Here is a 54,678-nt window from a genome sequence, read left to right as displayed (position 1 = left end):
GACGCCGTCTATTCCAGCGACCTGAAGCGGGCCGTTCAAACGGCGGAAATCGTCGCCCGGGAGCTGGCCCTTCCCGTCGTGACGCTGAAGGGACTGAGGGAGCGATTCATGGGGGAGTGGGAAGGCCTGACCCAGGAGGAAGTGGCTGCCCGTTTTCCCGACTGGCCCGGGCGGATCGTCGAGGGGAAGAACGGAATCGAATCCCTATCCGCGTTGCAGGAGCGCATGATGAACCAGTTGGAGCATTTGGTCGGCCTTCACCGGGGCGGCCGCATTTTGGCGGTCAGCCACGGGGGGAGCATCAACGCCGCGTTGGCCAAGGTGAGCCGGGGACGTTACGGCCCCGGTGTGACCCGTCTGGAAAATGCCAGCCTGACACACCTGGTGTATGATCACCGGGAGGAGGACTGGCGTGTGGAAAAGGTGAACATCACCGAGCATTTGGCCGTTTGAGGCCGCCCGGGGAGGCGGCCCCTTTTTGCGCCCTATTGCTTCGGAACCGCCACTGTTTTGCTGAGAAGGGAGGGGCGGACGAGGCGGAAACGCGGATCGTAGATGGTCACCCGGTAGGCGTCGGCTTTTTCCGTCACCGCGGCTCCGTAGAAAGGAGCGAAGCGGGCGATGGCCTTCGCATCCGGGTCTTCGAGGGCCCGCGGGACGGCGGGATGATGCCGGTCATCGACGATCGTTTTTTCCTTGACCGGCCGGGAGAGGGCCGTGGTTCGCCAGTATTCGAACCGGTCTCCCCGCTTTACGATGATCTGAAACTGGGTGGGGACGAATTGGGCGGAGGTGGCAATCCGGTCGTAGCCGTCGGGAATCCGCTCCACCGCCGCCGACGCCAGGATTCCCTGCAATGCCGTGTAACAGGCGATGGCCGCCAAGCCCCACCGAAAAGCCCTGGCGCGGGATGCAAAGCGACGGGCCAGCCAGGCGAAGAGCAAAATCAGGAGGATCACGGCGTCGACGATCGGCAGGATGCCGAGCGAATACCTTCCGTGGTCGAGGGGCTCCCAGATGCCCGTTCCCCAACTGTTGGAAAGATCGGACAATATGTGAACGATCACTCCGCCCAGCGCCAGCAGGTATGCCTTTTTCCAGCGGACGGATCGGTTGAACAGCGCGACGATGCCCAAGGCCAGCAGCGCCATGGCCGGCGAGAACAGGAACGAGTGGGTGAAGCCGCGGTGCCAGGTGAGATAGGCCTCATCCCCGAAAAAGGTGGTGAAGGATTCGATGTCGGGGATTTCCGCGCCGATGACGGCGGCGGCGGCATATCCGGCCCGCTCCTTCCGGCTCAGGTCCCTTGTGTCTGTGGCGGCATACAGGGCGTAGCCCAGAAGTCCGTGGGTGAGGTTGTCCATTTCTTCATCCCCCCTTTGCGAGGATGCGGCGTTCAGTCCCCTTTCCCGGCGGCCAGGGACTTGGCGTTTCCACCCGGGACCAGGAAATAGGCGGAGGCCAGGGCCAGCAGGCTGAGGGCGGCGGCGGTGAAGAAGGTGGAGTCCAGGGCTTGGGACAGAAACTGGCTCACCTGGCCGGCCACCTGTTCGGGCAGGGAGGCCAGCCCCTCGGGATGGGTGATCCCCTGCGCTTCCCGAAGCTGCCGGATGGTCTCCGGATCGAGGCTTCCCTGCCGGGAGGAGAGGAAGGAGTCGATTTGCGCCCGAAGGCGCGTGATCATCACGGCCCCCAGGATCGTGACCCCGACGGCTCCCCCCAGGGTGCGGGCAAACATTTGGGAGGAGGTGGCCGCTCCCCGCCGATCCGCATCCACGGCGTTCTGCACCGCCACGATATAGCTGGTCATCGACAGTCCCAGACCCAGCCCCAGGATGAACATGGAACCCAGCACCAGCGCGTAGGGGGTTTGGGCATTCATAAAGATGAAGAGGGCTGCCGCCGCGCTGATCAGCGTCACTCCGGTCAGAATGGGAGGGCGGTAGCCGCTTTTCAGCATCCACCGCCCGGCCACGACGGAAGCGGTGCTCCAACCCAGCACCTGGGGCGTGATGGCCAGCCCGGCCAGGGTGGCGCTTTTTCCCAGGACGCTTTGGACGAACAAGGGAACGAAGGAGATGGCCCCGAACATGCCGATCCCCGTCAGAAACGCCGTCAGGTTGCTGGAATAGATGATTCGGTTTTTGAACAGTTCCACCGGAAGAAAGGGCTGGCTCTCCCGCCGTTCCCACAGGACGAAGGCCAAAAGAAGCAGGGCGGCCAGGATCATCAGAAGCCACACCGCCGGGGCCTGCCACCCGAGGCTGCCCATCTGCTGGGTGGCGAACAGAAAGGCAAAGACGGACAGCATCAGCAGCAGGGCGCCCACGATATCGATCCGGAGCCGTTTGTCCGACTTCCGGTTCGGAAGGAAGGCGGCAACGATGGTGATGACGAGCAGGCCGAAGGGAAGATTGAACCAGAAGATCCAGCGCCAGGAGAAATGGTCGATCGTCCAGCCGCCGGCAAAGGGACCGATCAGCGCCGCCAGTCCCCACATGGAAGAAAACCACCCCTGGATGCGGGCGCGCTGTTCAAAGGGATAAATATCTCCGACGATGGTCAGGGCGACGGGGAGAACCCCGCCGGCCCCCAGTCCCTGAATGATCCGGAAAAGGACCAGTTGTTCCATCGATCCGGCCAGCCCGCACAGGGCGGAACCTCCCACAAACAGGGCGACGGCGACGATGAACACCCGCTTGCGCCCGTACAGGTCGGCCAACTTGCCATAGATGGGCACCGTCGTCGTGTTGGCCAACATGAACGCGGAAAAGACCCAGCTGTACAGGGAGAGTCCGCCCAGGGCGGAGACGACCGTGGGCATGGCCGCGTTGACGATGGTGGCTTCCACCGCCGCCAGAAACATGGCCACCATGAGGGCGGCTGTTATGATGATCCGGCGCGTCGCGCTCAGGCTGCTTCGATCCGCAGCGGAGAGGGAACGGTTTTCGTGGGTGGACGGCATATGGTTCTCACCTCTTGAGGGCAACATATTTCTATCTTAGTCCGTATCCCCGGAGTTGGGCAAGACGGTCGGCGGGGACGCAAAGAAGAGAACGCGGGGCCAGAGTGCCGGATAGGGGATTTTTCCGGAGGAGGGGGAGCAGAGTTTGTATGGAATCTGATGGAAGAGAAGCTCCCCGCGCACCGGCCCGGGCGGTTGGGCCGCCGGGATTTCTCCGGGAAGTCTCCCCGTTCGGGGCCGGGCCATGGGGGCTTGGGGCCATGTGACGCCGACGCGAAGGAAGATCCGGCGCGGGCGCCGATCGGGCGGGTTCCGGCGGGCCGGGTTATCGAGGGTCCCGTCAACCGGGCCGGGGCGGTTTCGAAGGGGCCGCTTTTTTCGGGCCGGCGATGCAGAAATTATCGAATCCCTCATGCCGGCGGACCCGTTTTTTTCGATGATCCAGCAGGCGGTCCCGTCGTGGGGAGCGGCGATGCCGCCTCTGACGGCCGGACGGCTTCTTCCCTTCGGGTTCGCCCGGCGGAAGGGAAGCGACGGAGGGGGAAGAGATCATGGGGCTTTCTGTGCTTGTCCGGTCGTGCGTCCTTCTTCGTTCGCCGGCCAAATCGGTGGCGGAGGCGATCCGGCGGGGATTGGAGATCGGGCCGGATGGTTCCGCGGCGTCTTTTTTCCCCGGGAGATTTCGGGTAAGATAATAGGGTAAAAAAATTGTCTCAATGGATGGGAAGAGAAATGACACTGGATGGGTTGTGGAGAGAACTTCAGGACTTGAACGAGAACGAGATTTACACCATTCACAAGCTGGTTCAGGCGTTGAAACGGACGCGGGAAAGCCCTCTGGCCTACATCGAGGAGATGATGCATTTTCAATCCCTCGGGCTGGACCAGGAGTCCGGCGCCTACATCCACCGCATGATGGTGACGGATGAACTGCGGAACCGGCTGGGAATACTGCACGGGGGGGTGACTGCCACCTTTATCGACACGGCCATGGGGTCCACGGTGTTTCAGGACATGGGAATCGAGCGGGGGGCGGTTACCCTGGACCTGAACATCCATTTTCTGTCTCCGGCTCGGGAAGGTTGGCTGACGGCCAAATCCCACATCATCAAAAAGGGGAAAACGATTGTGGTGCTGGAGACCAAAGTGACGGACGAGGAAAGCCGATTGATTGCCTCCGCGTCGGGCACCTTCTATCGGCTGAAAAAATAGGAAAACCGGAGAGGAGGAAGGATTCGCCTCTTCCCCGAAAGGGGGGATCCGCCGTCATAAAACCCATGCAAAAACCTTATAAAATCGCTGCGAAAGCGATCATTTTCGACGGTGACCGCGTCCTGGTGCTCCGGAAATCCCCCGCTGAGCGGAGCGCCCGGGACAATCACGGCTGGGATTTTCCCGGCGGGGGCTTGGAACCCGCCGAACCGCTGATGGATGCACTGGCCCGTGAAGTTTGGGAGGAGACCGGACTGGAGGTCAAGGTGATCGGTCCGGCATACATTTACGACGAGATTCAAGAGGAGAAACATTTGATCATCATCAAATTTGCCTGCCATCAACCGACCGGATCCCTCCAGCTGAGCAAGGAACACATCAGTTACCACTGGGTCTCGATGGACCGCTTGTCCGATGCCCCCTTTCCGGAATGGATGAAGGAGGAGATCCGTCGGGCCTACCGGATTTATGAGGAGGCGACGGGCGGCGGCCATTGACGGCCGGCGCCGAAAGCCGCCCGGGGTCGTTTTCGCCTTCTCAGGTGGCCTTCGCACGAAAGCCCCTCCGGGATTGCGGAGGGGCTTTTGTTTACTTCACGGGGCTCCAGTCGATGTGCCGGATGAGCTTCTCCACAAATTGTTCCAGGTATTTCTGGTCCAGGGCGTCAAACCGGTTTTTCACCGGGCTGTCGATGTCCAGCACGCCCACGAGGCGGCCTTCCGGCATCATCGGCACGACGATTTCGGAACGGGAGTCGGCGTCGCAGGCGATGTGGCCGGGAAATTGAAACACGTCGGGCACCACCTGGGTTTCACGCCGGGCGGCGGCGGTTCCGCAGACTCCCTTCCCCAGGGGAATGCGGACACAGGCGGGTTTTCCCATGAACGGTCCCAGAAGGAGCTCTCCGCCCCTGAGCAGGTAAAAGCCGCACCAGTTTACCTGTTCGAGGGAGAAGTACAAAAGGGACGCGGCGTTGGCCAAATTGGCCACCCAGTCCCGTTCCCCTTCCAGGAGGCTTTCCGCCTGCTTCAGCAGGTGTTCATAACGTTCTTCCCGGCTTCCTTCCGCCTTTTGCAGCACGAACACGGCTTTCCCTCCTTTTTTCCCCGGAGATTCTCCCACAGGGTAAGCATATCACATTTTCCAATCCGTCGGTCCCGGATGTAAATCATCCCCTTTCAGTGATAAAATAGTCAGCGGAATTCATCACAAGGGGGTTTGTTTATGCGAGATCCCAGAATAGCAAAATTGGCGCATTTGTTGGTGAATTATTCCTGCCGGGTCAAAAAGGGCGACAAGGTGTTGATCGAGGTGTTCGATGCCGGCCACGAGCTGGCCAGGGCCTTGGTGTCGGAAGTTTATGCGGCGGGGGGATATCCCCACGTGGAACTGCGCGATCAAACGCTGTCCCGGGCGCTGCTTCTGGGAACCAGCGAGGAGCATATGAACCAGATGGCCCGGTTCGATCTGGTGCGGATGAAGGAGATGGATTGCTACATCGGGATCCGGGGCAGCAACAACATCAACGAAACCGCCGACGTGCCGGCGGACAAAATGCAGTTGCAGATGGAGCTGTACAACAAGCCCGTTCACAAGGAACAGCGGGTCAAGCACACCCGCTGGGTGGTCCTGCGCTACCCCAACGCTTCGATGGCGCAGTTGGCCCAGATGAGCCAGGAGGCCTTCGAGGATTTTTATTTCGACGTGTGCACCCTGGACTATGCCAAGATGGACCGGGCGATGGATCCGCTGGTGGAGCTGATGGAGCGTACGGATCAGGTGCGGATCGTCGGTCCGGGAACCGACCTCACTTTCTCCATCAAGGGGATGCCCGCCATCAAGTGCTCCGGACAGTACAACATTCCCGACGGCGAGGTGTTTACGGCGCCCGTCCGCGATTCGGTCAACGGGGTGATCACCTTCAACACGGCCAGCGTTTACCAGGGATTCACCTTTGAAAACATCCGTTTCGAATTCCGCGATGGGAAGATCGTAAGCGCGACGGCCAACGACACCGAACGGCTGAACAAAATTTTGGACACCGACGAGGGTGCCCGCTACATCGGGGAGTTCAGCCTGGGCTTCAACCCCTACATTCTTCACCCGATGAAGGACACTTTGTTTGACGAGAAAATCGACGGCAGCTTCCACTTCACTCCCGGTTCCGCCTACGAGGAGTGCAACAACGGCAACTCTTCGGCCATCCATTGGGATCTCGTGTCGATTCAGCGCCCGGAATACGGCGGGGGAGAAATCTGGTTCGACGGGAAACTGATCCGCAAGGACGGCCGGTTCGTGGTGCCGGAACTGGAGCCGCTGAACCCGGAAAATCTGAAGGGGTGAGACGGCGGACTACCAAAAAGGGATGCGGAAAGAAATCGCGCGGTACATACCTTCCCGCACCCTGAAAAGGTCTTTTGCGGGCACGGGATGTTCATCCCGTGCCCTTTGCGTTATCGGCCGTCGTCATCCGGAAGGGTCCTTGCCGGCGGCGTGCTCCGGAAAAATCCGCTTGAAGAGGAGCGTGCACATGGTTTGCGCCAGATCTTCCCGGGGCCGGAGGGGGATGGGGCGACGGCCGCCCCGGCGGGGGCTGGCTCTTCGCTGGATTTCGGCGCCGCCTTGGGGATATGGGCGGCGATTTGTCATATGCCGCAAGGACCGTGGAATTTGGCGGAAGATTGAATATATATGGGAGAGCGGCCGGTTTTTCGGCTGATTCTTGAAAAAATTGTCAAGGGAGTGAGGGACATCCGTCGTCCGTGGTGTGCGATGATTTTGGCGGGGGTGCTTTTTTCCCTTTTCCTCGCCTTGCTCCTCAGTTTTTCGCTGAGCCCGGCTCACATTTCTCTGGTCCATGGAGAGGAGGGGCCGCTGATCCGGTTGATTTCCCACACCGATGATCCCTACTGGTTGAGGGTTGTCGGCTTCATCGGATGGTTTGCCGCTTTGGGCGGATTTTCCCTCCTGGGTTTGGGCGGCCTCCGTCTTTTCTTAAGATGGACGGCGGGGGACGGGGCAACCCGGTGAAAGGAACCGGTACAAACAAAACACCCTCTCCGGTCTCCGGAGAGGGTGTTTTGCAAAAGCCGCTTCAACCGGTGGAAGAGGCCTTTTCCGCTTCCAGGCGTTCCTTCTTGAGTTGCTCGCGGAAGGAACGGGTTTCGGAGACGACGACGCCGGAGAGGAAGAGCAGACCAATCAGGTTGGGCACCGCCATCAGGCCGTTCATCATGTCGGCGGCCGCCCATACCAAGTCGATCTTCAACAGGGAACCGATGAAGACGAAGAGGACGAAGACGGAGCGGTAAGGCATGGTCATGCGGTCGCCGAACAGGTAGGTGAAGCATTTTTCCCCGTAATAGGACCAACCGAGCACCGTCGAGTAGGCGAACAAAATCAGCGACAGCGTGACGATCAGCCCTCCCGCCACCGGCAGGGCGCTGTCGAAGGCGGCCACCGTCACCTGGGCCCCTTCGAGGACTCCCGGTTTGTAATCCAGATAGGCGCCGGTCATCACGATGGTCAGCCCCGTAAAGGTGCAGACGACGATCGTGTCCAGGAAGGTTCCCGTCATGGAGACCAGGGCTTGCCGGCCCGGATAGTCGGTCTTGGCGGCCGCGGCCGCGATGGGGGCGGAACCGAGACCCGCCTCGTTGGAGAAGAGTCCGCGGGCCACGCCCATCTTGATGACGGTGCCGATCGCGCCGCCCGCCATGGCCTGCCCGGTGAAGGCGTCGGAGAAGATGAGGGCAAAGGCCGACGGCAGTTTGTCCAGATTGAGCAGAATGACGACCATTCCTCCGGCGATGTAGAACAGCGCCATGAAGGGGACCAGATAGTTGGAGACGCGGCCGATCGACTGGATGCCCCCGATGAGCACCAGGGCGGTGCAGACGGTCAGGATCAGGCCGGTGATCCAGGGCGCGATGCCGAAGGTCTCCTCAAAAGCGGAGGCGACGGAGTGGGACTGCACCATGTTGCCGATGCCGAAGGCGGCCACGGACCCGAACAGGGCGAACAGGACCGCCAGCCATTTCATGCCCAGGCCCCGCTCGATGTAATACATCGGACCGCCGGACATTTCCCCCCGCTCGTTGGTCACCCGGTATTTGACGGCGAGGATCGCCTCGGCGTATTTGGTGGCCATTCCGAAAATGGCCGTGATCCACATCCAGACCAGGGCACCCGGTCCCCCGATGGTGACGGCGGTGGCCACCCCGGCGATGTTACCGGTGCCGACGGTCGCCGACAAGGCGGTCATCAGGGCGGAAAAATGGGAGATGTCCCCCTTTGATTTCTTGTCCTGGTGCCGGCTGAAGGCCAGTTTCAGGGCGTAGGGAAGCTGGGAAAATTGAAGGAAACCAAGCCGGAAGGAAAGGAAAACGCCCGTTCCGACCAACAGGACAAGGGTCGGCCATCCCCATACATATTCGTTGATCTTGTTGATGATGTCCAGCAAGCGGTTCACCTCGCTTCAACAATTGGTTGAAATCGGATAAGAAGCAAAATTGCCTGATGGTTATATTCTAATCGATTTCTGCAAAATCCTCCCCTAATTTTAAATAGGAAATAATTTACATACCAATGTAAAACATTTCCGCTGGAAGTGCGGCGGGTTAACCCTTAAGCTAAGAGTGGTATATCAGTTAGGGATGGTAAATATCAACAGAGAACTATTCGGCTGCTAGGAGGTTTCAATGATGAAGGCGACGGGGATCGTAAGAAAAGTGGACGAGCTGGGCCGGGTCGTGCTCCCGGTGGAATTGCGGCGAACCCTGGGCATCGACGTCCGGGATCCGTTGGAAATTTATGTGGACGGGAGCAGCATCGTGCTCAAGAAATACAGCCCGTCTTGCCTTTTTTGCGGTCAATCGAAGGATATGATCGTGTTCCGCAACAAGAACATCTGCCGAAACTGCCTGACGGAGCTGGCGGCGGCTGCGGAAAAGGAACTCTGAAGAATAAAAGCACTTGAGGAGGGAAGGGAAGCCCCGCGGGCGACAGGGCTTCTCTTTTTATGTCCGGGAGGGATGGCGGTTGGAGCTTTGGGATGAGCTGAGGCGGGTGGCTGAGGCGGGAACGGAAGAGGAACGGACCCTCCTCCGGCTGACGCTGCAGGCGATCCGGCAGAAGCGGGAGCGGGGAAGCGCCTATCTTTCCGGCTTTTTGGGCCTTTCCGGCGAGTTCGTCGAAGAGGGCGTGTATCAGTTCCGGTTGCCGGTCACGCCGTTCATGCTGAACCGGGGAGGAAGCGTCCACGGGGGAATCATCGCTTCCCTGGCGGATTCCACGATCGGCTCGCTGATCAACAAGAGCCTCCCTGGGGGGAAACGGGCCGTCACCGCCGAGATGAAGGTCAATTATCTCCGGCCCGGAAAGGGCGGGGAGCTGGTTTCCCGGGCCCGCTTGATCCACCGGGGCCGGCGCCTGGCGGTCGGGGAGTGTGAGATTTTTGACGGCGGGGGAAGGCGGATCGCCCTTTCCACCGCCACCTTTTACATCCTCGATTGACAAATGACCGGAAATTCGCCGGCACCAGTGCCCCTTGGCCGATCTCATTTGGGATCGTCAAGGGGCTTTTCCGCGCAAATCACCTCCAGCCGGGTCAAATAGCCGATCGGTTGATCCACGTTGCTGCCGTCGGCCAGGTAAAGGAGGGCCGGTCCGTCGGGCCGGATCGGCTTGCCGTCGCGGCTGAACCGAAGGATGGCGCTGCGGGCTTGATCCATGGAGATCGTCACCTTGTTCCCCGTGGATTGGTGACAGATGACGTGGGTGGCTTTCGGATCCGGCTGGGCGTTTTCCAGGAAGGGGCCGAGCTGCATTCCCCACCCCTCCACGCCGGGAAACCACTGGCTCATCTCCCGTTTCCGGTCATCGAAAATCCAGACCGTGGGATCGAGGTTGATCTGATAGGTGACGGCTCCGGTAATCAGAATGACGTCATTCATCGCTGGATTCCTCCACCTTTCCGTTTTTCAACCATTCTCCATTATACCTGACCGGCGGGCGGAGAAGAATAAAAGGGGCGAAGCAGCGAGACGAAGGGGGGAAATCATGCAAACGATGTTGGAATCCCTGGTGGAGAAACACCGTCCCGCCGCGCGGGAGGGAAAAGTGGCGGAATACATACCGGAACTGGCCAAACAGGATCCCCGGCAGCTGGGGGTGGCCGTGGTCGACCCGGCGGGGGAGGTGCATGCCGCCGGGGACTATCGCACCCGCTTCACCCTGCAGAGCATTTCCAAACTGGTATCCCTGATGGTGGCCCTGATGGACCACGGGGAAGAGGGGGTTTTTTCGAAGGTGGGCATGGAGCCCACCGGGGATCCCTTTCACTCCCTGTATAAATTGGAGATTGCCGATGAAGCCAAACCCCTCAATCCGATGATCAATGCCGGCGCCATCGTCGTCAGTTCGCTGATCCGGGGAAGAACCGTCGAAGAACGGGCGGAGCGCGTGATTCATCTGGTTCGGGAGATGGCGGACAATCCGGACATCGACATGAACCGGGCCGTCTACCGGTCCGAGAGGGACACCGCCGACCGCAACCGGGCGTTGGCGTATTTTCTCAAAGGGTGCGGGGTCATCGATGAGGTGGAGGAGACGCTGGATATCTATTTCCGGCAATGCTCCATTTGCGTGGATTGCATCGACCTGGCCCGCATGGGGCTGTGTCTCGCCCAAAACGGGGTGACCCTGCGGGGGAAGCGGGTGATCCCCGAAGACATCGCCCGGCTGGCCAAAACCTTTATGGTGACGTGCGGGATGTACAATGCGTCGGGGGAGTTTGCCATCCGCGTGGGAATTCCAGCCAAAAGCGGCGTATCGGGGGGAATCCTGGCTCTGGTTCCGGGGCGGATGGGAATCGGGGTTTTCGGTCCCGCCCTGGACAAAAAGGGAAACAGCATCACCGGCACCCGGCTGCTGGAGGATTTCTCAAAAAAATTGGGGCTGAGCATTTTTTAGGGAAGCGACGGGAGGGAGCGTCCGAACGGTGAGGGAGCGGAAAAAGCCCTTTCGGGGCGGATGGAAACCAAACGATACTTTTCCCCCTTTCTTTGCAAAGCTTACAGGAACGTGTTAAACTGAAAAAAAGCGAATCCTCTGAGGCTGTTGACAGAGGGGACACGAATGGCAAGCGGTGAAGGGAACGACGTCAACAGCCGGTGCATCGTTCTCCAAACCGTTGATCAGCGGTGGATGGGGGGATCTGGTTTGCGGACGCCGACTCAGGTTGATTTAAGTCAGCGCGCCTTGCAGTTGCTGCGGGAGGACGCCCAAAAGATCCAGCAATTGATCGCTGTTCAGCTGGAAAACCTGACAGCGCCCAAATGTCCGCTTTACGAAGAAGTGTTGGACACCCAGATGTTCGGTCTCTCCCGCGAAATCGATTTTGCCGTTCGCGCGGGATTGATCACGAGGGAGGACGGACGGGAAATCATCCACGAACTCGAACAGAAACTGGCCGACCTTTACACGAAAGTCCTTCCCTCCCCTGGTGAGAGATAGATTGGCGAGACAAGTCGGGCAGCGCCTTTTCCCCCGCCGGTCGGAATCCTTGTTGCCGGAGCGGGGATGATTTTTCGGTGCATGTTGTGCGGACTGAAGACTCCGAACGAGTGCCGGGAGTCTTTTTTATTTTTGAATGATCCCGTCCCTTCTCCGGCGCCCGGGAAAAATTTGAAAGAGGATCGCCCCGGTTTTCCAGGCCTCCGCGGCTTCCTGCCGACCCCTACAGACCGGTTTCGGACCGGATATCCGCCCAGCCGTGCGAAGGATTTTCCGTCCGGGGACGCGATGGATTCGGCTGTCTTTCGGGCTTGAAGAGGTTTTCGGAAACCGGGGAAGGTTTGCCGGGGATTGAACCCGCGGCGATGCGAGAGGAAGTTGCGTTCCGTGCGGATGTCTGCGCCTCGAAAGGCATCCCTATTTTTTTTTCGCTTGTTTTTTTCCTCGGCCTGTGGCCTGGAAGGAGTCCCTGGCGATCTGGCCGCCTCCTGAGTTGTCTCATGTGTTTTGCTTATGTGCCTCTTCACTTTTGGAAAAAAGAAAACGGTTGATCGCTTTCGGCCGGTCCGGAGCAAAGTCCCTGCAGGCGCCTTTCTCATGCCGGCGGGGTTGTTTGCCGTCTGCCCGGTCCTTTTTTCTTTTTCGCCATATTCTTGATCGGCGCGGCGGGGGAAGAAGCGGGATGGATGATGTTTGTCGTCGATTCGATGCGGCAGCCCGGGATTCTGACGACGGGCATTATATGCGGCGCCGTATGGGCTGTTTGACGTGTCGCCGGACGCGATGTCGACTGGATCGTCCGGCGTGGCGCGGTTATCGTGACCTCACCGGCCGCAATGGCCTCTCTCGTGGCGAGCCAACGTGGGTTTTTCCCGTTTTCCCGATCACGGGTCGCATAGCGATCGATGGGAACCAAAGTCATTTCGGCCGCCGCTTTTGGAATCCTTGCGTTCGCTTGGGGGTTGTGGTCTGCCTGTCGGGATGGCTCCCGTTGCTGCGGCGCGCGCCGCGGAAGGGGTGAACGGGTGAGACCGCGATGGAAACGGTTGGGCGGGGAGCGGGACACCCGGATCATTGGCTTCTTTCGGGGCCTTCAGTATGCCGTGCCGGAAGGAGTGATCAAGGGGCGGACGGGACGATCCGTGAGCAGTTTTGCGGAAGTCTCTTCGCGATGGATGTTTTCCTGCACTCATAAGTATCCTCTAGGGGCAGGCCTTTTTCGGCAGATCGACCTGAACGATTTTTTCCATCCGCGTCACTTGCCCGGTTTGCGCTTCCCCGGGCGAAAAGATCAAGGCACCTCTCCCTTCTTCGAGGTTTGTCGATTGCCCGTTTATTCCTCCGGCTCCGAGGGATAAATGCCGCAAATATCGTCCATCAGCTGGCGGAACCCCGGGGAGAGAATCCGCTGCAAGGGGACCACCAGCGTGACGGGCCACTGGACTTCCAGACCCGCAATTCGCACCTCCCGGATTCCCGAATTCTCCGCCCCCTGCAGGGCGAGCTTCGGAACCAGCGCCGGGCCGAATCCCAGGGTCACCATGCGCAGGATCTCTTCCACGCTCCTTAGTTCGACGGCGACGGGAGGATCGATCCCCCGGGCTCCCAACAGGCGGCTGATCAACTGCTGTTCCTCCGTGTCCGCGGAGAGGGACAGAAGCGGAATGTCGGCGAGCCGCTCCAGGGGAAAATACGGGACGCGCGCGACCGGGTGATCCGCCGGAGCAACCAAAGTGAGGGTGTCGTAGTGAATCACCCGCGAGCGGATGTGCCGGCTTTCCGGGATGCCGCATACGATGCCGACATCCACTTCCCCCTCCCGCAATCCCCGGATCAATTCGCTTCGTTTTTTGGTGCGGATGGTGATGCGGGCCCGCGGATGTTCCTGGCGAAAATATTTGAGGAGCCGGGACAGGATGGGCAGAGCGACGCCGGAGGAGATGGCCACGGTCACCTCCTCCGGAAGGCTGTTGCCGGAATCGAGGGCGGCCCGCTTCCCTTCTTCCGTCAGGGCGAGAATCTGCTTGGCATAGGGGATGAACGCCTTGCCCGCGGGAGTGAGGGCGAAGGGGTTCCGCTGGATAAGGGGGACTCCCAACTCCTCCTCCAATCCCCGGATTTGGGCGCTCACGGCCGGCTGGGTGAGCCGCAGGTGTTCGGCCGCTTTCCGAAAATGCCGCCTCTTGGCCACTTCCAAAAAGGTGATCAGTTGCTGGAAATTCATGGGGATTGCCCTTTCAATAAATATAATTTATCAAATTGATAATAACAATAAAATTGTATTTTTACAATCCTTTCGGTATGTTGGAATTGGATTGACGATATTGGAGGTGGAAGAAATGGACATGAAACCGGGATTGGAAGGCGTCGCGGCGGCGGAAACAAAGATTTCCCTTGTGGATGGGGAAAGGGGGCGGCTGATCTACCGGGGTCACCGGGCGGAGGATTTGGCCCGCACCCGCTCTCCGGAAGAGGTGGCTTTTCTTTTGTGGAACGGCACCCTGCCCGATCCCGACGAAAGGGAGGCGGTTCGCCGGCAGTGGGCGGGTGCGCGCGTTTTGCCGGGATACCTCAAGGGTTTGATCGCCGCCATCCCCCGGGAGGTGCAGATGACGGACGTTCTCCGGACGGCGGTGTCCGCGATGGGGGATGCGTCCTTCGAAGGACCGCCCACCCCGGAGCAGGCGATCCGCATCGCGGCCCTTCTGCCTTCGATCATCGCCTTTCGCCGTCACCACCTTGCCGGCACCGAGCCGCCGGCGCCCCGGCCCGATCTGTCCCATGTGGCCCACTACCTGTATCTTCTGCGGGGCGAGGTCCCTTCCCCCGCCCATGTCCGGGCCCTGGAGGCTTACTTCGTTCTGACGGCGGAACACGGCATGAACGCCTCCACCTTCGCCGCAAGGGTGGTCACCTCCACCCGTTCCGATCTCATTTCCGCCGTCGTGGCGGCGATCGGGGCGCTGAAGGGACCTCTACACGGCGGGGCGCCCGCGGGGGTGGAGAGCATGCTGGATGAAATCGGCACGGAAGAGCGGATCAAGCCGTGGATCCGCGAGCGGCTGGAGCGGAACGAACGGCTGATGGGGTTTGGCCATCGGATCTACAGGACGGAGGATCCGCGGGCGGCGGCCCTGAGGGAAATCGCCGTCCGCCTGGCCGCCGGGGAGCCTTGGCTCAGCCTGGCGGTGCGGGTGGAGGAGGAAGCCCTGCGCCTGTTGGAAGAGTATAAGCCGGGCAGGCGCATCCGCACCAATGTGGAATATTACGCCGCCGCCCTTTTTCGCGCCGTCGGCCTGCCGAGGGAACTGTTCACCCCTACCTTCATCTGCAGCCGAATTGTCGGGTGGGCGGCCCACGCCATGGAACAGGCGGAGCACAACCGTTTGATACGCCCCGATGCCGTCTATATCGGGCCGCTGCCCGACTGAACCGGGCGGATTCCGAACCCGGCGTTTAGATTCGGGGGGCGGATGCATATTAAGGATAGCATCACGCTTTGCCGAATCCGCCGGAGGTGAAAGGGAATGGGTCGCGACCGAAGCTTTCCCGAAGTGATTCGTCGCGATGGGGGTGAAGCCCCCTTTGCCGCCGACGAGGTGATTTACGAAAGGGACCCTTTGGGTGAAGGGAAAGAAGCCCGGGCCATCGACGAAGTGATCCACGGCGAGCCCGCGCCATCAGAGGAAACCTCCTGAGCAGCGAAAAACCGCCCCTTGGCGGTTTTTCGAATTTGTCGGCGGGGATCGGAAGAGCCTTCCGCCCCGGCCGGCTGCTCGATTTCTTCAGTCCACCGCAAAAAAGGCGGTTCCCAGGATGACGTACACCGACAGGAGCAGGACGCCTTCGTACCAGTTGGTGGAGCCGTCCCGGGAGATCGATTTGGCGATGAAGGCGGCGACGGCGACCGCCGCCAGCTCGTAGCCGGTGAAGACGAGATCCATCGGCTTGCCGAAGAGGAGGCTGATGAAAATCAGCGCAGGGGAGACGAAGAGGGCCACTTGCAGGCTGCTGCCGATGGCGATTTCCACGGCCGCTCCGATCCGGTTTTTCATGGCGAGAAAAACGGCGGCGCTGTGTTCCGCGGCATTTCCGATCACCGCGATGACGAAGGCCCCGATGAACAGATCCGACCAGCCCAAGGCGTGGGCGACGCCCTCCACGCTGCCCACCAGCCATTCGCTCTGAATCGCCACCAGGGCGGTGGAGAGGATCAGAAGAAAGAGGGAAACGCCCGGGGACCAGTCGGGAGATGCTTCTTTCCGGGGTGGGTCGCCTTCCCCGGAATCGGGCAGGCCGTCCAGGGAGTCCCCCAATTCCTTCCGGTGGGTTCCCAGGGAGAACAGCAGCCAGAGAAAATAGCAGAGGATGAGAACGCCGGCGATGATGAGGCTGAGAAGTTGGATTTCCCCCGATTCCAATTCGTTCAAAAAGGCCGCGGGGATGAACAGGGCGATGACGGAAAGCAGCATCAGGGAGGCGTTGTGGCCCGCCAACATGGGGTTGAAGCTCTGGGTCTTGTACCTGAGTCCTCCGAACAGCAGGCTCAGCCCCAGCACCAGCAGCATGTTGCCGATGATGGAACCGGTGATGCTGGCCTTCACCATGTCGAAGAGTCCCTCTTTGACCAGAAAGACGGCGATGATCAGCTCGGCCGCGTTGCCGAAGGTGGCGTTGAGAAAGCCGCCGAGGCGTTCGCCGGCGTAGTGGGCGACGTTTTCCGTGGCCTTTCCCATCAGGGCGGCCCAAAGCAGGAGCGACAGGCCGGAGCAGGCGAAGCGGATCAATTCGTTTTCGCTGAGATAATGCGCGCCGGCGCTGAGCAGAGTGACGGCGATCAGCCCGTACAACCATCGCTTTTTCACGCGTGTTTTCCACCCCTTCACAGCTGCCGGGGCATCTTGCGGGATTCCCCGGAAGCCGTCCGGATATAAAAAGGATTCCCCATTTGATATGTAGAAGTAAACATGCATTATGATGAAAGAGGGGGATGGAGGATTGATTACATGGAAGCAGACAAGCATATTGCCATTTTCATTGATTTAGAGAATGTTTATTATGGACTTAAAAAGTATCATCTCGATCCCGATCATCCCGAACCGAGCCACAATCTTTTTTTGCGCCTTCAGGAGCATTACGGGAAACGGGCCATCCGGATGATCGAAGCCTATGCGGATTTTGAACGGCTTGATCTGTCGATGACAAGCCTGCAGCGGAAACGGGTGCACGTCCATCAGGTGTACGGCAACGGGAGGGGAGGGGATGAGCGGAAAAATGCCGCCGATATCCAATTGTGTCTGGATGCGATGGAGGTTTTATACCGGGTTCCCGACGTCACCACCTTTGTGATCGTCAGCGCCGATCAGGACATGGTTCCGCTGTTGGACCGCTTGTGGTCGCGGGGCAAGCGCGTCGAGCTGTTTTGCCTCTTTGACGAAAGCCTGTCCAAGTCTTCCCCGATGCCCGAGTTTTGCGATCAGGTGCACAATTTGTTCGAATTCCTCAATATTCCCCAGATGCAAAATTTGTCCCGGCTGGACCGGATGCTCCAAAATGCGGTGATCCAGATTTACGAATGGTATCAGGATCCCAACAATGCGGGAAAAAGTTACGGAAGCAACTGGATCAAAAAGGACCTGATGCGCAGATTTCACATCGATGAAGCGGAAGTCAACCAGTTGTTCGGCAAGATGATCCGGGGTCGCTATCTGGAACCATATGAAATCGTGGTGGACGGAAACATTTATTATGGATACCAAGTGAATCTCGAAAATCCGCAGGTGCGCAAAATCGTAAAAATTGCGGGATACATGGTGAGCTGAACTTTTGCCGCGACGGATCACAGCTTTTGATCGAAGGGAGGATGCCCAATGGATCTCGGACTCAAGGGGAAAGTCGCGCTGGTGACGGCGGCCAGCCGCGGCCTGGGACGCGCCATCGCCGAAAAGCTGGCGGAAGAGGGAGCCCATGTGGCCATGTGCAGCCGGGACGAGAACAGAATCCGGCTGGCCGCGGCGGAAATCGCCGGGAAAACCGGAGCGGATGTGGCCGCGTTTGAGGCGGACGTTTCGAAGCCCGAGGATATTAATCGGGTGGTCCGGGAAACGGCGGATCGCTGGGGGAGGATCGACATTCTGCTGTGCAATGCCGGAGGACCGCCGGGGGGAACCCTGGAATCCTTCGATGACGCGGCGTGGCAAAAAGCCTTCGAGACCAACCTGCTGAGCGTCGTTCGGCTGATTCGCGCCGCGTTGCCTCACATGCCCCGGGGAGGGCGCATTCTGGCCATCGCTTCCTCTTCGGTGAAGCAACCCATTCCCGGCTTGATCCTTTCCAACACCATGCGCGCGGGGGTGGCCGGGTTGATGAAAACCTTGGCCGAAGAACTGGGTCCCCGGGGCATCCTGGTCAACACGGTCTGCCCCGGACGGATCGACACCGACCGGGTGAGGGAATTGGATCAGGCCAAGGCGGGCATGGAAGGGGTCCCGGTGGAGGAGGTGCGCCGTTCCTTCGAGGCGGCGATCCCGTTGGGCCGTTACGGTCGTCCGGAGGAATTCGCCCGGGTTGTGGCCTTCCTGGCGTCCGAAGCCAACACCTATGTCACCGGATCGACACTTCTGATCGACGGAGGTATGGTAAAATCGCTCTGATGAGGAAAACGAACCAGGAATCCGCGTTGAGGGGGCTTGAGGCATGACGGAAAACGGTTCACAAGGCACCATACAGATCGCCGATGATGTGGTGGCCGTCATCGCCAGCCTGGCGGCCACCAAAACAAAGGGCGTTGCCGGCATGTCGGGCGGCATCACGGAGGGATGGGCGAAACGGGTCGGAGGGAAAAACGTGACCCGCGGCGTTTCGGTGGAAGTGGGACAGGTGGAGGCCGCCATCGACCTCCGCGTGATCATCAATTACGGGGAAAAGATTCACGAAGTGGCCCGCCAGTTGCAGCAAAACGTCAAGGAGGCCGTGGAGACGATGACCGGCCTGCGCGTGGTGGAGGTCAACGTGAAGGTGGAAGGAGTCGAGTTCCAGGAGGAGGAAGAAGAGGAGCGGGTCAAATAAACCGCTAAACCGCGAACGGACACCCCGATCGGGCGGGGTGTCCGCTGTTTTCCCCGTTATTGTCAGGAAAGGGCCTCTTTCAGGGCCTCCACCTTTTCTTTCACGGTCTTTTCCAGGGATTCGGGAATGGTCACTTCATAGTCAATTCCGTGAGGATGAAGATGACGGCCGAACACCGGGTCTCCCAATTCCACCGTCGCCTTGGGGCTTTCCAGTCGCCCTTGGATCGCTTCGGCGGGCACCCGCAGGTAATAAACGGTTCCCTGGTCTTCCAGTTTCAAGTCGTAGACCGCCTTGTTGTAGTCCCAGGCCCAACGATCAAAGCCGAGACCGCGAACCACCTTGTCCACGGTGCCGAAATCCTTGCGGATGCCGTTCAGGCCGGAATCTTCGAGAACCATGGCAACTCCCTCCTTGCAGCGCGAACAGTTTTATCTCATCCATGATAGTATGTTCCGCACCGGGATGCAATGGCGAGGCGATGACAATTGGGCCCGTTGCCGGGGATTGGCGGGTGTGCGGGAATCCGAAGCCGGGTGGCGCCCGCCCCCATTTTATCCGATACTTAAAGAAAGGGAAGCATTTTGAGGCATTTCCACGGGGAAGGAGATGGAACGTTTGAACCGGCTGAGCGAACGGGTCGAGAAAATCTTTTCCCAGATGGTCGAGTGGCGGAGAAGGTTTCACATGGAGCCCGAGCTTTCCTTCCGGGAAGAGCGGACGCCGGCGCGGGTCGCGGAAATTCTCAGGGAATGGGGCATCGATGTGCGCACAGGGGTCGGGGGACGCGGGGTGGTGGGAACCCTGACCGGCGGACGGCCCGGGAAAACCGTCGCCCTGCGGGCGGATATGGATGCCCTTCCCATCCAGGATGAGAAAAGCTGCGAATACCGGTCGCGGGTTCCCGGGGTGATGCATGCCTGCGGACATGACGGTCACATGGCCGTTCTTCTCGGGGTTGCCCGCCTCTTCTCCGAGATGCGGGAGGAAATCCCCGGACGGGTCCGTTTTCTCTTTCAGCATGCCGAAGAGGTTATTCCCGGCGGCGCCCGGCAGATGATTGAGGACGGGGCCCTGGAGGGCGTGGACGCCGTGTACGGGGTTCATCTCTGGACTCCGCTCCCGGTCGGAGTGGTCGGGATCAAGGCCGGCCCCCTCATGGCAGCCGCCGATTTCTTCCAAATCGACGTTTTCGGAAAAGGGGGACACGGAGGGCTTCCCCATGAATCGGTGGATGCCATCGTGATCGCCTCCCATCTCATCCTTCATCTGCAAACCCTGATCAGCCGCCAAGTCGATCCGCTCAAGTCCGCGGTGATTTCCGTCGGAACCATCCAGGGCGGTCAGGGCTTCAACGTGATCGCCGAACGGTGCACGTTGACGGGGACGGTGCGGACCTTTGATCCGGTCCTTCGTGATGAGCTGCATCGGCGGATCCGGGAAATCGCGGAGAAAACCTGTTCTCTTTACGGAGCCACGTGCCGGGTGGAGTACCAGTGGGGATATCCCGCGGTGATCAATGACACCGTCGAGGCCCACCGGATGGCCGGCGTGGCCCGGCGCATTGTCGGCGACGACCGGGTCTGGGAGATTCAGCCGGTGATGGCCGCGGAGGATTTTGCCTATTATCTTGGCAAGGTGCCGGGGGCCTTCTGCTTTGTCGGGGCGGGCAATCCGGAAAAGAATTGCGATTTTCCCCATCACCATCCCCGCTTCGATTTCGATGAGCGGGCGATGAAGGTGGCCGCCCAATTGCTGCTCTCGTCGGCGCTCACCTATCTGCGGGATGAAGGGCGGCGGGAGAAGGCGGATGAACCGGCCTCTTGAAAAATTGGATAGCGCGTATCCCTTTGGGGAATCCAGTCGGGGGGGCAGGAAGATGAAAACCGTCTGGGCATTCGGTTTTCGGCTGTTTTGCCTGAATGTGCTGATCGCTTTCGTCCTGGGGCTGCTGGTTGTGTCTTGCGCCCTCATCATGCCCGGCCAGCCTCTGATCTTTTACTCCATCGTGGGGCTGTTTTTCTTCGTGTATCTCGCGTGCTGGTATTACTATGCCAAGTGGGTTTATGAGCGGCGGGCGGAAGAGGTGCTGATCCGGTCGACCCTGGTCGGGTTTTTGCCCAATTTTGCGCTTGGCATCGTTGGCTTGACCTTTGCGAATCTGCTGGCGTTGCTTGCGGGAAAGCCGTCCACCATTTTCGTGTACAGCCTGTTCTCCGTCTCCTCCATATTGCTCGGGGCGGCGGGGCTTTTCGCCATTTTCCTGTACAAAAAACACCTGGACCGGAGGCGGGCTGAGAACGCATAAAGGTCGGGGGAAATGAAGGTCCGTGCCGCGGCCTCTGCTTTTGCAGGGGCCGTTTCGTTTGGTCCCCTTTGCGCTGCATCGGAAGCGTCATCGCCTTGCGACATCCTGCAGTGTTTTCCCGGCGGGAAACTGATGATTGAGATTGCCCGAAAGGGATGTGCAGGGCGGGAAGACACAGGCGGCAAGGCAGATCAGCAGCGTAAGTTTTTTCATCCTCTCACCCTTGCCCGCATTGCAGATACCATATCATGATGCTTGCATGATCCTGACGCGAAGCCTGACAGATTCTCATTTTTTTCACCGCCTCAGGATGGCCCGGACCGGAAAAAGCCGTTGAGACTTTGACAAACTCCGTGCCGGGTAAACGAGGCCGGAAGAAAGGGTGTGGCACTGACGCCCTTTGCCATGCGGTCAAGCGAAGCGGAAGCCCCTCTTTGGGCATCGGACGGGGCCACACAGCGCTCCGGCGGTTGGGACGAGGACGAGGCGCTCGGCGGATGTCCTCCCAACGCGCTGCCATGGTCGACTGCTTGGAAGCCGGCGATTTTTGCCTGCGGAGGGATCGGCGGGATGTTTTTAACGCTTTCCGGGATAAGGCAGCCGGACGATGAAGGTGGTGCCGCGGCAGGGCTTGCTTTCCACCTCGATCGTTCCGCCGTGGGCCGCCACAAATTCCTTGGCGATGGCGAGCCCCAATCCCGATCCTCCCCTGCTTCGCGTGCGGGCCGGGTCGGTCCGGTAGAACCGGTCGAAGAGATGGGGGAGATGTTCCGGTTCGATGCCGATGCCCGTGTCCGAAACGCTCACCCGCAACATGTTCTGCTTTTCCTCCGGTCTTTCTTCCCGGTCAATGCGGATGTGCACCGATCCTCCCTCGGGGGTGTAGCGAAGCGCGTTGACCAGCAGGTTGAGAAACACTTGCGTGATCCGGTTCGGGTCGACGGAAAGGGTCGCTTCGCCGGAAAAGTCGTCGAGCGAGAGATGAATTCCCTTTTTGGCGGCCTCGGGACCGACGCGCTCCAAAATTCTCCGCAAAAGGGAGGGAATGTGCGTCGGTTTCCGTTCCAGAGGCAGCTGCTTCGCCTCCGCCAGGGTCAGCTGATGAAGATCCTCGACGAGGCGGGTGAGACGGATCAGTTCGTCCTGCAGGGGCAGAAGGTTTTCCGGCGGGATCGGCCGGCCGCTCTGCTGCAGGAAATCCAACCTGCCCCGGATGATGGTGAGCGGTGTTCGCAGTTCGTGGGCGACGTCGGCCACCAGATGTTTCCGGATCTCCTCTGCCTTCTTCAGCTGGTTGGACATTTCATTGAACGCTTTGGCCACTTTTCCGTATTCATCGCCGGTGGTGACCGGCGCCTGAATCCCGAGTTCCCCTTTTCCCAGCCGGTCGATCGCGGGAATCAGCCGCCGAAGGGGCGCAGTCAACCATTTGGCCAACCCGTACGCAACCAGCAGGGAGAGGGCGACGAGGAAAAGGGTGCCCAGGATGAGGAGAAACGTTGTGGAGTCCAGTATGCCGATCCGCAGACGGGACATGAAATCGACGGCCGGATCGTGATAATGCAAAAATCCGATCGTGTCACCCTTCAGCCGCACCAAGCTTCGGACTCCGAACCGGAGCACGGTGGACGGTTCGGCTTCTCCCGCGGAAAGCAGGATCTGTCGGTTTCGCGCCTGAAGGACGATGCTGGCCCTTTGACCGGTTTCCGTCCGCAGTTTGTTTTCGACATCGAGGGTGTGCACATGTTTCCAGGAGTTTCCGTTTTTTTCATAGTGCTCGGCGAAAAGGCGGGACAGTTCATCGATCTTCTCCTTCCGGGGCGCCGCCACCATCACCTCGAGGGCGTCCCGCAACACGATTTGGGTGACAAAGGCGAAGACCAGGCCCATTCCCACGATGAACGCCGCCATGGCGACAAACAGCTTGCGGCTGACGCTCATGCGGGGTCACCGAACCGGTAGCCGAATCCGTAGACCGTTTGGATGTAGACGGGGTTTGCCGGGTCGTCTTCGATTTTTTTGCGGAGTCGGCTGATATGGGCGTCCACCGTCCGCTCGTCGTTCCACAGCGCGTCATCCAGTGACTCCAACAGCTGCATGCGGCTGTATACGATTCCCGGCCTGGCGGCCAAGGTGAGGAGCAGTTTGAACTCCATGGGCGTCAGGGGGATTTCTTTTCCTCTTTTCCAAACGCGGCGCCGGGGTTCGGATATCAACAGGTCGCCGCGCCGCAGCGCCTCCCCGTCGTCTCTGTCCCCCTCGATCCGGCGCAGCACGGCGCGGATGCGGGCTGCCAGCTCCCGCAGGGAAAAGGGTTTGGTGATGTAATCGTCGGCCCCCACTTCCAGCCCGATGATTTTGTCCGTTTCCTCGGTCCGGGCCGTCACCATGATGATGCCCATCCGGCCCTTTTTGCGCAGCTCCCGGCACACGTCGATGCCGCTCATCTCCGGAAGCATCCAGTCCAGGACGACGAGGGAGGGTTTTAACTCCTCGGCCTTCCGCAGGGCCTCCAGGCCCGTTTTGGCGGTTGCCGTGTGGAATCCCTCCTGCCGCAAAAAGGGCTCCATGAATTCGAGCACTTTTTCCTCATCATCCACCAGCAGCAGAGTGTGGGCCATCCTCTCATTCCCCCTCACATCGACTCTCCTTTTATGATAACGGCTGGATCCCCTGATTCCGCAAAATTTCATCGTAACCGAAGAAGATTGTCATAAGATCACAACATTCTCCCGTTAGGATGGGGAAAGCGGGATGTCAAGCCATTCACAGCCCATGCCGCGGGAAAATTTTTATCCGGCGAAGGACGCTGTCCCGGGATTTTCATCCGGCTCCCGTTGATTGGAAGGATCCCTTGGTCCCGGGCATTCAGTGAAGCCGGGGGAAACTGGGAGCTTCGATCGGTTTTGAGAAATCCGGACGCAACCGGTCAGGCATCTCCCGGAACTTGTGCGAAACGCGATCGCGTCTGCATGGGAACCGCGGCGTCGCCTCATACAGGGGGCGGAGCAAGTCCGGGAAGCCTTCTGGCTGCGTCCCTCTCGCCGAAAAATTCGACGCGCAAGGAGCTGGTCTGATGGCTTATCGCTTGAGTTTGCGAAAAAAACAGCTGCTGGTGGCGATCCACGTCCTTTCCGTCATGGCCTGGTTCGGCGGAACCTGCTGCATGCTGCTTTTGGGATGGTACCTGAGGAGCGCCGAAAACGGGGAGCAACTCTTCTACACGCTGTCCAGCATGCACCTCGTCGACGAGGCGCTGCTGAAGTACCCGGCTCTGGTGGCCCTGGTCACCGGTGTTCTCCTCTCGGTTTGGACCCATTGGGGGCTCACCAGGTATTACTGGGTTCTCATCAAACTGGTATTGACCGTGGGGATCATCCTGTTTGCCATATTTTTTGTCAGCCGGTGGTTTTCCTTTCTCCTGAGCGCGGCGGAACAATGGGGCTACGCCGCTTATCGTCAGGATGCCTTCCGGTCGGTCTGGATGTCAAACATGCTGGGCGGGGCGGTCAATCTGGCGGCGCTGCTTTTCATGACCCTGATCACCTATTTCAAACCCTTCGGCAAGATCGGGAGAAGGAAAAGAAAGCAGGACCTTCCGGCGAAGGGAGGAAACCGGGCCGGCTGATCCTGTCCCGCAAAAAAGCGGACTTCTTGCGGAGTCCGCTTTTTTGCATGAAAAAAATTTTTTGCCTTCATACTAACCCGGGAAAGCAGTTGCCGGCAGGGAGGGCAGCGGATTGGCTGAACGGGAAATGGAGAAAAAGCGGTTTTTCAAAGGCCGGCGGAAAAAATTCCGCCTGAAGAAAGAGGACATCACGGTTGTGGACATGGACTCGGCCAGAAGGGCGGTTTTGGCCACCAGCGTCGGCAACGCCATGGAATGGTTCGATTTCGGCATCTACTCCTACCTGGCGGTGACGATCGGGAAAGTCTTCTTTCCCGAAATGAAGGAAGGAGTTCAGCTCATTTATGCCTTCGCCACCTTCGCCGTCGCCTTTCTCGCCCGGCCGCTGGGAGGGTTCGTTTTCGGGATGTTGGGCGACCGGTGGGGACGAAAAAGGGTGCTTGCGACCACGCTCATCCTGATGGCCGTCTCGACGCTGAGCATCGGTTTGATCCCCGGCTATGAGTCGATTGGTTCGACGGCGACGGTTTTGTTGCTGCTGGCCCGGTTGGTGCAAGGCTTTTCCACCGGCGGCGAGTACGCCGGCGCGATGACTTTCATTGCCGAATCGACGCCGGACAAGAAGCGGGGCGTGATGTCCAGCGGGCTGGAAGTGGGGACACTGATCGGATATATCGCCGGAGCCGGCTTTGTCACGCTGCTCACCTTGGCCCTGGGCTCCGACACCATGGTCCGATGGGGATGGCGCATCCCCTTTCTGGTCGCCGGCCCGATGGGGCTGATCGGCTATTATCTGCGGGAGCGCCTCGAAGAGACTCCCGCCTTCGAAGCGATGGAGGAGGCGCGGGATCGGGAATCCTATCTGTCGGTCCGGGACATTCTGGCCTCCTATTGGAGAACCCTGTTGATCGGGATGGTCATGGTTTTTTTTTATAACGTCGTCAATTACACGGTTTTGTCCTACATGCCCTCGCACCTGTCCGCCGTCCTCGGCTACGGGGAAACGAGGGGCCTTCTGCTGATCGTCGTCGTGATGGCGATCATGATTCCGATTGTGCTGTTGATGGGCTATTTCAGCGATCGCGTCGGTTCCAAACGGGTGGTTCAGGGCGGATTGGCCGGGCTGGTGCTGTTGTCCATCCCCTCTTTCCTGCTGATCGGAAGCGGAAAGGCGTGGTGGGTGCTTCTGGGGCTGGTGCTGCTGGGGGTCTTTTCCGCCAGCTTTCAGGGGACGATGCCCTCCCTGCTTCCCTCCCTCTTCTACACCGAGGTGAGGTACGGCGCCTTGGCCATCACCTACAACATCTCCGCCTCGGTGTTCGGCGGCACCACGCCCCTCGTGGTTTCCTGGCTGATCAACTGGACGGGAGACCGCCTGATCCCCGCCTATTACCTCGTCGCCGTGTCGGTGATCGGTCTCATGGTCGTAACCAAGTTTGTCAAGGATCCCTCCGGCAAGTCGCTGCGGGGATCGCCTCCGGCCGTCGAAAAAAAGCGCGAGATCAAGGAGGTTTTGCAGAATCCGGAGGAAGCCCTGTGGTGGCAGGAAGAAAAGGAACAAAGGGAAAGGGAGCGCGAGTGATTCTGAAGGATGGGACCGGCTTTCCCCGCTCCGACGACGCGCATTCATATCCCGCTTTTATCTGGGGAGGCTAGACAACAGGAATCAAGGAAGGTGGGGAGAGCCGTTGGCTTACCTTCATGTTCTGTTTCAAACGCTGCTTGCCTTCGGAACCATTCTGGTGCTGACCATCATTTTGGGAAAACAGCAGATCTCGGAACTGACTTACTTTGAATACATCAACGGCATCACCTTCGGATCCATCGCCGCCGCTCTGGCCACCGACATCGATTCCGAAACCGGCCTTCATTTCTTCGGGTTGGTTCTGTTCGGCGGACTCACCTTTTTGATGTCCTTCCTCACCCTGAAAAGCCGCTGGGCAAAAAAGCTGTTGGAAGGGGACCCGGTCATCGTCATCCGGGACGGGAAGATTCTGGAGAACAACCTGCGCAAAAGCCGATTTAACGTCGACCAAATCCTGCAGCTCCTCCGGGAGAAGGACGTATTTGACGTCTCCCAGGTTCAGTTCGCCATCCTCGAAAACGACGGAAGCCTTTCGGTGATGCGAAAGCCGGAGCATCAGCAGTTGACGCCGAAAAGCCTCTCGCAGCCTCCAAAAAATCATCCCCAAGTGCCGATGGAATTGGTGGTCGACGGGCAGATCATCTACGAAAATCTGCGGAAAATGGGGAAAACCGGCCGGTGGTTGATGGAGGAGCTGAAAAAGCGGCAAGTGACGTCGCTGCGGGACGTGTTTTACGTTTCCCTGGAAAGCGACGGCACCCTGTATGTGGACAGGCGCCGGGACTTTTGACAAATACTGTCCGCGGCCGGAAGGAATGCAATTTTCCGGGACGGAGCAACCTAACCCCAGAAAAGGAGGGAACCCGACAATGGCTCAGCTGAGAGACATCATGACCACCCAGGTTGCCACGGTGTCGCCCCAGGACAATGTGTATCAGGCGGCCAGCCTGATGAAACAGCACAATGTCGGCATGATTCCCGTGGTCGAAAACGGACAGCTGCAGGGAGTCATCACCGACCGGGATCTGGTGATCCGGGGCATTGCTGATAAGAAGCCCAATTCCCAGCGGGTGGGCGATGTGATGACCGGCGCCCCGGTGACCGGCTCGCCGGACATGTCCGTCGATGAAGCGGCCCGGCTGATGGCCCAGCACCAGATCCGCCGGCTCCCCGTGGTGGAAAACGGGCGACTGGTGGGAGTCGTTTCCATCGGCGATCTGGCTGTCCGTCAACCCTTCTCCGATGAAGCGGGACAGGCGCTGAGCAGCATTTCCGAACCGAGCCGTCCCGTCATGTGAGAAAGAGAGGCGGACGCCGCCTCTCTCTTTTTCATTTTCTGCGCCGGATGCGCCGAGAAGCAGCGCGAGCGCTTTTCCTCCGAAAAGGGGGGAATTTGCCCGCCGCGTTCTTCTGAGGATCTCTTTCTCCATTTCTTTCATCCTTTCTTCGGCCATCCTTTCCATCTCGTAAGGACTGCGCATCCCTTGGCCTCCTTGTCCGAAGTGTGGTTCCTCTTTTCTGTACCCTATTTACATATATAATAAACAATATAGTTTATTATATATAAAAACAGCAGAAGAAAATACCAACGAAACAGGAACATATGTTTGCATATAATGGAGGTAAAGCGCCTTTCACTGGGGTGTGGTGGGGGATGTTGATCGCTCCGGAAGAATATCGGCTTTTTGCCGACCTGGTGAAACGGGTTGTTCTGCTGGATGTGCTGGAACGGGTCTTGGAGCGGGATTGCCGGACCCTCGCGAACGCGCCCGTAAAGATGGGCCGGCCCATCGGAAAAATGCTGGAGGAAGCCCGGAAGCGCGTCGCCCGGGAAGCCCTGGACGCCCGAAGAAAGTTGCGCCGGATCGGGGGAGAGATCATCGAAGTGAAGCAGCTGTCCGATGCCCGCGAGGTGAAGGCCCGTTTCCGCGGATTTCTGCACAGCCAGCGGTATGTCAACGAATGGTTGCGCAGCGAGTGCGAAGAGACGTTTCTCCGCCTGTTGTCCAACCGGAATTTTTGTTCGATTTCCGCGGCGGGGCCTGTTGAACCCTCTCGACGGATGGAGTACAATGAATCCAAATGAGTGAGGGGGTTTTTATCGATGGAAGGGCCCTATGTGATTCGCAAGGGCGACGGTAACTGGATTCCCATGGGCGACGGCGTCCGGTTCAGCTATTTGCGGAGATACGGGGAGGAATACAGCATCCTCCTGGAGATGGATGCCGGAGGCCGCTTTCCGGGGCATGATCATGTCGGCGGGGAAGAGATCTTCGTCCTGGAAGGGTCCGTGAGATTGGGAACGGAGGAACTCCGGCAGGGGGATTATTACTATTTGCCGCCGGGGGTGAGCCATCCGGCGGAGACGGAAGAGGGCTGCAGCCTCCTCATCACCTCCGCCCGGGGATTGGAAACGGGTGAGAAGCAAAAGTCTCTGAAAACATCCTGAGGCTTTTTGAACTGATGGAATGAAAGGGCTTTCATGGGTTTCTCTCCGATGAGGTCCAAGCGGAATCGGTTTGGACCTTTCTTTTGGCGGCATTATCCTGATTATTTCAAATAGATTTATTTTATCGGTGATTGATTCTTAAAGGGGGTCTTGTGTTGCTGAGACGATTCACCCGCTTGTGCGTCCGTCTGGTGGAACGCTATCTTCCCGATCCGTTTTTGTTTGCCGTGCTGCTCACCTTTGTCGTCTTCATCATGGGCCTCATCTGGACGCCTTCGGGGCCGCTGGAGATGATTCGCCATTGGGGAAACGGCTTTTGGGGACTGCTGGATTTTACGATGCAGATGGTGCTGATTCTCGTTCTGGGGCACGCGTTGGCCCGGGCCCCGTCGGTGGAGAGGGCATTGAAGGCGGTGGCCGGGCTGACCCGGGATCCCGGCAAGGCGCTGATGCTCACCACCTTCGTGGCCACCGTCGCCAGCTGGATCAGTTGGGGGTTTGGACTGGTGGTCGGCGCCCTGTTCGCCCGGGAAGTGTCCAAAAGGGTCCCCGATGTGGATTACCGGCTCCTGGTGGCCGGGGCTTACTCGGGATTTCTCGTCTGGCACGGGGGGTTGTCCGGTTCCGTTCCCCTCAAGTTGGCGACGGATGATCAGTTCGGCGTGATGGTGCCCACCTCGGACACCCTGTTTGCCGCCTTCAACCTGGTTCCGGTGATCGTGCTGGCGGTGACCCTGCCCTTTTTGATCCGATGGATGCAGCCGCCCCGTCCGGAGCGGGTGACGGTCCGCCCCGAACTGTTGCAGGAAGATGCCTCCGGGCTTTCCGGGGCGGATGATTCGGCGGAGACGCCGGCGGAGCGGCTGGAGACCAGCGCGGCCATCTCTCTGGTGACGGCGGCGATGGGCCTGATCTTTATCCTGTGGTTTTTCGTCGAAAAGGGCTTTCAGCTGGATCTCAACATCATCAATTTCATTTTCCTGATGGCCGGAATCGCGCTGCACCGCACCCCCCGGCGGTATCTGGCGGCCATTTCGGAGGCGGTCAGGAAAGCGGGGGGCATCGTCCTCCAGTTTCCCTTCTATGCGGGGATCATGGGCATGATGGCTTCGTCCGGTCTGGGGGAGAAGATTTCGGAGCTGTTCGTGAGCATCTCCAATGAAACCACCTTTCCCCTGTTCACCTTTTTGAGCGCCGGGCTGGTCAATCTGTTCGTCCCTTCAGGCGGCGGCCAGTGGGCGGTTCAGGGGCCGATCATGTTGGCCGCGGGGGAGGCCCTGGGGGTCGACCCGGCGAAGACGGCGATGGCGGTGGCCTGGGGTGATGCCTGGACCAACATGATTCAGCCCTTCTGGGCGCTTCCCCTCTTGGCCATCGCCCGGCTGAAGGCCCGGGACATCATGGGTTACTGTGTGGTGGTTCTCCTCTATTCCGGTCTTGTGATCGGGCTCAGCTTCCTGCTGTTGTAGGCGGCGAAAGCCGGCGGGATGATCGAGGCCCGGGGGCGATGATCCCCGGGCGTTTATTTTGCGCTTTCCCACACCTGGAGAAGTTCTTCCAGGGACGCCAGTGCGTAATCGGGCAGGTGTTCTTCGGTGACGCGTCCCGAATGACCTTCCCACTTGAGCCGCATGGAGAGCCAGCGGGGAAAATCGGGGTGACTTTTCCGCCGGGGAAGGGGCATCCGGCGCATTTCGGGCGGCAGATCCCGGCTGATCCAGACGGAGACGGCGCCGGCCCGGTTGGCCCCGACGACATCCTGATCGATCCGGTCACCCACGTGGATGATGCGGCCGGGCTCCGCGAAGCGGAAAAATTCGGGGTTGGGCTTGGCGGTCTGCAGGCGGTCCGGGGTGTGAAAGGCGGAAAAGAAGGGCGTAAGCTGAAGGCAATCGGTGACGGGGCGCTGGTAACATTCGAAGCCGTTGGAGGCGACGACCATGGGGACATTGGCCTTCCGGAGGGCCTTCAGCGCCGGAAGAACGTCGGGAAAGCGCCACACTTTGCCGGGAACCGCGTGTTTTTTCACCAATTCCTCCACCGTGAAGGGAGGATCCGCTCCGATCGCCTCCCGGGCGACCGTTCTCACGATGTCGTCCCAATCGTAGGCGTCCCGCAATCGTCCCTCCCGGAGTCGCCGGCTGTGCTCCCGGCCCAGCACGTCGTAAAAGGGGAATTGTTCCCTGGGGGCTCGGGAATGGAACCAGGTTTCGATTTCCGGAAACACCCAGCGCCGAAAGGGGTTGATCATCAGGGTGTGATCCAGATCGAAGGACAGGATGAAGGACGTCAGGATCATCATCTCCTTCGCCAGGGTATTATTTTATTCCATTGTACTTCTTCCCCGACGGAAGGTCTTGTCCGAAATGGGAACGTGTTTTCAATTCAATATAATTGTGATATCATAATGATAAAAAGGAGGGGACGTCATGCAGCAGGCCATTCAGGAAAGACAAGCGTGGAAAATGAACGGTTTCGGGATGCTGGGGGTCGCAGCGGCAACCTTCTTGTTGGGCTTTTTGTTTCTCCTGTCGGAGTTGTACTTTCTCGGAGTTGTATTTTTTGTCGTCACCGGGCTGATCGGCCCCGGTTTCGTCATGGTGCAGCCCAATGAGGCGCGGGCCCTGATCTTTTTCGGAAAATATGCGGGAAGTGTCCGCGAGTCGGGGTTTTTCTGGGTCAATCCCTTGACGCTCAAGAAACGGGTTTCCCTCCGGGTGCGCAACTTCAACAGCGAGAAGTTGAAGGTGAACGATGCCGCCGGCAACCCCATCATCATCGGGGCGGTGGTGGTGTGGAAAGTGGTGGATTCGGCCAAAGCCCTGTTTGATGTCGACAACTACGAGGAATTTGTGGCCATCCAGAGCGAAACCGCCATCCGTTCCCTGGCCAGCCGTTATCCCTACGACAGCCATGCGGACGATGTGCCTTCTCTCCGGGGCATCGATGAAGTGGCCGAAACCCTGAAGCGGGAAGTCGAGGAGCGTCTCGAAGTGGCCGGTGTGGAAGTGATCGAGGCGCGCATCAGCCATCTCGCATACGCTCCGGAAATCGCCCAGGCGATGCTTCGCCGCCAGCAGGCGGAGGCGATCATCGCCGCCCGGAGGAAAATTGTGGAGGGGGCCGTGGGCATGGTGGAATCGGCCCTTGCTCGGATCGAGGGGGAAAACCTCCTGCAGCTGGATGAAGAGCGGAAAGCGGCGATGGTGAACAACCTCCTTGTCGCGCTGGTGGCGGAAGGAGATGTCCAGCCGGTGATTAATACCGGCACGCTGTACTCATGAGCGGAAAAAAGCGATTTTTGCTGCGCCTCGATCCCGAACTTTACGCCGTGCTGGAGAAGTGGGCGGCGGATGAACTGCGAAGCGTCAATGCGCAGATCGAATTTCTTCTCAAATCCGCGGCGGTCAGGGCCGGGCGGTGGAAGGGGCGCGATAAAAGCACAAAGGACGAGTCCTAGTTTGTTCGGTCGAGGTTGCCCTCGGCCGCTTTTTTTTCCGGTTTCACCAGGAGCCGGGTGACGCTGCGCTGATCGATCTCCTGAACGGTGAATATCCAGCCGTTGTGCCTCACTTCGTCGCCGATTCGGGGCACCTCCTTCAGCCGGGAAAACACCCACCCGCCGATGGTGTCGTTGTCGGGATCCTCGATGTCCGTTCCGAAATAATCGTTCACTTCCTCGATCAACAGGCGGGCGTCGATGGATGTGCCGCCTTCGACGCTCTGGAAAAAGGGGCGCTCATCGTCAAATTCGTCCTGGATTTCCCCCACAATCTCCTCGACAATGTCCTCCGTGGTGAGCAGGCCGGCGGTTCCCCCGTATTCATCGACCACGATCGCCATTCCGGCCCGGTTTTTTTGCAGAATGCGCAGGGCGTCCTTGATCTCCATCGTTTCCGGGATCAGGATGGCGGGGCGCGCCAAGCGGATCAAGTCGGGACTCTCCCCCTCCAAGAGATGTTCGAACACCTCGCGGACATGGACGATCCCCCGGATGTCGTCCTTGTCCTTTCCGCACAGGGGATAGCGGGTGTACTGGCTCTCCTTGATGATGTTCAGATTTTGTTCAAAGCGGTTGTGGGCATACAGGCAGACCATGTCCACCCGGGGGATCATCACCTCGCGGGCGACCCGGTCGGCAAACTCGAAGATTTTGTCGAACAGGGCCAATTCCGTTTGGTCGATGATGCCGCTTTTGTGACTTTGGGCGACCAACATGCGGATCTCTTCCTCGTTGTGCACCTGCTGATGTTCCGGGACCATTTCCACCCCCAGCCAGCGCAGGATGAGGTTGGCCGCTCCGTTAAGCAGGTATATGAAAGGGTAAAACAGTTTGTAAAACCAGTGGAGGGGCGCGGCCGTCCACAGCGTCGTCTGCTCCGCCCGGCGGATGGCCAGGGATTTGGGGGCCATCTCCCCGAGGACGATGTGCAAAAAGGTGATGAAGGAAAAGGCGATGACAAAGCTGGCGGTGTGGACCGCCCATTCGGGGATGCCCAGGGGCGCCAGGGCCGGTTCGATCAGCCGGGCGACGGCCGGCTCCCCGATCCACCCCAAACCCAGGGAGGCCAGGGTGATGCCCAACTGGGTGGCCGAGAGGTAGGCGTCCAGATTGGCCAGCACCCTTTCCGCGATGCGGGCCCTTCGGTGCCCCTTTTCCCTCAGCACGGCGATCCGGGTGGAGCGGACCTTGACGATGGCAAATTCGGCGGCGACAAAAAAACCGTTCAGAAGAACCAGTATCAGGACCAGCAGCAGATTGAAGACGGTGGCGACAAAGGCTTGCAATGGAGGTACCTCCTGCATAGGGCGTCCCTTCGCTCGAAGCGTTCAAGCGCCGCTTGCCCGCTTCGACCGAAGGGTGACGGAGCTCGTTATGAGTTTCCCCCGTTCGGCGATCCGATAAAAATTCCGGGTTACAGGAGGAAATTGAGGCAGAGAGTGGCGATGCCGAAATAGACCACCAGGGAAAAGACGTCGCTCAGGGTGGTGATCAGCGGTCCGGAGGCGACGGCGGGATCCACCTTCAAAAAATGCAGGAGAAGCGGAATCACCGTGCCGGCGATCGTGCCGATGAGCAGGGTGAGCAGGAGGGAAAAGCCCACCACGATGCCCAGCCGCAGATCGTTTTCCATGCCGTAGAGCACGCCGACGATCAGCAGGCTGCAAACCGTCCCGATGATCAGACCGACGGACGCCTGCTGCAGGATGAATCGGCCGTACTTGTCCCGCGTCAGTTCCCCCGAAGCGATCCCGCGAATCACCAGGGCGAGGGATTGGGTTCCGGTATTGCCGGTCATCCCGGCAACCATCGGCATGAAAAAGGCCAGGGCGGTCAACCGGGAGATCGTGTCTTCAAAAAAGCCCACCAGCTTGGAGGTCAACACGCCGATGAACAGCAGAAGCATCAGCCAGGGAATCCGCCTCCGGGCGGAAGCCAGGGGGGAGGCCAGCACCTCTTTTTCCGCCCGGCTCACCGCCGACAGTTTGGCGATGTCCTCCTGGGCCTCTTCGATCAAGACATCCAGGATGTCGTCCACCGTGATGATGCCCAGGAGCCGGTTTTCATCGTCCACCACGGGGATGGCCAGAAAATCGTACCGTCCCAGAATGGCCGCCACCTCTTCCTGGTCCATGTCGGCCGGTACGGAAATCACCCGCTCATACATGATTTCCCGTACGGGAACATCCGGTTGGGCAATCAAAAGTTCCCTCAGGGAGACGACGCCCACCAGGCGGTCGTCCCCGTCGATCACATAAATGTAGTACACCGTTTCCGCCGTCGGGGCCTCTTGACGGAGATACTGGATCGCTTCTTCCACCGTGTAATGGTCGTAGACGCTGATGTACTCCGTCGTCATCTTCCCCCCGGCGGTGTCCCCGGGATAGTCGAGGAGGGCACGCACCTTGTCCGCCTCGGCCTGTTCCATCTTTTTCAGCAGGGTCTGCACCTTCTGCTCCTCCAGCCCCTCCAACAGGTCCGCCATTTCGTCGGAGGGAACCCGGTTCAGCACCCGGGACAGCTTTTCCGGCGGCAGCGCGGACAGGATTTCCAGTTGCTCGGTCTTTTCCACTTCTTCAACCAGTTCGGCGATTTTTTCGGGAGAGAGAAAATCCAGCAATTGGCGCCGATACACGCCGTTCAGCCGGAAAAAGATTTGCCCCAGATCGTAGGGTTGCAACTCCTCGAGGAGCTGGCGCATCGCCGCCTTGTTTCCCTTTTGAATGGCCAGTTTGATGGCGTCCATCGGCAGTGCCACCGTTTGATGTTCCGATGTTTCCACGCCTTTCACCCTCCTTTCCTTCAACCTTCAAACCCTCCCCATCATAACAGATGGCCCCTGTTCTCATCCAGAACTTTCACGGGTTTTTCCGCCGCACAGGTGGGTCGCCGCCTCCTCGTTCATATCGCAGTCTCCCCTTTTTTCGAGGGAGATAAAGGCAGGAAGCGGAAAACCGTGTTCTCTTGCGTCGGCCGATCGCAGAAAGGAATCGTCCCCGGCTGCGCGATATCGCCTGGCGTCCCTTTTTTGCGGGAAAGAAAAAGGACGGCACGGCTGCACCGCGCTGCAAAGGCCAGATCAAGGGCCGGATGCACATCCCGGCATGGACGGGGATTTTCCGACATAGTCCTGATAGGGGAAAGGAGCTGCCGGCAGGCAATCATCATCAAGCGGGGAGATGGAAATGACGGATTCAGTCGGAAGGGGATTTGCCCCGGGGGGCATGGTTCCCCGGGCTTCCGCGGCCCCCTCTCCGTTGGGGCCGTGGACGGTCCCGGCGCCGTGGGCGATTCCGGCGGTGCCTCCCTGCGGATGTCCCGGGGGATGGCCCTATTGTCCGGCGTTTTCCGCCTGCATGCCGCCCGTGCCCTGGGTGGTCACGCCGGCGCATCCGGCCTCGACGGCGGGCATGCCCCCTTGGTCGCCGGGGATCCGTTTCGTCAAAGGACGGCGGAAAAAATGGAAAAGGCAGTGGACATCCCCTTCTTCCCCGGAAGTTCCCTGGATCCGGCGGGAGCCCGATTCATGACCGGATTTTCGCCGGGCATAATAGGGGAAAAGAAAGGAGGTCGTCCATTGCCTGAACTGCGCATCCCCGATGTTGGTTCGCCGGAAGATCCCGAAATCCACACCCCCCGGGAACCGGAAATCGCTTCGCCGGGAGAGACGGAGATCGCCTCGCCCCGGGATCCGGAACCGGAATCGGAGCCGAATCGGCGCGAGCCGGAGCGGCGTTGACCCGCACGAAGCGGAGAGAGGCGCCAGGAAAAGACGCCCCGGATGGACCGGGGCGTCCGTTTTTGCCATTGCCCAAGAGATGAAAAGCGGCGCCGTGCTTATGGATCCTTGGAAGGGGGGGTGGCCTTTTTCAGGTGAAATTCGTAATTTGCCTCATCTTTCTGCGGGATGGAGACGACGGCCGCCGGGTGCGTGATGGCCTGGGTCACCATCGAATCTTTGGCAGGAGCCGTTTCCTCCGCGTAGATGTGAACGGTTTCCCCTTTCTTGAGGATCTCGGTGATCTTGACCTGGTATCCCCCCGTGGGGCGCTGTCCGGCGGAGATGATCAAAAAGATCCGCGAGCCGTGGGGGATGGCGGCATGACCTCCCTGGGGAGAGGCCGTCAGTCGGTCGAAGTGTTTCCTGACATCCTCGGGCAGTTGATCGACCGGCTCCACTTGAAAATCCACCCGCGTCTTCGGGGAATCCGTCTTTGCGGAAGCTTCGCTGCCGGGGGGATTGTGATTCCCGTCGGGTTCCGAACCGCAGCCGGTGAAGGCGAGAATCAGGGCGAAACAACCCATGAGCATCACCTGCCTTATAGCCATCGCTTTCCCTCCTGTGCAGGTCGGTTGCAGCTTCGCGGAAGCTCATCACTTTACTGACGAGGGATTGGACGGATTGTTGCCAAAAATTTTGAAATCCGCTGTCTCGGTTATTTTACCACAAGGTGGCATGACCGGTCATGTTTTCCCTTCGGGTGGTTCAAACTAAAGAAAAACGGGGAGGGGTGCCCCCATGTCCTATCGACCGGAAAATCCCCTGGTGGTGCAGAGCGACCGGACGGTTCTCCTCGAGGTGAACCACCCCCGGTTTGCGGAGATCCGCGATCGCCTGTCCGCCTTTGCCGAGCTGGTGAAAAGTCCGGAATACGTCCATGTTTACCGCATTACTCCCCTTTCCCTTTGGAATGCGGCGGCAAAGGGGATGAAGGCGGCGGAGATGCTGGAGCTGCTCACCCGGTACGGGAAATTTCCGCTTCCCCCGGCGGTGGAGCGGGAGATTGCGGACACGGTTTCCCGGTACGGGCGGGTCCGGCTGGAAAACCGGGAAGGGAAGTTGGTCCTCACCTTCAGGGATTCGGAAGCGAGGGACGAGGTGCTCAGCCTGTCTTCCCTGAAATTTTTGCGGGAAGGACGGGAGGGGGAGGGACTTTTGGTGCCGCCGGAGCGGCGGGGCCAGTTGAAACGGGAGCTGCTGCGTCTGGGATATCCTGTGGAGGATGTGGCGGGGTACAGCGAAGGAGAACCGCTTCCCGTCCGTCTCCGCCGGGTGTGCCGGTCGGGCCGCCCGTTTCGCCTCCGGGATTATCAGGTTCGGGCGGTGGAGGCGTTTCATCAGGGGGGCGCCGCCTCCGGAGGCAGCGGTGTTTTTGTTCTTCCCTGCGGGGCGGGCAAGACGGTGGTCGGCCTCGCCGTGATGGAACGGGTGGGACAGGCGACGCTGATTTTGACGACCAACGCCACCTCGGTCCGCCAATGGATCGGAGAGATCCTGGACAAGACCGATCTTCCCCCGGAGTGGGTCGGGGAGTATACCGGGGACCGAAAGGAAGTGCGCCCCGTGACGGTGGCCACATATCAGATCCTGACCCATCGCGGAAAAAAGGACGGCGCCTTTGAGCACATGCAATTGTTTCAGCAGCGAAACTGGGGATTGATCATTTATGACGAAGTGCATCTGTTGCCGGCGCCGATCTTCCGGGCCACCGCCGATCTACAGGCCAAGCGCCGGCTGGGACTTACGGCCACCCTGATTCGGGAGGACGGGAGGGAAGGGGATGTATTCTCCTTGATCGGCCCCAAAAGGTACGAGGTTCCGTGGAAGGAACTGGAGGATCAGGGGTGGATCGCAAGGGCCGAATGCATCGAGATCCGGGTGCCCATGACCTCCGAGCTGCGCCGGCGCTACATGCATGCCGCCAAGCGCCGGAAATACCGGATCGCGGCGGAAAACCCCGGGAAAATCCCGGTTCTGGAGGAGCTTCTGGACAGGCATCGCCGGGACCGGGTGCTGGTCATCGGCCAGTATCTTTCCCAACTGCGGGAAATCGCCGCGCGCCTTTCGGCCCCCCTGATCACCGGACAGATGAGGCAGGCGAGCCGGGATCTGCTCTTTGACCGGTTTCGGCGGGGGGAGATTCCGGTGCTGGTGGTCTCCAAGGTGGCCAACTTTGCCGTCGACCTGCCGGACGCCAATGTGGCCATCCAGGTGTCGGGCACCTTCGGGTCGCGGCAGGAGGAGGCGCAGCGGCTCGGACGGATCCTGCGCCCCAAGGCGGGGGAGAACCGCGCCTATTTTTACAATCTCGTCACCCGGGACTCCCTGGATCAGGAATACGCCCTGCATCGCCAGCTGTTTCTCGTGGAGCAGGGCTACCATTACGAAGTCAGGGAGGTGGGAGGATGGGAGGGAAATCATGTATCCTGGGCTGATTAGCTGCCTGACATCCCTATCCCCGGAGGTTCGCCGCCGCATCGCCGCCCATCACGGGCTCAAGGAGGCGGAACCGGAAACGCTTGCCAGGCGTTTGACCGACCCCGTTCACCTTCGCTATTTCCTTGAGCGGATGGATTCGGCGGAGAGGGAAGGGATGCGTTTCTTCCTGTTCCACGTGGGAGAAGGGGTGTGTGCGGAAAGCGGGCTGCGGGAACGGGAAAACGCCCTTTCCCTTCCCCCGGCCCGGTTCCGGATGGCGCTGATCCGCCTCCGCCAATGGGGCTTTCTCTACGGTCTTCGCCGGAAGTGGGGGGAGACGGTGTACTGGTGTCCGCCCGAGGTGCGCACCGCCTGGCTGGATGTAAGCAGAAAGGGCCCCCCTTTGCTCCCGCCGGCGACGGGTCGCATCCGCTGCCGGGAGACGGGCGGTCGCGGGGTGTGGCACGCTCTTTTTCATTTTTTGGTGTTGTGCGATCGTCAGCCGATTCCCCTGACCCGGGAAGGAGAGATACACCGCCGCTGGCGGAAAAAGTTGGAGGTCGAATTGGAAGAGTGGGAAGGGGATTTTGAAGACACCCCCTGGGCGGGACGGCAGGAGCCGGCTTCGGTGCGGCTGGTGCGGGACCTCGCCCGCCTGGAAGGGTTGGTTCGGGAACGGGGGGGAGTCCTGGAGGTGGATTCCGCTCGCCTCGATTCCTGGCTGTCCCGTTCCTGGAAAGAGAGATTCCGGCGGTTGTACGATCTGACCCGGTTTCGCCTGCTGGAAAGCCGTCCGGATTGGGATGCGATGGCGCGCCTGATGGAAGCGCATCGCAGCGAAGAATGGGTCGCGGTTTCCACCCTGTTGGAGGAATGGGCGTCGCTGGCCGGACGGGGCGGGGGGCGGATCCAGAGGGAGGCGGTGGTGAGGCACTGGCTGAAACCGCTGTGCCGGTTGGGTTGGATCGAACTGGCCTCTTCCTCCCGGGGAATTCTCTGGCGATGGACCCCCTTTGCGCCGGCGGTCTGCCGCGCGGCGGAGGAGGAGACCGGGATGGTCCAGCCCGATTTCGAGGTGCTGATCCCTCCCTTTTTCCCGCTGGACCGCCGGTGGCAGCTGGCCTGTTTCGCCGACTACGCCGGAGGGGATCACCTTTTGGTGTACCGGATTCACGCGGATTCCGTGGCTCGGGCCAGAGAAAGGGGGATGAAGGAGGAGGAGATGCTCGCCCTCCTGGAACAGATCGCCGGGGGTAGGGTTCCCGCCAACGTGGCGGCCGGAATCCGTCAGTGGTGCCGGCGGGTCGGGCGGATCGCCCTTCGCCAAGCGCTCCTGGTGGAAGCGGAAGACGGGGAGCTGATCGATGAATTGGAGCGCATCCCCGAGCTCCGGGATTTGATCGTGGAACGGGTCGGTTCCCGGGTGCTGATCGCCGATCAGAGCCGGGAGAAAGAACTCCGCGATCGGCTGAAAAAGATGGGGTATCCGCCGCGAAGTGAGGAAGTGACGCCGCAGGCGACCGGGGCCGATCCCGCGGAGGAAGGCGAGGGGGATGCGGTTCCGGAGGATTTCGTGGTGGAAAACCGTTATCCGGACCTGACCGAAGCCGTGCCCGGGGCGCGCAACCTTCCCCGGATGTGGACGTCGGGAATCCGGTCCTACCATCCGGCCACGGTGCAGGATATGGTGCGCAAGGCGATTCAGTTGCGCCTGGAACTCCGGGTGCAGGAGAAGAACGGAACCGTCCGTCGGCTCACGCCGCGGCAGCTGGAAAACCGGGCAGGCGCCTGGACGATGGAGGGGGAAAACGGCGGACGCAGGGTCCGAATCGAACTGGACCGGATCCGGGGATTGCAGATCCGGTTGCCTGAATAGCCCTGCCGGGAACGCTCCCCTTCCTGCGGCCGACCTCCTTCGTTTTGCGCGGGCGGCCGGGTCCTTTCATTTTGTGATACAATGCGGTTAGGAGGTCGGCATCATGGGGGAACAGACGAAATCGCTCGACATGGCCGAAATCTTGATGGAGGCCTACCAGCTGGCTGACCGAATCAACGATTCGGAGGAAGTGAAGCGGTATCTCCGGTTGAAGGAGCGACTGGACTCGGATCCGGAAGTCCAGCGGCTCATCGGGGAATTTCGGCGGAAAAAGGAAAAGTTTGAAGAGGCCCAGCGGTTCGGCCATTTTCACCCGGATTACCATGCGGCCAAGGAGGATGCCGAATCCTTCCAGGAAAAAATGGCCCGTCACCCGCTGGTTGCGGAATTCCTGGAGGCGGAGGAGAAGCTGGACCGGCTGCTTGCCGAGGTGAGCCGAACCATCGCACGCGCGGTCTCCGAATCGGTCCGGGTCCCGGTCAACGATCCGCGTCCGATCAAAGGGCGGAACTGCCCGGGCTGAAGATCACCCCTTCGGCCGGAGCAGGATGCAGTCGGGACACCGGTTTCCACAGCAGAAACTCTTCCGGTCGGGAACCCGAAACCGGAACCGGTAGACCCACCGGTCGGTTGCCTTGCGGACGAAATGGCATTCGTAAAACAAAGAAGTTCCACGCACCATCTTGTCCGCCTGTTCGCGGACTTTCGCCTCGAAGATCGCCCTGGCCGCCGGTGTCGGCGGTCTTATGTACAGAAAATCGATTCCGACATACCTGCGGTGTTCGATGGAGAGCTCCGGGCACAGGCGCTGAACCCGCTCGATCAATGAGAACAACATCTTCTCCAGCACTACGCGGGCGTTTGATCCGCCCTTCACTCCCTTCTTCGCAGCTTTCTTGACCGGAATTGCACACATTTTACCATATTTTGATCCGCCCGTTGAACCGGAAGCTTTGGCCCCGCGGTTGATATGGAAATCCATGAATGATATTATAGATTATGGATTGTTCTTCTCGTTTCTCCGGGAAGGGAATCCGCGATCCGATCCTTGACATGCATGGACATGCAAATGGGTTAAAGGAGCTGCGAAGAATGAAAATCACAGAACGGCTGGGTTTGGCTGTTTGGGTGAAGGATCTGAAGGCAGCTCGCTCCTTGGGACGTCTGGGGAACATTCACTATATCTCGAAGCGTCTGAAATACGTTTATCTGTATATTGACGGAAGCAAAGCGGATCAAACGATTGAGCGGATCAAACGGATGCCTTTTGTCACTCGGGTGGAACGTTCTCTCCGGCGGGAGTTGGCGATGGAAATCGCCTCCAAACCGTTGGGATTGCATCGCCGAGCTTAATAGATGCCGGATTCTCATCACCCGGTTGCCCGGTTAAAAGCGGGCAACTTTTTTCTTTTGATATTTCGTTTTGCGAAATAACCGCGAAAAGAGAGACAGGGGGAGGAGTGAGGGAGCGGTTATGGAACTGTGGCGTCGGAACCTGTACATTTTGATGGGATCCCAATTCCTCGTCATGGGCGCCATGACGATGATCATCCCTTTTTTGCCGCTTTACTTGCAGGAGATGGGCGTCACCGACCCGGAAAAGAACCAGATGTGGGCGGGGGTGATTTTTGGTATCAATTTCCTGTCCGCCTTTGTGATGGCGCCCGTATGGGGCAGCTTGGCGGATAAAAAGGGAAGAAAAATCATGGTGTTGCGCTCCGGCTTCGGCATGTCCGTGGTGATGATCTTGACCGGATTGGCCACATCCCCGCTGCAGCTCATGCTTTTGCGCCTGCTCAACGGAACCATTTCCGGTTTTGTTCCGGCATCCATTTCCCTGGTGGCCACCAACACTCCGCGGGAGCGCGTCGGCTACGCCCTGGGAATGCTCCAGTCGGGAGGCGTCGCCGGGTCGATCATGGGCCCCTTTATCGGAGGGGCCCTCGCCGAATTGATCGGTTTTCGCATGATTTTTTACCTGACGGGGGCGTTGCTGGGCATCGCATCCCTGGTGGTGCTGTTTTTCGTCAAAGAGGAGAAATTGCCGGAGGAAGAAAAGAGCCAATCCGCCGGCTTTTTCGCCGACGGCTCCTTTATTTTGCATCAGCGCACCCTGCTCATCCTGTTTGCCGCAGGTTTTCTGCTTCAGTTCGCCATGCTGGGGCCGCAGCCCCAGATGCCCCTTTATGTTGAGCGGTTGGGGGCGCCGGGGGGATATATCGCCTTTTTCGCCGGATTGGTGACGGCGGTGACCGGCATGGCCAACATGATGGCTTCTCCCTTCCTGGGACGGCTGGGGGACCGGATCGGGTCGGATCGGGTCATGGTTTACGCGATGATCGCCGCGGCCCTCTTCTTTATCCCCCACGCCTTCGTCACGAACGTCTGGCAACTCTTGGTCCTTCGCTTCCTCCTGGGGTTGTGCATGGGAGGCCTTTTGCCGTCCCTCCATGCGCTGGTCAGGCATCATGCCCCGGCGGGGAAAGAAAGCACCGTCTACGGTTACAATTCCAGCGCCATATTTCTGGGCAACATGATGGGGCCGATCGTGGGCGGCTTTTTGACGGTGTGGATCGATATCCGGGGGCTCTTCCTGGTGACTGCGGGCCTCCTCTTGTTGGGGGCCTGGTGGATCAAGACGGGCCTGAACCGGCCGACCACCCCCAAGCGGGAGCAAACGGTCCCTCAGAAAAGGGTCAGCTCGGCCCATTAAGGCGGGTGCGACAGCCTTTTCCGATGATTGACATCCAAGGGGCACGGGGGGTAAGATGAGACCACAACCGAATAATCATTTCCATTTCAATCGCTGAATCCCACTCTGGGAGCGGGGGAACCACTCGCGGCTTCATGGCCTTGCCTGCAAGCCGCACGGGGTGAATCCTGGATTCGTCCAGGTAGGGTGACTCTCAGCACCCGAACCCGTCAGCTAACCTCGTAAGCGTTTTGAGAGGGAGGGGATCGTCGTGCCGTGCCACGGTTTGATTCGTGGTGTTCAAAAAGCCGCGGGAAGCCTTCCTTCCCGCGGCTTTTTCGATCCGGCAGGGTGGCGGTCGGCGGAGCTTTTGTCCTTCGCGAAGCTCAATCTCGGCAAGCATGACTTCATTTTTTCGGAAAGGAACGTGGAAAAATGAAGGATGTTCTGCCATTTGAGGAAATCGACCGCCAAAGCCTGCCGCTTGTCGGAGGGAAGGGTGCCAATTTGGGAGAAATGTACAGGGCGGGTCTGCCGGTGCCTCCCGGTTTTTGCGTCACGACAGCGGCTTACCGCCGCATAACGGACGAATTGCAGGAAATGGAAGGATGGCTGGACGAGCTGAACCGGTTGAAGCCGGATCAGCTGGATGAGATTCGCGCTTTGGCGCAAAAGATCCGTGGAGGCATTCTGTCCGCCGCGCTTCCGGCCCCGATTCGGGAGGCGATCCTTAAGGCCTGGACCCGGTTGGGCGCGGATCATTCCTTCGCGGTCCGTTCCAGCGCCACCGCCGAAGATTTGCCGGCCGCTTCCTTCGCGGGTCAACAGGAAACCTATCTGAACGTCCAGGGGGAAGAGCAGCTCCTGGAAGCGGTCAAAAAATGCTGGGCCTCCCTGTTTACGGATCGGGCCGTCACGTACCGCATCAAGAACGGGTTCGATCACAGGGCTGCATCGATGGCCGTCGTGGTGCAGCGGATGGTTTTTCCCGATGTGTCCGGCATTCTGTTTACGGCGGATCCCGTCACGGGACATCGGCGCACCGTTTCCATCGAAGCCGGGTTCGGACTGGGGGAAGGGATGGTTTCGGGCAGGGTGACCGCCGATCTTTACAAGGTGCGGGACGATGAAATCGTCCTGAAGCAAATTGCGAAAAAGGAGAAGGGGATATTCCCCGCTGCGGGTGGAGGCACGGAAGTCCGGGACCTGCCCTCCGAACTTCGGCAAAAACAGGCGCTTCCGGACCCGAAGATTTATGAGCTGGCGGCCTTGGGACGACGGATCGAAAAGCATTACGGTTCCGAACAGGATGTGGAATGGTGTTTGGAAGGGAATGCCTTCTACATCCTCCAAAGCCGGCCCGTCACGTCCCTCTATCCCGTCCCTTCCGGCAAGAAGGGCGAATACCGGGTCTATCTTTCGGTCGGTCACTCCCAAATGATGACCGATTATATGAAGCCCCTCGGAATCTCCGTTTTTCGGTCGCTCGCCCCCGAAGACATTACCATGTTCCGGTTGACGGAGGCGGGGGGAAGGCCTTTTTGGGATTGTTCCAGCCTTCTGTTCCTGAAACCCGTCCAGCGCAGGATTCTCAAAAGCACGATAGCGGACGACAATCTGCTGGCGCTGAAAAAAGTGGTGCAAAGCGAAGATTTCAGGCGGCTCGCGCCGAAGCGGGGCGTGTGGCGGGAAGCGCTTGCCACCTTGAAAGACATTTTGTCCATCTACCGAAAAGCGATCCTGCGGCTGATCCGAGTCTGGTACTGGGAAGAGCCGGAACGTGCCGCAAAGAGAGCCTTGACCGCCTTTGAGCAGGAATTGGACCGGGTTCAAAAGGAGCTGCTTGCGCGTTGCGGCGCGGAACGGATTCGGTTGATCCGGCGTCACAACATTTTTGATGCGATGATCGATCCGATCGCCTTAACCTATGCCGGATTCATCGCCAGGTGGATCATCAAAAGGAAAATGAAAAAATGGCTGGGAGAAGAATGGGACCCCTCCTTGGATAAATCCCCTCCCGGCAACATCACCGGCGAGATGGGGCTTGTGATCGGGGATTTGGCCGACGCGGCCAGACCTTATCCCGAAGTGGTCCGCTATCTGGAGCGGGCGGAGGACCGCACCTTTTACGAGGGATTGGGCGAAGTGGAGGGCGGCGGCGCGTTTCGGGAAAAATTGGACGCCTTCATGGAGAAATTCGGGATGCGGGCGCCGGGAGAGATTGATGTCACCCGGGTCCGCTACAGGGAAGCGCCCACCATGCTCGTCCCTTCCATTTTGAGCCACCTGAAAAGCAATGCCCCCGGGGAGCACCGGGAGAAATTCAAACGTGGAGAGAAGCAGGCCCAGGAGGCGATCCGGTCCCTGCTTCAGCGGGTGAAGGCGACGCGGGGCGGAACCCGGAAAGCCAAGCAGTTGGCCCGGCTCATCGCCCTGTACCGAAACACCGTGGGCATCCGGGAACTGCCCAAATACATCATCATCCGATACTTGGGGCTTTACAGGGAAACCCTTCTGCAGGAAGCTAAAGCCCTTGTTGTAAAAGGAGTTCTCAATCAGACGGAGGATGTCTATTATTTGACGCTGGAGGAGTTGATTTCCCTTCTGGAAAACCGCCTGGACAGGGAGGAAGTCCAAGGGCGCATCCGCTCCCGCAGGGCTGAGGAGGCGGTTTACCGGAAGCTGGAGCCTCCTCTGGTCATCACCAGCGAGGGGGAAACCTTTTCGGCGGATATCGGCGGCGATCAGGCGCCTCCCGGCGCTCTGACCGGCATTCCCGCCTCTCCGGGGGTCGCGGAGGGTTACGTCAAAGTCGTTCGCCGGTTGGAGGAGGGAAGGCTGAACAAAGGGGAGATTCTGGTTGCTCCCTACACGGATCCCGGGTGGACGCCCCTGTTTCATTCGGCCAAAGCCCTCGTGACGGAAGTTGGGGGGATGATGACCCATGGTTCCGTCGTCGCCCGTGAATACGGCATCCCTGCCGTGGTCAGCGTGAGGGATGCGACCCGTAAGCTGAGAGACGGCCAATACGTCCGCGTCGACGGGACCGGCGGATACGTGGAAATTTTGGAGGACGAGAAAAAATAGCCGCGCCGGGGCCCCGGTGGACGGATGCGGATTTTCCCCCGCCTCGTCGCGTGGCCATACCCATCCGTCCCCCGGTGCATATGGATATCAGGATCCTTCCACTTTACTTCACTTTTCCGCAAGGAGTGACCAGCATGCCCATTCGGTTGTTCAAAGGGGCCCCCGGTCCCCTCGGTCCCTTTGGAAAGGGGAAAGGGAAATGGGGTCCTCCGCGGTTTGGCAGGCGTCCACCCTTTGCCGGCGGAGGCGTGCCGCTGATGGACGGGTTTCCCCCCGGCTCACCGTGGGGCGGACCCGATCCGGAATGGCTGGGTCCCCCGGGTCCCTGGGAGGGGGAGCCATGGGAGGTGCCCCCCGGCCTGTTGGGGCCCGTTCCCTGGGGCGGTCCCGGATGGGATGACGATTTTTGACGGGTCAGGAGAGAAAGATTCCGATCCCCCGGATTTGGGGGATCTTTTTGTGCACCCTTCTTGTGAACCGGAATTTGTTCTGATATTGTCTATGGTTGAAGGGATTTGTGGTTATGGAGGGGGTTCCGGGTGAGCATTTGGAAGGAACTGAAGCACCGCGTGGAGAAGGGTGTGGAGACTGCCAGTCAAAAATCTCAGCAAATGGTCGAAATCAGCCGATTAAACCTGCGGATCCGGGGGAAAAAAGAAGATATCAACCGATTGTATCGCCGTCTGGGCATCCTTGTGTATGAATCGTGGAACGGGGACGAGGGGGAAAGCCTTGTCCTCAGCGAAAATATGAAGGAAATCCTCCATCTGATTCGGCAGTTTCAGGCGGAAGTCACCGCTTTGGAAAAGGAACTGCTTTCCGTGCGGGGAAAGGTGGACTGCCCCGAATGCGGTGCCGTTTTCGACCGGGGGGCCAAAATATGCCCCGTCTGTCAAGCGCCGAATCCCCATGCCGCGTCCTCCTCTTCCGATGATCGCGACACCGCGGCGGAGCCCCAGGCATCCGACGCCTCCTCTCAGCAACGTCCATCCGATCCCTCCGTCTCGCCAACCGGGTCTGGCGGCGACCATCGCAGCGAAGCAAGCGGGAACGAGAAAAAGCAAATCGAGGCGGCCGACGAAGAGCGGCGGCCGACCGTTGTGCCGGACAGCCCCCGTGCCCTGGCCGAGTTCCAAACAGCGGTCGGGGAGGCCATTTTCGTCTGTCCGGAGTGTGGAAACCAGCTGAAAAAGCTGGTGGATACCTGTCCCCACTGCGGAGAAAAGTTTTTGCAGTGAGCCGCCTGTGCCGGGCCGCACAGGACATCGGCGCAAGTTGCTTCTGGGAGGGAGAGTTTCATGGGGAAGCTGGGCCGGAACATCCGGCGGGCGGGCGGGATTGGACAGGTGTTGCGCAAATTGAAGCTGATGGTTGACTATTTTCGGCATCCCAAGACGAGCCTCGCCAAAAAACTCATGGTGGGATTCGGCTTTTTGTATCTCTTTCTGCCGGCGGATTTCATCCCGGACCTCGTCCCCCTTTTCGGCTATTTGGATGACGCCACCCTGGCGATGGTCATCTGGCACCTGTTTTCCAAGGAACTGGAGGATTTTGAAAAACAGAACGGGAAACCGAAAGATTCGGACTGACCGATGATGCCGCTTCGGGATCGTGGCGCCCTTTTCGCCTCTTTTTCGGCTTCTTTCCCAGCCAATTGCTTTTTTTCTCTTTCCATGTTTGTTACAATATTGATGAAACTTGTAATCTGTTGTCAAAGCTCCGAAAAGTATCCAGTTGAAGGGCGAAGAAGCGTTGGAGAAGAGGAGATTGATCGGTGGCCTTTGGCTTTGGGCGCCACCGGACCGTCGACCCGTGAGAATGGATGATAAGAGGGCTTGAGAAAGGAGTAGCGAAAATGAGTCATGAACCCGTGGCGATTACGGTGACCAGCGGAAAAGGCGGCGTGGGAAAAACGACGACTGTCGCATCGGTGGGGATCGGACTGGCTCAGCTGGGCCGGAAGGTGTGTCTGCTCGACACCGACATCGGCCTTCGCAAACTGGATTTGATGCTGGGCCTGGAGAACCGGATCGTGTATGACCTGGTGGACGTGATCGAAGGGGTGTGCAAGCTTCGCCAGTCCCTGGTTCGTCACAAGGAGTTTCCCAATCTGGCCCTGCTTCCGGCGGCCCAGACCCGGTACAAGGAGGAAGTGACGCCGTCGCAGGTGAAACAGGTGGTGGAGGAGCTCAAAAACGAATTCGAGTTCATCCTGATCGATTCCCCGGCCGGAATCGAGGGTGGATTTCGGAATGCGATCGCCGCGGCGGACCGGGCGATTCTGGTCGTCAATCCGGAGATTCCCTCCGTACGGGATTCGGACCGGGTGATCGGACTTCTGGAGGCGGCGGATCTCCGGGAGATCGATCTGATCGTCAACCGGGTGCAGCCGGGGATGGTGAAGGCCGGCGACATGTTGAGCGTCGAACGGATTCAAAATCACCTGGCGATCAATCTGTTGGGGATCGTTCCGGAGGACAAGCGGATCATTCGTTCCTCCAACACGGGAGAACCGGTGATCCTGGACGCAAAATCCTTGGCCGGACGAGCCTTCAGCAACATTTCCCGCCGGATAAACGGGGAGTCCGTTCCCTTCATGGACCTGGAGGACAACGGATTCATCACCCGGCTCAAGCGGTTGTTTCCCATCGCCTGATTGATTGCCCGATCCAGGACTGAGGTGAAATTCGACATGATCAATCTGTTCGGCAGGGACAGGGATCGCCCCACGGCGGATACCGCCGACGACCGGCTGTCTTTGGTTCTCAGCTACCAACGCACGGAAATCGACGAGAGGAAGTTGAAACAGTTTCGGGCTCGCCTGATTGAGCTGTGCGATGAGTTCGGTTACGATGTCGTCGGACAGGTGGAGATCCGTCCGCAGACCGGCCGGGACCGGACGACGGTGATCTGTGCCAGCATACCCGTCCGGCGTCGGGATACCGTTCGGGAATCCCTCTGAACGTCTCGGGACGGAAAAATACCGCTGGTTAACCGTTACACCCTTGATAAAGCGGATCGATTTCTTTAATGCCCCCGGGCACGGGTTTGACGCCCGTGCCCTTTTTCGTCATACCCGTTTGTCCTTATCCGTCAAGTGCTTTTCCAAAAAGTCGACGACCATCATGGGGAAATCTTTGTTTTCAGTCAAGGTGAACAAGGCGATGGAGACGCGGGTGCAGCCGTAGCGCCGCATCAGCCTGAGCATCTGTTGCTTCGCCTGCAGGTTGAGCCGGCCGTATCGTTCTTCAAAGGCCTTGAGCAACATCGCTTCCTCGCCGTTCATCTCGATCTCGGGACTTTTTTCGGCCAGATCCGCTTCCGCCGTTGCGGAGACCTCCTTGTGACCCTGAGCGGGATTCCACCGCTCCTCCTCCCCTTTCGGCGCGTCCAGTTTGCGGATGACCGGTTTCTGCACGGCCCAGCTGGGTTGCTTTCGCCTGCGCGGCCGCTGTTTCGGCAGGTGGGTGAATTTGTCCGGGTATTTGTTTCGGAGTGTGTATATGCGCTGATAAATGGCCCCGGGGGTGCGGGAAAGCTTTTCTTTCAACGCTTCGATGGCGGCGGAGATGGGTTTTCCCTCTTTGGCGAATTGGTTGACCGTTTGAACGAGAATCTCTTCTTCCTCTTCGGACCAGCTGTTCAGACGGGGTTTGGTGTTGCCGGCGGAAACGGCCGTGAAACGTTCGGGGCGTTCTGCCCGCAATTTTCGGACATGGGCGATGATCCCGGCATATCCCCGGTTCAGTTCGTTTGCCAGTTCACGGATGACTTCCCTTTCCGGCCTTCCCTTCGCCAATTCTTCGTTTAATGCGGTGATGATCCGTTCGTTTTCCTCTTCGGAATATTTCCCTTTTTTTGTATCAAACATGGCGGATTCCCCCCGTATACACTTCACTTTTTTTCAATATAACAGAAATTTAATCTAATTTTCCAGGGCAATACTTGTAAAAATTCATTGTAATGTGAATACATTGCAGAAAAAGGCTATCAATCCATTATTTTTTCCGGGGGTTTTCCCATTCAAAAGTATAATTGTGCCTGATTTCGCCCATAAAGGTATTATAGACCTTAACTTATATTCATCACAACCTTTTAGTCTGTGTCAAAATCTTCGATTCTGCTGCATGATCATCCCCAGAAAAGCCCATTTCGCGTGATCCGACCACCGGTGGGACAGAGAAGGAGGGGTTTGTGAATGGGCAAATTGTCCGTCGGAGAGATCAGTTCATTGATTCCAGAAATACCCAAAAGAAGGGTTAATGTGGATAAAGAGGATTCTCCCGTACATAAAAATTGGGACCCGGTGACGCGTTCGGCGCTGGTGATCCTGTGGGGACTTTTGGTGTACCCGCGACTGGATCCCGACATGAGAAAAAGGGGAGAGGAACCGATCGCCGACCGCAATGTCGTCTATGAACACTTCCATGAACATATCGGAAGCCGGGAAAAGTGGGAGGAAATCCTGGATAAACTGAAGCAATACGACTATATCCGCTATTTGGACGGGGACAAGCTGACGGCGGGAACGAGGTTGCTGACCACGGTGGACGCGGCCAAAATGTATAAGGTGTACCGGACGTCGGTGCTGGTGCGGCGTTTAAACCAGCTGTCGACGCACACAAGCGAAGATTGACGAATCATCGTCGAATCCGCGGGGAGGCGCTGGCCTCCCCATTGTTTGAAAAGGAAGGAATTTGTCGCAGGGAATGGAATCGATCAGGATTTTTCCCGTTTTTTGAGGTTTATTTGTTTGGAAAGGGGGTATAAACACAGTGGGAAAACCATGGACGAGACTCATGGTTTTCATCTTCTGCGAACGGGGTGGTTCCTCATGGTGGAAGAATTGCGCGAAATCGAAGAAAAGTTGCGCAGTATGGAGAGGGAGTTTCGATTGGCCGTTCTTCGCCACGAGTTCCTGTACCAGCATGATCTGCGTGAGGAGATCGAACGGCTGAAAAAACTTCGTCGCCAGCTGAGGATGAAGGGAGCCAGCTAACCCCGCCGATTTCGAAAAAAACCTTCGGGTTTCAGTGAGACCGGTTGTGAAAAGGTTACTTCCTCGCCCCGGTCGAGGGAAGACCGGGGCAAGGGTTGCGCATAAACGGATTCTTTGATGAAGGCACTTATGGGATTTCTTCTCGGATAGGGGCCGCCGGCCGGATGCCGGCGGCCCCTTCCCTTTGGGGGCAGCCTGCGGCTTTCTTCACTTTATAAGGTATCCATCGGAAGGCGTTTCATTCCCATCGGGTTACCGACGAAGAAAATGCGCTTGAAAACGCATAGGGAGGGAGCGGATTTCACCATATTATGCTTGATGCGCGCCAAAGGAGGTGTTCAAGATGGGAGAAAAAAGCATCATCGCCTATTTCCGGACGGAAAAAAACGCTCAAAAGGCGGTGCGGGAGCTTAAGGAGAGGGGATTCGACACGGTCCGGATGGATCATTTTTCCCAATTTCCGGGAGAGAATGTGGTCGATCTGGATAATTCCATTTCCGAATCCCCCTCTTCCCTGGCAAGCATCACGATGGGAGCGGCGATCAGCAGCCGGGATGCGGGCGTGTTGGCCGCGGCCCATCCCGATGCGAGCGGGATGGCCGGAGCCGATGGGATGGAATCGCCTGAGAATGTGATTGTGACGGTGGTCACCGAAGAGGACAGGGAAGAGGAGGCCCGCTCCCTCCTGGAATGGGCGGGAGGGCGTCTGTGAAAGGAGCGTGCCTTTCGACGCGAAAAGAACGATGTGTAACCAAAATTTCACTCGTATCATACCCTGAGAACTTCACAAGATAAGAGTACCATCTACCAAGGAGGTGAAAAAGATGGCCCAACAACAACAGCAAGAACGCCGGCGCAACAACAACCAGCTGCTGGTTCCGGGGGCTTCCCAGGCCTTGAACCAGCTGAAGTATGAAATCGCTCAGGAATTCGGTGTGAACCTCGGTCCGGACACCACTTCCCGGGCCAACGGATCTGTGGGTGGAGAAATCACGAAGCGTCTCGTCGCTCTGGCTCAGCAGCAACTGGGTGGAGGCGCTGTTCGGTAACCAAAAATAATCCGTTTTGGAGGCGGGAAAATCCGCCTCCTTTTTGTTGGGTATAAAAGGAAAAAATCGGTTTGCAAAAAGGACAGGATCCTTTTGTGAAGATGTAGAATGAAACATGTAAAGGGCATTTTCGCAAAGGAGGGAATTCTATTGGAAATAAGAATTCCGGAATATTACAACATGACCCAGGACATCGACCGCCATGCGGCGGACCGGGACAAGGTGGCGATCCGCTGGGAGAATGAAGGGGGGGAACAGCGGACGCTGACCTACTCCGAATTGAAGGAGCGCTCCGATGCCCTGGCGAGGGGGCTGCTCAAGTCGGGGATGAACAAAGGCGACCGGATCATGATCCTTTTGCCGCGCGTTCCGGAGGCCTACATCGCCTATATGGCGGCGTTGAAGGCGGGTCTGATCGTGCTTCCCTGCTCGGAGATGCTCATGCCCTCCGACATCCGTTACCGGATGACGCATGCGGAAGTGAAGGGAGTGATTGCCGACGGGGCGCTCACCGGACGGGTCGACGAAGCGGCGAAAGAATATGCCGGATTGGCGCTGCGCGTTGTCCGCGGTGAGAAAAAAGGGAATTGGGAACCGATGGAAAGTCTCGCCGTATCGGATGATTCGGTTGCTTTGCCTCGCGTGCGCAGCGATGATATCGCTTTCATCTCCTACACTTCGGGAACGACGGGCGGTCCCAAAGGCGTCATCCATCACCACAGCTGGGCGATTGCACACCAGGCGGTGGCGGCCAAAAATTGGCTGGGCATCCGGGAGACGGACACGGTCTGGGCGACGGCCGGTCCGGGATGGGCCAAATGGGTGTGGAGCCCCTTCATCTCCACTTTGGGCTCGGGGGCGACGGGATTGGTTTACCATGGCCGGTTTGATCCGGAGAAATACCTTTCCCTGATGGAACGTTACCGGGTCAATGTCCTTTGCTGCACGCCCACCGAGTACCGGATGATGGCCAAGGTGGACCAACTGGACCGGTTTGATCTTTCATCCCTGCGCAGCGCGGTGAGCGCCGGCGAACCCCTCAACCGGGAGGTCATCGACACCTTCCGCAAGCATTTCGGCGTGGAGGTGAGGGATGGATACGGGCAGACGGAGAACACCCTGCTGGTGGGCAACCTTCTGGGGATGGCCATCAAGCCCGGATCGATGGGGAAACCGACCCCGGGCAACCGGGTGGCGATCATCGATGAAAACGGTCAAGAGTTGCCGCCGGGACAAGTGGGGGACATTGCGGTCCACAAGGATGCCCCGGCCCTGTTCAAGGGGTATTTCCGGGATCCCGAGCGGACCGCCAAGGCCTTCCGGGGGGATTGGTACATCACCGGGGATCAGGCGAGGATGGATGAGGACGGATATTTCTGGTTCGAGGGTCGTGCCGACGACATCATCATCAGCTCCGGCTACACCATCGGCCCCTTCGAGGTGGAGGATGCATTGGTGAAACATCCGTCCGTGCGGGAATGCGCCGTGGTGGCCAGCCCCGATCCGGTGCGGGGATCGATCGTCAAGGCCTTCGTCGTGCTGAAACGGCCCGAGGAGGCGTCGGAAGAACTGGTGAAGCGGCTCCAGGAACATGTCAAAAGCGTGACCGCCCCCTACAAATATCCGCGGGAAATCGAATTTGTCACGGAGCTGCCCAAGACCACCAGCGGAAAGATCCGCCGGGTGGAGCTTCGCATGCTGGAGAAACAGAGGAAGCAAAACCTTTCTTGAATCGGCGGACCCCCTCCGGTATAATCGGGGCGGAAGGGGTCGGTCATCATGCGAGTGTTTCCCCACGGCAACGTGGTCAATTTTCAAGCTTCTGTCCGTGAGATGGTTGCCGCCGATCTGGAGCGCCTGCTCAATCGCGCGGTCAAAGGGGCGTCGGCACTGACGGGAACGATCGACGCGGATGAGGGGAAGCTTCTGCTGTACGGCCGCGTTCGCGAGGTCGTCATCGATGAGCAGGCGGACCGGTTTGCCATCCGCTTCCGGGACATGGAAGACGCAGCCGACCGGGAAGCGGTGCGCTCCTTTTCGCGGCTTTCGATCAGCCACGAAGCGCATTTTGACATTGAGGATTCCGATCGGGGAACCGTCCGTTATTCGGTCTATTATGTGACATTTGAAGGGGAAGACGAAGAAGAGGAGACCTTCTTCTTTGCCGGGGAGAAGGCGGTGTCCCGCCCCCTCGACTGCGTCGTCGCCTTTTGGGAGCAGGTGCGGGACGTGGGAAGGGATGCGGATTTTGCATCCTCCGGTTGCGCCGCGAAATTCCGTCCTGCCGGAAAGCGTTGACCGCAGGCGATCCAAAGGACGGACCCGGCGGCAAATGGTCAAGCCCCAAAAATGTAGACACGTAAAAACACCCGGCTTATGCGGCGTGCTGACGCCTGTATTCTACAGGCGTCAGCTTGTTTAATTTCAGTTGAAGCCGCTCCTCGTTGTAAAAACGAATATACCTTTGAATTAGGATTTGAGCCTGCTCAGTATCTTGGATATGATGGTGTTGGAGAGCTTCTGTCTTTAAGTGGGAGAAGAAGC

General features: G+C 59.0%; 60 protein-coding genes and 1 riboswitch (1 of these 61 only partly in view). Of the genes, 43 read left to right on the top strand and 17 right to left on the bottom strand.

What is annotated here, in order from left to right; translation table 11 throughout:
- A protein-coding gene (locus tag BM063_RS07095; RefSeq protein ID WP_177199036.1) for a histidine phosphatase family protein crosses the window boundary here: on the top strand, nucleotides 1–453 show its 3' portion. Its footprint begins 147 nt before the window's first position; only the last 453 of its 600 coding nucleotides appear in the window; its start codon lies off the left edge, out of view; it ends in the stop codon at nucleotides 451–453.
- 32 nt (nucleotides 454–485) lie between these two features.
- Here the strand turns inward: BM063_RS07095 and BM063_RS07090 are convergent, their stop codons facing one another.
- Entirely contained in the window at nucleotides 486–1,364 is an 879-nt protein-coding gene (locus BM063_RS07090; protein ID WP_092037330.1) for a metal-dependent hydrolase, read from the bottom strand.
- A gap of 32 nt (nucleotides 1,365–1,396) precedes the next feature.
- Nucleotides 1,397–2,965, bottom strand: a complete 1,569-nt coding sequence (locus BM063_RS07085; protein WP_177199035.1) for an MDR family MFS transporter — start codon at nucleotides 2,963–2,965, stop codon at nucleotides 1,397–1,399.
- Between the two features lie 732 nt (nucleotides 2,966–3,697).
- Between BM063_RS07085 and BM063_RS07075 the strand changes: the two genes are divergently transcribed.
- The gene (locus BM063_RS07075) at nucleotides 3,698–4,177 is read left to right on the top strand and encodes a PaaI family thioesterase (RefSeq protein WP_177199034.1); all 480 of its coding nucleotides are present in this window, start codon (nucleotides 3,698–3,700) and stop codon (nucleotides 4,175–4,177) included.
- A gap of 65 nt (nucleotides 4,178–4,242) precedes the next feature.
- Nucleotides 4,243–4,674, top strand: a complete 432-nt coding sequence (locus BM063_RS07070; protein ID WP_092037319.1) for an NUDIX hydrolase — start codon at nucleotides 4,243–4,245, stop codon at nucleotides 4,672–4,674.
- A gap of 91 nt (nucleotides 4,675–4,765) precedes the next feature.
- On the opposite strand, the gene BM063_RS07065 is transcribed toward BM063_RS07070, so the two are convergent.
- The gene (locus BM063_RS07065; RefSeq protein WP_092037316.1) at nucleotides 4,766–5,263 is read right to left on the bottom strand and encodes a GAF domain-containing protein; all 498 of its coding nucleotides are present in this window, start codon (nucleotides 5,261–5,263) and stop codon (nucleotides 4,766–4,768) included.
- Nucleotides 5,264–5,401: 138 nt separating this feature from the next.
- On the opposite strand from BM063_RS07065, the gene BM063_RS07060 reads away from it, so the two are divergent.
- Together BM063_RS07060 and BM063_RS07050 are read left to right on the top strand one after the other, a co-directional pair.
- On the top strand, nucleotides 5,402–6,520 hold the full coding sequence (locus tag BM063_RS07060) for an aminopeptidase (protein ID WP_092037314.1): 1,119 nt from the start codon (nucleotides 5,402–5,404) through the stop codon (nucleotides 6,518–6,520).
- Nucleotides 6,521–6,868: 348 nt separating this feature from the next.
- Nucleotides 6,869–7,207, top strand: coding sequence for a hypothetical protein (locus tag BM063_RS07050; RefSeq protein ID WP_092037312.1), 339 nt, complete (start codon nucleotides 6,869–6,871; stop codon nucleotides 7,205–7,207).
- A 64-nt stretch (nucleotides 7,208–7,271) separates the two neighbouring features.
- On the opposite strand, the gene BM063_RS07045 is transcribed toward BM063_RS07050, so the two are convergent.
- Complete coding sequence (locus BM063_RS07045) at nucleotides 7,272–8,639, bottom strand: alanine/glycine:cation symporter family protein (protein ID WP_092037310.1); 1,368 nt, start codon at nucleotides 8,637–8,639, stop codon at nucleotides 7,272–7,274.
- Nucleotides 8,640–8,877: 238 nt separating this feature from the next.
- Between BM063_RS07045 and BM063_RS07040 the strand changes: the two genes are divergently transcribed.
- Complete coding sequence (locus BM063_RS07040; RefSeq protein ID WP_281246685.1) at nucleotides 8,878–9,138, top strand: AbrB/MazE/SpoVT family DNA-binding domain-containing protein; 261 nt, start codon at nucleotides 8,878–8,880, stop codon at nucleotides 9,136–9,138.
- A 79-nt stretch (nucleotides 9,139–9,217) separates the two neighbouring features.
- Nucleotides 9,218–9,691, top strand: a complete 474-nt coding sequence (locus BM063_RS07035) for a PaaI family thioesterase (protein WP_092037432.1) — start codon at nucleotides 9,218–9,220, stop codon at nucleotides 9,689–9,691.
- Between the two features lie 44 nt (nucleotides 9,692–9,735).
- Here BM063_RS07035 and BM063_RS07030 read toward each other — a convergent pair whose 3' ends face one another.
- Nucleotides 9,736–10,131, bottom strand: a complete 396-nt coding sequence (locus BM063_RS07030; protein WP_092037305.1) for a molybdopterin-binding protein — start codon at nucleotides 10,129–10,131, stop codon at nucleotides 9,736–9,738.
- Nucleotides 10,132–10,237: 106 nt separating this feature from the next.
- Here BM063_RS07030 and glsA point away from each other — a divergent pair, with 106 nt between their 5' ends.
- Nucleotides 10,238–11,149 carry a glutaminase A gene (gene glsA, locus BM063_RS07025; RefSeq protein WP_092037302.1) on the top strand — a complete coding sequence of 304 codons (912 nt, stop codon included), beginning with the start codon at nucleotides 10,238–10,240 and terminating at the stop codon, nucleotides 11,147–11,149.
- A gap of 234 nt (nucleotides 11,150–11,383) precedes the next feature.
- Complete coding sequence (locus BM063_RS07020) at nucleotides 11,384–11,692, top strand: Fpa/YlaN family protein (RefSeq protein WP_092037430.1); 309 nt, start codon at nucleotides 11,384–11,386, stop codon at nucleotides 11,690–11,692.
- Nucleotides 11,693–13,025: 1,333 nt separating this feature from the next.
- Here the strand turns inward: BM063_RS07020 and BM063_RS07010 are convergent.
- The gene (locus BM063_RS07010; protein WP_092037297.1) at nucleotides 13,026–13,916 is read right to left on the bottom strand and encodes a LysR family transcriptional regulator; all 891 of its coding nucleotides are present in this window, start codon (nucleotides 13,914–13,916) and stop codon (nucleotides 13,026–13,028) included.
- A 115-nt stretch (nucleotides 13,917–14,031) separates the two neighbouring features.
- Between BM063_RS07010 and BM063_RS07005 the strand changes: the two genes are divergently transcribed.
- Nucleotides 14,032–15,123, top strand: a complete 1,092-nt coding sequence (locus BM063_RS07005) for a citrate synthase/methylcitrate synthase (protein ID WP_092037295.1) — start codon at nucleotides 14,032–14,034, stop codon at nucleotides 15,121–15,123.
- 96 nt (nucleotides 15,124–15,219) lie between these two features.
- Nucleotides 15,220–15,390, top strand: a complete 171-nt coding sequence (locus BM063_RS17610; RefSeq protein WP_177199033.1) for a hypothetical protein — start codon at nucleotides 15,220–15,222, stop codon at nucleotides 15,388–15,390.
- 87 nt (nucleotides 15,391–15,477) lie between these two features.
- Here BM063_RS17610 and cax read toward each other — a convergent pair whose 3' ends face one another.
- Nucleotides 15,478–16,557 (bottom strand): calcium/proton exchanger, encoded by a 1,080-nt coding sequence (gene cax / locus BM063_RS07000; protein ID WP_245752134.1) that lies wholly within the window; start codon nucleotides 16,555–16,557, stop codon nucleotides 15,478–15,480.
- Between the two features lie 141 nt (nucleotides 16,558–16,698).
- Between cax and BM063_RS06995 the strand changes: the two genes are divergently transcribed.
- Genes BM063_RS06995 through BM063_RS06985 form a run of 3 tightly spaced genes read left to right on the top strand, consistent with a single transcriptional unit; the run spans nucleotide 16,699 to nucleotide 18,760 of the window.
- Nucleotides 16,699–17,514, top strand: a complete 816-nt coding sequence (locus tag BM063_RS06995; protein ID WP_177199032.1) for an NYN domain-containing protein — start codon at nucleotides 16,699–16,701, stop codon at nucleotides 17,512–17,514.
- Nucleotides 17,515–17,562: 48 nt separating this feature from the next.
- The gene (locus BM063_RS06990) at nucleotides 17,563–18,345 is read left to right on the top strand and encodes an SDR family oxidoreductase (RefSeq protein ID WP_092037289.1); all 783 of its coding nucleotides are present in this window, start codon (nucleotides 17,563–17,565) and stop codon (nucleotides 18,343–18,345) included.
- 43 nt (nucleotides 18,346–18,388) lie between these two features.
- Nucleotides 18,389–18,760: an Asp23/Gls24 family envelope stress response protein gene (locus BM063_RS06985; RefSeq protein ID WP_092037287.1), complete on the top strand. Its 372-nt coding sequence runs from the start codon at nucleotides 18,389–18,391 to the stop codon at nucleotides 18,758–18,760.
- A gap of 62 nt (nucleotides 18,761–18,822) precedes the next feature.
- On the opposite strand, the gene BM063_RS06980 is transcribed toward BM063_RS06985, so the two are convergent.
- Nucleotides 18,823–19,161 (bottom strand): YugN family protein, encoded by a 339-nt coding sequence (locus tag BM063_RS06980; RefSeq protein WP_092037285.1) that lies wholly within the window; start codon nucleotides 19,159–19,161, stop codon nucleotides 18,823–18,825.
- A 208-nt stretch (nucleotides 19,162–19,369) separates the two neighbouring features.
- Here BM063_RS06980 and BM063_RS06975 point away from each other — a divergent pair, with 208 nt between their 5' ends.
- Both BM063_RS06975 and BM063_RS06970 read left to right on the top strand, forming a co-directional pair.
- Nucleotides 19,370–20,587, top strand: coding sequence for a M20 metallopeptidase family protein (locus BM063_RS06975; RefSeq protein ID WP_092037283.1), 1,218 nt, complete (start codon nucleotides 19,370–19,372; stop codon nucleotides 20,585–20,587).
- Nucleotides 20,588–20,639: 52 nt separating this feature from the next.
- Entirely contained in the window at nucleotides 20,640–21,068 is a 429-nt protein-coding gene (locus BM063_RS06970; protein WP_143085263.1) for a hypothetical protein, read from the top strand.
- Between the two features lie 576 nt (nucleotides 21,069–21,644).
- On the opposite strand, the gene BM063_RS06960 is transcribed toward BM063_RS06970, so the two are convergent.
- Both BM063_RS06960 and BM063_RS06955 read right to left on the bottom strand, forming a co-directional pair.
- Entirely contained in the window at nucleotides 21,645–23,009 is a 1,365-nt protein-coding gene (locus BM063_RS06960; RefSeq protein WP_092037277.1) for a sensor histidine kinase, read from the bottom strand.
- Complete coding sequence (locus tag BM063_RS06955) at nucleotides 23,006–23,689, bottom strand: response regulator transcription factor (protein WP_092037275.1); 684 nt, start codon at nucleotides 23,687–23,689, stop codon at nucleotides 23,006–23,008. Before BM063_RS06955 ends, BM063_RS06960 begins: the two co-directional genes overlap by 4 nt.
- 455 nt (nucleotides 23,690–24,144) lie before the next feature.
- On the opposite strand from BM063_RS06955, the gene BM063_RS06950 reads away from it, so the two are divergent.
- The 7 genes from BM063_RS06950 to BM063_RS06920 all read left to right on the top strand — a co-directional run bounded on the left by BM063_RS06950 (nucleotide 24,145) and on the right by BM063_RS06920 (nucleotide 30,199).
- The gene (locus BM063_RS06950; RefSeq protein ID WP_092037273.1) at nucleotides 24,145–24,696 is read left to right on the top strand and encodes a hypothetical protein; all 552 of its coding nucleotides are present in this window, start codon (nucleotides 24,145–24,147) and stop codon (nucleotides 24,694–24,696) included.
- Nucleotides 24,697–24,823: 127 nt separating this feature from the next.
- Nucleotides 24,824–26,278: an MFS transporter gene (locus BM063_RS06945; RefSeq protein ID WP_092037428.1), complete on the top strand. Its 1,455-nt coding sequence runs from the start codon at nucleotides 24,824–24,826 to the stop codon at nucleotides 26,276–26,278.
- A 106-nt stretch (nucleotides 26,279–26,384) separates the two neighbouring features.
- Nucleotides 26,385–27,071: a YetF domain-containing protein gene (locus tag BM063_RS06940; RefSeq protein ID WP_092037271.1), complete on the top strand. Its 687-nt coding sequence runs from the start codon at nucleotides 26,385–26,387 to the stop codon at nucleotides 27,069–27,071.
- Between the two features lie 79 nt (nucleotides 27,072–27,150).
- Nucleotides 27,151–27,579: a CBS domain-containing protein gene (locus tag BM063_RS06935; RefSeq protein ID WP_092037269.1), complete on the top strand. Its 429-nt coding sequence runs from the start codon at nucleotides 27,151–27,153 to the stop codon at nucleotides 27,577–27,579.
- Between the two features lie 356 nt (nucleotides 27,580–27,935).
- Complete coding sequence (locus BM063_RS06930) at nucleotides 27,936–28,367, top strand: YhjD family protein (RefSeq protein WP_092037267.1); 432 nt, start codon at nucleotides 27,936–27,938, stop codon at nucleotides 28,365–28,367.
- 18 nt (nucleotides 28,368–28,385) lie between these two features.
- The gene (locus BM063_RS06925) at nucleotides 28,386–28,730 is read left to right on the top strand and encodes a cupin domain-containing protein (RefSeq protein ID WP_092037265.1); all 345 of its coding nucleotides are present in this window, start codon (nucleotides 28,386–28,388) and stop codon (nucleotides 28,728–28,730) included.
- A 158-nt stretch (nucleotides 28,731–28,888) separates the two neighbouring features.
- Complete coding sequence (locus BM063_RS06920) at nucleotides 28,889–30,199, top strand: short-chain fatty acid transporter (protein WP_218154422.1); 1,311 nt, start codon at nucleotides 28,889–28,891, stop codon at nucleotides 30,197–30,199.
- A 53-nt stretch (nucleotides 30,200–30,252) separates the two neighbouring features.
- On the opposite strand, the gene BM063_RS06915 is transcribed toward BM063_RS06920, so the two are convergent.
- Nucleotides 30,253–31,029 (bottom strand): HAD family hydrolase, encoded by a 777-nt coding sequence (locus BM063_RS06915; protein WP_177199031.1) that lies wholly within the window; start codon nucleotides 31,027–31,029, stop codon nucleotides 30,253–30,255.
- Nucleotides 31,030–31,171: 142 nt separating this feature from the next.
- Between BM063_RS06915 and BM063_RS06910 the strand changes: the two genes are divergently transcribed.
- A complete protein-coding gene (locus tag BM063_RS06910; protein ID WP_218154421.1) occupies nucleotides 31,172–32,014 on the top strand; it encodes an SPFH domain-containing protein in 843 nt (280 codons plus the stop codon).
- Nucleotides 32,011–32,190: a type II toxin-antitoxin system antitoxin gene (locus tag BM063_RS06905; protein ID WP_092037259.1), complete on the top strand. Its 180-nt coding sequence runs from the start codon at nucleotides 32,011–32,013 to the stop codon at nucleotides 32,188–32,190. The genes BM063_RS06910 and BM063_RS06905 overlap by 4 nt, the downstream gene beginning before the upstream one ends.
- On the opposite strand, the gene BM063_RS06900 is transcribed toward BM063_RS06905, so the two are convergent.
- Nucleotides 32,187–33,536, bottom strand: a complete 1,350-nt coding sequence (locus BM063_RS06900; protein ID WP_092037257.1) for a hemolysin family protein — start codon at nucleotides 33,534–33,536, stop codon at nucleotides 32,187–32,189. The two genes, BM063_RS06905 and BM063_RS06900, sit on opposite strands and share 4 nt — an antisense overlap.
- Before the next feature lie 110 nt (nucleotides 33,537–33,646).
- On the bottom strand, nucleotides 33,647–35,014 hold the full coding sequence (gene mgtE, locus BM063_RS06895; RefSeq protein WP_245752131.1) for a magnesium transporter: 1,368 nt from the start codon (nucleotides 35,012–35,014) through the stop codon (nucleotides 33,647–33,649).
- Nucleotides 35,015–35,497: 483 nt separating this feature from the next.
- On the opposite strand from mgtE, the gene BM063_RS06890 reads away from it, so the two are divergent.
- Nucleotides 35,498–35,971: a hypothetical protein gene (locus BM063_RS06890; RefSeq protein ID WP_143085262.1), complete on the top strand. Its 474-nt coding sequence runs from the start codon at nucleotides 35,498–35,500 to the stop codon at nucleotides 35,969–35,971.
- Between the two features lie 98 nt (nucleotides 35,972–36,069).
- Here BM063_RS06890 and BM063_RS06885 read toward each other — a convergent pair whose 3' ends face one another.
- Complete coding sequence (locus BM063_RS06885) at nucleotides 36,070–36,561, bottom strand: protease complex subunit PrcB family protein (RefSeq protein WP_092037253.1); 492 nt, start codon at nucleotides 36,559–36,561, stop codon at nucleotides 36,070–36,072.
- 190 nt (nucleotides 36,562–36,751) lie between these two features.
- Between BM063_RS06885 and BM063_RS06880 the strand changes: the two genes are divergently transcribed.
- The 3 genes from BM063_RS06880 (at nucleotide 36,752) to BM063_RS06870 (ending at nucleotide 40,830) form a co-directional block, all read left to right on the top strand.
- Nucleotides 36,752–38,452: a DNA repair helicase XPB gene (locus tag BM063_RS06880; protein ID WP_092037250.1), complete on the top strand. Its 1,701-nt coding sequence runs from the start codon at nucleotides 36,752–36,754 to the stop codon at nucleotides 38,450–38,452.
- A complete protein-coding gene (locus BM063_RS06875) occupies nucleotides 38,433–40,307 on the top strand; it encodes a helicase-associated domain-containing protein (RefSeq protein ID WP_092037248.1) in 1,875 nt (624 codons plus the stop codon). Before BM063_RS06880 ends, BM063_RS06875 begins: the two co-directional genes overlap by 20 nt.
- A 103-nt stretch (nucleotides 40,308–40,410) precedes the next feature.
- Nucleotides 40,411–40,830, top strand: a complete 420-nt coding sequence (locus tag BM063_RS06870) for a YlbF/YmcA family competence regulator (protein ID WP_092037245.1) — start codon at nucleotides 40,411–40,413, stop codon at nucleotides 40,828–40,830.
- Between the two features lie 3 nt (nucleotides 40,831–40,833).
- Here the strand turns inward: BM063_RS06870 and BM063_RS06865 are convergent, their stop codons facing one another.
- A complete protein-coding gene (locus BM063_RS06865) occupies nucleotides 40,834–41,184 on the bottom strand; it encodes a hypothetical protein (protein WP_143085261.1) in 351 nt (116 codons plus the stop codon).
- Nucleotides 41,185–41,399: 215 nt separating this feature from the next.
- On the opposite strand from BM063_RS06865, the gene BM063_RS06860 reads away from it, so the two are divergent.
- The 8 genes from BM063_RS06860 to BM063_RS06825 all read left to right on the top strand — a co-directional run bounded on the left by BM063_RS06860 (nucleotide 41,400) and on the right by BM063_RS06825 (nucleotide 49,048).
- Entirely contained in the window at nucleotides 41,400–41,660 is a 261-nt protein-coding gene (locus tag BM063_RS06860; protein ID WP_092037240.1) for a YlbG family protein, read from the top strand.
- A 121-nt stretch (nucleotides 41,661–41,781) separates the two neighbouring features.
- Complete coding sequence (locus BM063_RS06855; protein WP_092037238.1) at nucleotides 41,782–43,020, top strand: MFS transporter; 1,239 nt, start codon at nucleotides 41,782–41,784, stop codon at nucleotides 43,018–43,020.
- Between the two features lie 81 nt (nucleotides 43,021–43,101).
- Nucleotides 43,102–43,262, top strand: a riboswitch (cyclic di-AMP (ydaO/yuaA leader).
- A gap of 172 nt (nucleotides 43,263–43,434) precedes the next feature.
- Nucleotides 43,435–46,086, top strand: coding sequence for a phosphoenolpyruvate synthase (locus BM063_RS06850; RefSeq protein WP_092037236.1), 2,652 nt, complete (start codon nucleotides 43,435–43,437; stop codon nucleotides 46,084–46,086).
- A gap of 134 nt (nucleotides 46,087–46,220) precedes the next feature.
- On the top strand, nucleotides 46,221–46,496 hold the full coding sequence (locus BM063_RS06845) for a hypothetical protein (RefSeq protein WP_092037234.1): 276 nt from the start codon (nucleotides 46,221–46,223) through the stop codon (nucleotides 46,494–46,496).
- Between the two features lie 129 nt (nucleotides 46,497–46,625).
- Nucleotides 46,626–47,324 (top strand): zinc ribbon domain-containing protein, encoded by a 699-nt coding sequence (locus BM063_RS06840; RefSeq protein ID WP_092037232.1) that lies wholly within the window; start codon nucleotides 46,626–46,628, stop codon nucleotides 47,322–47,324.
- A 60-nt stretch (nucleotides 47,325–47,384) separates the two neighbouring features.
- On the top strand, nucleotides 47,385–47,675 hold the full coding sequence (locus BM063_RS06835) for a YkvA family protein (RefSeq protein ID WP_092037230.1): 291 nt from the start codon (nucleotides 47,385–47,387) through the stop codon (nucleotides 47,673–47,675).
- A gap of 266 nt (nucleotides 47,676–47,941) precedes the next feature.
- Complete coding sequence (minD, locus tag BM063_RS06830) at nucleotides 47,942–48,742, top strand: septum site-determining protein MinD (RefSeq protein WP_092037228.1); 801 nt, start codon at nucleotides 47,942–47,944, stop codon at nucleotides 48,740–48,742.
- 36 nt (nucleotides 48,743–48,778) lie between these two features.
- The gene (locus BM063_RS06825) at nucleotides 48,779–49,048 is read left to right on the top strand and encodes a cell division topological specificity factor MinE (protein WP_092037226.1); all 270 of its coding nucleotides are present in this window, start codon (nucleotides 48,779–48,781) and stop codon (nucleotides 49,046–49,048) included.
- Nucleotides 49,049–49,156: 108 nt separating this feature from the next.
- Here BM063_RS06825 and BM063_RS06820 read toward each other — a convergent pair whose 3' ends face one another.
- Nucleotides 49,157–49,957 (bottom strand): hypothetical protein, encoded by an 801-nt coding sequence (locus BM063_RS06820; protein WP_092037224.1) that lies wholly within the window; start codon nucleotides 49,955–49,957, stop codon nucleotides 49,157–49,159.
- A gap of 393 nt (nucleotides 49,958–50,350) precedes the next feature.
- Here BM063_RS06820 and BM063_RS06815 point away from each other — a divergent pair, with 393 nt between their 5' ends.
- The 6 genes from BM063_RS06815 (at nucleotide 50,351) to BM063_RS06790 (ending at nucleotide 54,432) form a co-directional block, all read left to right on the top strand.
- Nucleotides 50,351–50,722 (top strand): hypothetical protein, encoded by a 372-nt coding sequence (locus BM063_RS06815; protein WP_143085260.1) that lies wholly within the window; start codon nucleotides 50,351–50,353, stop codon nucleotides 50,720–50,722.
- A gap of 198 nt (nucleotides 50,723–50,920) precedes the next feature.
- Nucleotides 50,921–51,085, top strand: coding sequence for a hypothetical protein (locus tag BM063_RS17605; RefSeq protein WP_177199030.1), 165 nt, complete (start codon nucleotides 50,921–50,923; stop codon nucleotides 51,083–51,085).
- Between the two features lie 343 nt (nucleotides 51,086–51,428).
- Entirely contained in the window at nucleotides 51,429–51,797 is a 369-nt protein-coding gene (locus BM063_RS06805; protein WP_092037218.1) for a hypothetical protein, read from the top strand.
- A gap of 112 nt (nucleotides 51,798–51,909) precedes the next feature.
- Entirely contained in the window at nucleotides 51,910–52,134 is a 225-nt protein-coding gene (locus BM063_RS06800) for an alpha/beta-type small acid-soluble spore protein (RefSeq protein WP_092037216.1), read from the top strand.
- 108 nt (nucleotides 52,135–52,242) lie between these two features.
- On the top strand, nucleotides 52,243–53,865 hold the full coding sequence (gene mbcS / locus BM063_RS06795) for an acyl-CoA synthetase MbcS (RefSeq protein ID WP_092037214.1): 1,623 nt from the start codon (nucleotides 52,243–52,245) through the stop codon (nucleotides 53,863–53,865).
- 48 nt (nucleotides 53,866–53,913) lie between these two features.
- On the top strand, nucleotides 53,914–54,432 hold the full coding sequence (locus BM063_RS06790; RefSeq protein ID WP_092037212.1) for a hypothetical protein: 519 nt from the start codon (nucleotides 53,914–53,916) through the stop codon (nucleotides 54,430–54,432).
- 76 nt (nucleotides 54,433–54,508) lie between these two features.
- Here the strand turns inward: BM063_RS06790 and BM063_RS18310 are convergent.
- Nucleotides 54,509–54,678: IS3 family transposase (locus BM063_RS18310; RefSeq protein WP_143085259.1), on the bottom strand; the 170-nt coding region annotated here is incomplete at its 5' end.

This window comes from Planifilum fulgidum (assembly GCF_900113175.1).
GTDB classification, from domain to species: domain Bacteria; phylum Bacillota; class Bacilli; order Thermoactinomycetales; family DSM-44946; genus Planifilum; species Planifilum fulgidum.
Note: the sequence above shows the minus strand (reverse complement) of the source record. Positions and strands in the feature narration are given on the sequence as shown.

What these genes read in the sequence shown, in the direction of transcription:
- BM063_RS07090 (WP_092037330.1), bottom strand. Translation starts at nt 1,364, where the DNA reads ATGGACAACCTCACCCACGGACTTCTGGGCTACGCCCTGTATGCCGCC.
- BM063_RS07085 (WP_177199035.1), bottom strand. Translation starts at nt 2,965, where the DNA reads ATGCCGTCCACCCACGAAAACCGTTCCCTCTCCGCTGCGGATCGAAGC.
- BM063_RS07075 (WP_177199034.1), top strand. Translation starts at nt 3,698, where the DNA reads ATGACACTGGATGGGTTGTGGAGAGAACTTCAGGACTTGAACGAGAAC.
- BM063_RS07070 (WP_092037319.1), top strand. Translation starts at nt 4,243, where the DNA reads ATGCAAAAACCTTATAAAATCGCTGCGAAAGCGATCATTTTCGACGGT.
- BM063_RS07060 (WP_092037314.1), top strand. Translation starts at nt 5,402, where the DNA reads ATGCGAGATCCCAGAATAGCAAAATTGGCGCATTTGTTGGTGAATTAT.
- BM063_RS07050 (WP_092037312.1), top strand. Translation starts at nt 6,869, where the DNA reads ATGGGAGAGCGGCCGGTTTTTCGGCTGATTCTTGAAAAAATTGTCAAG.
- BM063_RS07040 (WP_281246685.1), top strand. Translation starts at nt 8,878, where the DNA reads ATGATGAAGGCGACGGGGATCGTAAGAAAAGTGGACGAGCTGGGCCGG.
- BM063_RS07030 (WP_092037305.1), bottom strand. Translation starts at nt 10,131, where the DNA reads ATGAATGACGTCATTCTGATTACCGGAGCCGTCACCTATCAGATCAAC.
- glsA (WP_092037302.1), top strand. Translation starts at nt 10,238, where the DNA reads ATGCAAACGATGTTGGAATCCCTGGTGGAGAAACACCGTCCCGCCGCG.
- BM063_RS07020 (WP_092037430.1), top strand. Translation starts at nt 11,384, where the DNA reads ATGGGGGGATCTGGTTTGCGGACGCCGACTCAGGTTGATTTAAGTCAG.
- BM063_RS07010 (WP_092037297.1), bottom strand. Translation starts at nt 13,916, where the DNA reads ATGAATTTCCAGCAACTGATCACCTTTTTGGAAGTGGCCAAGAGGCGG.
- BM063_RS07005 (WP_092037295.1), top strand. Translation starts at nt 14,032, where the DNA reads ATGGACATGAAACCGGGATTGGAAGGCGTCGCGGCGGCGGAAACAAAG.
- BM063_RS17610 (WP_177199033.1), top strand. Translation starts at nt 15,220, where the DNA reads ATGGGTCGCGACCGAAGCTTTCCCGAAGTGATTCGTCGCGATGGGGGT.
- BM063_RS06995 (WP_177199032.1), top strand. Translation starts at nt 16,699, where the DNA reads ATGGAAGCAGACAAGCATATTGCCATTTTCATTGATTTAGAGAATGTT.
- BM063_RS06990 (WP_092037289.1), top strand. Translation starts at nt 17,563, where the DNA reads ATGGATCTCGGACTCAAGGGGAAAGTCGCGCTGGTGACGGCGGCCAGC.
- BM063_RS06985 (WP_092037287.1), top strand. Translation starts at nt 18,389, where the DNA reads ATGACGGAAAACGGTTCACAAGGCACCATACAGATCGCCGATGATGTG.
- BM063_RS06980 (WP_092037285.1), bottom strand. Translation starts at nt 19,161, where the DNA reads ATGGTTCTCGAAGATTCCGGCCTGAACGGCATCCGCAAGGATTTCGGC.
- BM063_RS06975 (WP_092037283.1), top strand. Translation starts at nt 19,370, where the DNA reads ATGGAACGTTTGAACCGGCTGAGCGAACGGGTCGAGAAAATCTTTTCC.
- BM063_RS06970 (WP_143085263.1), top strand. Translation starts at nt 20,640, where the DNA reads ATGAAAACCGTCTGGGCATTCGGTTTTCGGCTGTTTTGCCTGAATGTG.
- BM063_RS06960 (WP_092037277.1), bottom strand. Translation starts at nt 23,009, where the DNA reads ATGAGCGTCAGCCGCAAGCTGTTTGTCGCCATGGCGGCGTTCATCGTG.
- BM063_RS06955 (WP_092037275.1), bottom strand. Translation starts at nt 23,689, where the DNA reads ATGGCCCACACTCTGCTGCTGGTGGATGATGAGGAAAAAGTGCTCGAA.
- BM063_RS06950 (WP_092037273.1), top strand. Translation starts at nt 24,145, where the DNA reads ATGGCTTATCGCTTGAGTTTGCGAAAAAAACAGCTGCTGGTGGCGATC.
- BM063_RS06945 (WP_092037428.1), top strand. Translation starts at nt 24,824, where the DNA reads ATGGAGAAAAAGCGGTTTTTCAAAGGCCGGCGGAAAAAATTCCGCCTG.
- BM063_RS06935 (WP_092037269.1), top strand. Translation starts at nt 27,151, where the DNA reads ATGGCTCAGCTGAGAGACATCATGACCACCCAGGTTGCCACGGTGTCG.
- BM063_RS06930 (WP_092037267.1), top strand. Translation starts at nt 27,936, where the DNA reads ATGTTGATCGCTCCGGAAGAATATCGGCTTTTTGCCGACCTGGTGAAA.
- BM063_RS06925 (WP_092037265.1), top strand. Translation starts at nt 28,386, where the DNA reads ATGGAAGGGCCCTATGTGATTCGCAAGGGCGACGGTAACTGGATTCCC.
- BM063_RS06915 (WP_177199031.1), bottom strand. Translation starts at nt 31,029, where the DNA reads ATGATCCTGACGTCCTTCATCCTGTCCTTCGATCTGGATCACACCCTG.
- BM063_RS06905 (WP_092037259.1), top strand. Translation starts at nt 32,011, where the DNA reads ATGAGCGGAAAAAAGCGATTTTTGCTGCGCCTCGATCCCGAACTTTAC.
- BM063_RS06900 (WP_092037257.1), bottom strand. Translation starts at nt 33,536, where the DNA reads ATGCAGGAGGTACCTCCATTGCAAGCCTTTGTCGCCACCGTCTTCAAT.
- BM063_RS06885 (WP_092037253.1), bottom strand. Translation starts at nt 36,561, where the DNA reads ATGGCTATAAGGCAGGTGATGCTCATGGGTTGTTTCGCCCTGATTCTC.
- BM063_RS06880 (WP_092037250.1), top strand. Translation starts at nt 36,752, where the DNA reads ATGTCCTATCGACCGGAAAATCCCCTGGTGGTGCAGAGCGACCGGACG.
- BM063_RS06875 (WP_092037248.1), top strand. Translation starts at nt 38,433, where the DNA reads ATGTATCCTGGGCTGATTAGCTGCCTGACATCCCTATCCCCGGAGGTT.
- BM063_RS06870 (WP_092037245.1), top strand. Translation starts at nt 40,411, where the DNA reads ATGGGGGAACAGACGAAATCGCTCGACATGGCCGAAATCTTGATGGAG.
- BM063_RS06860 (WP_092037240.1), top strand. Translation starts at nt 41,400, where the DNA reads ATGAAAATCACAGAACGGCTGGGTTTGGCTGTTTGGGTGAAGGATCTG.
- BM063_RS06855 (WP_092037238.1), top strand. Translation starts at nt 41,782, where the DNA reads ATGGAACTGTGGCGTCGGAACCTGTACATTTTGATGGGATCCCAATTC.
- BM063_RS06850 (WP_092037236.1), top strand. Translation starts at nt 43,435, where the DNA reads ATGAAGGATGTTCTGCCATTTGAGGAAATCGACCGCCAAAGCCTGCCG.
- BM063_RS06845 (WP_092037234.1), top strand. Translation starts at nt 46,221, where the DNA reads ATGCCCATTCGGTTGTTCAAAGGGGCCCCCGGTCCCCTCGGTCCCTTT.
- BM063_RS06835 (WP_092037230.1), top strand. Translation starts at nt 47,385, where the DNA reads ATGGGGAAGCTGGGCCGGAACATCCGGCGGGCGGGCGGGATTGGACAG.
- minD (WP_092037228.1), top strand. Translation starts at nt 47,942, where the DNA reads ATGAGTCATGAACCCGTGGCGATTACGGTGACCAGCGGAAAAGGCGGC.
- BM063_RS06825 (WP_092037226.1), top strand. Translation starts at nt 48,779, where the DNA reads ATGATCAATCTGTTCGGCAGGGACAGGGATCGCCCCACGGCGGATACC.
- BM063_RS06820 (WP_092037224.1), bottom strand. Translation starts at nt 49,957, where the DNA reads ATGTTTGATACAAAAAAAGGGAAATATTCCGAAGAGGAAAACGAACGG.
- BM063_RS17605 (WP_177199030.1), top strand. Translation starts at nt 50,921, where the DNA reads ATGGTGGAAGAATTGCGCGAAATCGAAGAAAAGTTGCGCAGTATGGAG.
- BM063_RS06805 (WP_092037218.1), top strand. Translation starts at nt 51,429, where the DNA reads ATGGGAGAAAAAAGCATCATCGCCTATTTCCGGACGGAAAAAAACGCT.
- BM063_RS06800 (WP_092037216.1), top strand. Translation starts at nt 51,910, where the DNA reads ATGGCCCAACAACAACAGCAAGAACGCCGGCGCAACAACAACCAGCTG.
- mbcS (WP_092037214.1), top strand. Translation starts at nt 52,243, where the DNA reads ATGAAACATGTAAAGGGCATTTTCGCAAAGGAGGGAATTCTATTGGAA.
- BM063_RS06790 (WP_092037212.1), top strand. Translation starts at nt 53,914, where the DNA reads ATGCGAGTGTTTCCCCACGGCAACGTGGTCAATTTTCAAGCTTCTGTC.